The organism is Kitasatospora sp. NPDC051705, assembly GCF_044453265.1.
In the GTDB taxonomy this organism is placed as follows: Bacteria; Actinomycetota; Actinomycetes; order Streptomycetales; family Streptomycetaceae; genus Kitasatospora.
In genome coordinates, this window is record NZ_JBITCO010000001.1 from 504,684 (window position 1) to 559,911 (window position 55,228).

Annotated in this window: 51 protein-coding genes (2 of these 51 only partly in view); 21 read left to right on the plus strand and 30 right to left on the minus strand. The window is 76.1% G+C overall.

All coding sequences use genetic code 11. The annotated features are described in order from the left end of the window. Positions 1 to 55 carry the final stretch of a DNA ligase gene (locus ACIA8Q_RS02320; protein ID WP_360221535.1) on the plus strand. It extends 800 nt beyond the left edge of the window, so 55 of the gene's 855 nt are visible here — the last part of the coding sequence; the start codon falls outside the window, past its left edge; it ends in the stop codon at positions 53 to 55. 140 nt (positions 56 to 195) lie between these two features. On the opposite strand, the gene ACIA8Q_RS02325 is transcribed toward ACIA8Q_RS02320, so the two are convergent. The 4 genes from ACIA8Q_RS02325 to ACIA8Q_RS02340 form a co-directional block, all read right to left on the minus strand. Beyond that, positions 196 to 816, minus strand: coding sequence for a DJ-1/PfpI family protein (locus tag ACIA8Q_RS02325; protein WP_360221511.1), 621 nt, complete (start codon positions 814 to 816; stop codon positions 196 to 198). A gap of 4 nt (positions 817 to 820) precedes the next feature. Beyond that, positions 821 to 1,117, minus strand: coding sequence for a PRC-barrel domain containing protein (locus tag ACIA8Q_RS02330; RefSeq protein ID WP_360221508.1), 297 nt, complete (start codon positions 1,115 to 1,117; stop codon positions 821 to 823). Beyond that, complete coding sequence (locus ACIA8Q_RS02335; RefSeq protein ID WP_360221505.1) at positions 1,117 to 1,527, minus strand: hypothetical protein; 411 nt, start codon at positions 1,525 to 1,527, stop codon at positions 1,117 to 1,119. Before ACIA8Q_RS02335 ends, ACIA8Q_RS02330 begins: the two co-directional genes overlap by 1 nt. Positions 1,528 to 1,593: 66 nt before the next feature. Then, positions 1,594 to 2,037, minus strand: coding sequence for a hypothetical protein (locus ACIA8Q_RS02340; RefSeq protein WP_360221502.1), 444 nt, complete (start codon positions 2,035 to 2,037; stop codon positions 1,594 to 1,596). Between the two features lie 201 nt (positions 2,038 to 2,238). Here ACIA8Q_RS02340 and ACIA8Q_RS02345 point away from each other — a divergent pair, with 201 nt between their 5' ends. Beyond that, positions 2,239 to 3,339, plus strand: a complete 1,101-nt coding sequence (locus ACIA8Q_RS02345; RefSeq protein ID WP_396316627.1) for a hypothetical protein — start codon at positions 2,239 to 2,241, stop codon at positions 3,337 to 3,339. A gap of 242 nt (positions 3,340 to 3,581) precedes the next feature. Here the strand turns inward: ACIA8Q_RS02345 and ACIA8Q_RS02350 are convergent, their stop codons facing one another. Further along, positions 3,582 to 4,265 (minus strand): GNAT family protein, encoded by a 684-nt coding sequence (locus ACIA8Q_RS02350; protein ID WP_360221496.1) that lies wholly within the window; start codon positions 4,263 to 4,265, stop codon positions 3,582 to 3,584. A gap of 99 nt (positions 4,266 to 4,364) precedes the next feature. On the opposite strand from ACIA8Q_RS02350, the gene ACIA8Q_RS02355 reads away from it, so the two are divergent. Further along, positions 4,365 to 4,907, plus strand: coding sequence for a GNAT family N-acetyltransferase (locus ACIA8Q_RS02355; protein ID WP_396316657.1), 543 nt, complete (start codon positions 4,365 to 4,367; stop codon positions 4,905 to 4,907). Between the two features lie 132 nt (positions 4,908 to 5,039). Here the strand turns inward: ACIA8Q_RS02355 and ACIA8Q_RS02360 are convergent, their stop codons facing one another. From ACIA8Q_RS02360 to ACIA8Q_RS02370, 3 genes are all read right to left on the minus strand, one after another. Beyond that, on the minus strand, positions 5,040 to 6,353 hold the full coding sequence (locus tag ACIA8Q_RS02360) for a geranylgeranyl reductase family protein (protein ID WP_396316628.1): 1,314 nt from the start codon (positions 6,351 to 6,353) through the stop codon (positions 5,040 to 5,042). A 163-nt stretch (positions 6,354 to 6,516) separates the two neighbouring features. Continuing rightward, entirely contained in the window at positions 6,517 to 7,560 is a 1,044-nt protein-coding gene (locus tag ACIA8Q_RS02365) for an ABC transporter substrate-binding protein (RefSeq protein ID WP_396316629.1), read from the minus strand. A gap of 358 nt (positions 7,561 to 7,918) precedes the next feature. Further along, complete coding sequence (locus tag ACIA8Q_RS02370) at positions 7,919 to 8,137, minus strand: hypothetical protein (RefSeq protein ID WP_360221485.1); 219 nt, start codon at positions 8,135 to 8,137, stop codon at positions 7,919 to 7,921. A 241-nt stretch (positions 8,138 to 8,378) separates the two neighbouring features. Here ACIA8Q_RS02370 and ACIA8Q_RS02375 point away from each other — a divergent pair, with 241 nt between their 5' ends. Next, a complete protein-coding gene (locus tag ACIA8Q_RS02375) occupies positions 8,379 to 9,131 on the plus strand; it encodes a rhomboid family intramembrane serine protease (RefSeq protein WP_360221482.1) in 753 nt (250 codons plus the stop codon). 47 nt (positions 9,132 to 9,178) lie between these two features. Here ACIA8Q_RS02375 and ACIA8Q_RS02380 read toward each other — a convergent pair whose 3' ends face one another. From ACIA8Q_RS02380 to ACIA8Q_RS02390, 3 genes are all read right to left on the minus strand, one after another. Next, a complete protein-coding gene (locus ACIA8Q_RS02380) occupies positions 9,179 to 10,279 on the minus strand; it encodes a calcium:proton antiporter (protein WP_387907077.1) in 1,101 nt (366 codons plus the stop codon). Positions 10,280 to 10,368: 89 nt separating this feature from the next. After that, complete coding sequence (locus ACIA8Q_RS02385) at positions 10,369 to 11,916, minus strand: serine/threonine-protein kinase (RefSeq protein WP_396316630.1); 1,548 nt, start codon at positions 11,914 to 11,916, stop codon at positions 10,369 to 10,371. A 30-nt stretch (positions 11,917 to 11,946) separates the two neighbouring features. Further along, positions 11,947 to 12,744, minus strand: coding sequence for a serine/threonine protein kinase (locus ACIA8Q_RS02390; protein ID WP_360221473.1), 798 nt, complete (start codon positions 12,742 to 12,744; stop codon positions 11,947 to 11,949). A gap of 289 nt (positions 12,745 to 13,033) precedes the next feature. Here ACIA8Q_RS02390 and ACIA8Q_RS02395 point away from each other — a divergent pair, with 289 nt between their 5' ends. After that, positions 13,034 to 13,441 (plus strand): hypothetical protein, encoded by a 408-nt coding sequence (locus ACIA8Q_RS02395; protein WP_387907071.1) that lies wholly within the window; start codon positions 13,034 to 13,036, stop codon positions 13,439 to 13,441. Positions 13,442 to 13,614: 173 nt separating this feature from the next. Here ACIA8Q_RS02395 and ACIA8Q_RS02400 read toward each other — a convergent pair whose 3' ends face one another. From ACIA8Q_RS02400 to ACIA8Q_RS02410, 3 genes are all read right to left on the minus strand, one after another. Then, positions 13,615 to 14,745 carry an aminotransferase class I/II-fold pyridoxal phosphate-dependent enzyme gene (locus tag ACIA8Q_RS02400; RefSeq protein ID WP_396316631.1) on the minus strand — a complete coding sequence of 377 codons (1,131 nt, stop codon included), beginning with the start codon at positions 14,743 to 14,745 and terminating at the stop codon, positions 13,615 to 13,617. After that, on the minus strand, positions 14,742 to 15,503 hold the full coding sequence (locus ACIA8Q_RS02405; RefSeq protein WP_396316632.1) for a PAS domain-containing protein: 762 nt from the start codon (positions 15,501 to 15,503) through the stop codon (positions 14,742 to 14,744). The genes ACIA8Q_RS02400 and ACIA8Q_RS02405 overlap by 4 nt, the downstream gene beginning before the upstream one ends. 187 nt (positions 15,504 to 15,690) lie before the next feature. Further along, the gene (locus ACIA8Q_RS02410; RefSeq protein ID WP_396316633.1) at positions 15,691 to 17,340 is read right to left on the minus strand and encodes a beta-propeller fold lactonase family protein; all 1,650 of its coding nucleotides are present in this window, start codon (positions 17,338 to 17,340) and stop codon (positions 15,691 to 15,693) included. A gap of 310 nt (positions 17,341 to 17,650) precedes the next feature. On the opposite strand from ACIA8Q_RS02410, the gene ACIA8Q_RS02415 reads away from it, so the two are divergent. Next, positions 17,651 to 18,094, plus strand: coding sequence for an Rrf2 family transcriptional regulator (locus ACIA8Q_RS02415; protein ID WP_360221708.1), 444 nt, complete (start codon positions 17,651 to 17,653; stop codon positions 18,092 to 18,094). Positions 18,095 to 18,166: 72 nt separating this feature from the next. After that, positions 18,167 to 19,345: a globin domain-containing protein gene (locus tag ACIA8Q_RS02420; RefSeq protein ID WP_360221705.1), complete on the plus strand. Its 1,179-nt coding sequence runs from the start codon at positions 18,167 to 18,169 to the stop codon at positions 19,343 to 19,345. 142 nt (positions 19,346 to 19,487) lie between these two features. Here the strand turns inward: ACIA8Q_RS02420 and ddaH are convergent, their stop codons facing one another. Together ddaH and ACIA8Q_RS02430 are read right to left on the minus strand one after the other, a co-directional pair. Further along, entirely contained in the window at positions 19,488 to 20,315 is an 828-nt protein-coding gene (gene ddaH / locus ACIA8Q_RS02425; protein ID WP_360221702.1) for a dimethylargininase, read from the minus strand. Positions 20,316 to 20,656: 341 nt separating this feature from the next. Then, complete coding sequence (locus ACIA8Q_RS02430; RefSeq protein ID WP_396316634.1) at positions 20,657 to 21,550, minus strand: MBL fold metallo-hydrolase; 894 nt, start codon at positions 21,548 to 21,550, stop codon at positions 20,657 to 20,659. 243 nt (positions 21,551 to 21,793) lie between these two features. On the opposite strand from ACIA8Q_RS02430, the gene ACIA8Q_RS02435 reads away from it, so the two are divergent. Further along, positions 21,794 to 22,576: an SGNH/GDSL hydrolase family protein gene (locus ACIA8Q_RS02435; protein WP_360221696.1), complete on the plus strand. Its 783-nt coding sequence runs from the start codon at positions 21,794 to 21,796 to the stop codon at positions 22,574 to 22,576. Between the two features lie 7 nt (positions 22,577 to 22,583). Here the strand turns inward: ACIA8Q_RS02435 and ACIA8Q_RS02440 are convergent, their stop codons facing one another. After that, on the minus strand, positions 22,584 to 23,039 hold the full coding sequence (locus tag ACIA8Q_RS02440) for a DUF2809 domain-containing protein (RefSeq protein WP_360221693.1): 456 nt from the start codon (positions 23,037 to 23,039) through the stop codon (positions 22,584 to 22,586). Positions 23,040 to 23,245: 206 nt separating this feature from the next. On the opposite strand from ACIA8Q_RS02440, the gene ACIA8Q_RS02445 reads away from it, so the two are divergent. Beyond that, positions 23,246 to 24,673: a DUF2252 domain-containing protein gene (locus ACIA8Q_RS02445; RefSeq protein WP_396316635.1), complete on the plus strand. Its 1,428-nt coding sequence runs from the start codon at positions 23,246 to 23,248 to the stop codon at positions 24,671 to 24,673. Positions 24,674 to 24,758: 85 nt separating this feature from the next. On the opposite strand, the gene ACIA8Q_RS02450 is transcribed toward ACIA8Q_RS02445, so the two are convergent. Next, entirely contained in the window at positions 24,759 to 25,445 is a 687-nt protein-coding gene (locus ACIA8Q_RS02450; protein WP_360221690.1) for an alpha/beta hydrolase, read from the minus strand. Positions 25,446 to 25,614: 169 nt separating this feature from the next. Here ACIA8Q_RS02450 and ACIA8Q_RS02455 point away from each other — a divergent pair, with 169 nt between their 5' ends. Beyond that, the gene (locus ACIA8Q_RS02455; protein ID WP_396316636.1) at positions 25,615 to 27,339 is read left to right on the plus strand and encodes an immunity 49 family protein; all 1,725 of its coding nucleotides are present in this window, start codon (positions 25,615 to 25,617) and stop codon (positions 27,337 to 27,339) included. Between the two features lie 79 nt (positions 27,340 to 27,418). Here the strand turns inward: ACIA8Q_RS02455 and ACIA8Q_RS02460 are convergent, their stop codons facing one another. After that, the gene (locus tag ACIA8Q_RS02460; protein ID WP_363365310.1) at positions 27,419 to 27,679 is read right to left on the minus strand and encodes a hypothetical protein; all 261 of its coding nucleotides are present in this window, start codon (positions 27,677 to 27,679) and stop codon (positions 27,419 to 27,421) included. A gap of 527 nt (positions 27,680 to 28,206) precedes the next feature. Here ACIA8Q_RS02460 and ACIA8Q_RS02465 point away from each other — a divergent pair. After that, positions 28,207 to 29,448: a DUF5685 family protein gene (locus ACIA8Q_RS02465; protein ID WP_360221681.1), complete on the plus strand. Its 1,242-nt coding sequence runs from the start codon at positions 28,207 to 28,209 to the stop codon at positions 29,446 to 29,448. Between the two features lie 251 nt (positions 29,449 to 29,699). Here ACIA8Q_RS02465 and ACIA8Q_RS02470 read toward each other — a convergent pair whose 3' ends face one another. Then, positions 29,700 to 29,843, minus strand: coding sequence for a hypothetical protein (locus tag ACIA8Q_RS02470; RefSeq protein ID WP_360221678.1), 144 nt, complete (start codon positions 29,841 to 29,843; stop codon positions 29,700 to 29,702). A 249-nt stretch (positions 29,844 to 30,092) separates the two neighbouring features. On the opposite strand from ACIA8Q_RS02470, the gene ACIA8Q_RS02475 reads away from it, so the two are divergent. Together ACIA8Q_RS02475 and ACIA8Q_RS02480 are read left to right on the plus strand one after the other, a co-directional pair. Beyond that, positions 30,093 to 30,974, plus strand: coding sequence for a chitosanase (locus ACIA8Q_RS02475; protein WP_360221675.1), 882 nt, complete (start codon positions 30,093 to 30,095; stop codon positions 30,972 to 30,974). A 213-nt stretch (positions 30,975 to 31,187) separates the two neighbouring features. Next, positions 31,188 to 31,505, plus strand: coding sequence for a DUF6191 domain-containing protein (locus tag ACIA8Q_RS02480; RefSeq protein WP_360221672.1), 318 nt, complete (start codon positions 31,188 to 31,190; stop codon positions 31,503 to 31,505). 121 nt (positions 31,506 to 31,626) lie between these two features. Here ACIA8Q_RS02480 and ACIA8Q_RS02485 read toward each other — a convergent pair whose 3' ends face one another. Next, on the minus strand, positions 31,627 to 32,256 hold the full coding sequence (locus ACIA8Q_RS02485; protein ID WP_360221669.1) for a TetR/AcrR family transcriptional regulator: 630 nt from the start codon (positions 32,254 to 32,256) through the stop codon (positions 31,627 to 31,629). A gap of 115 nt (positions 32,257 to 32,371) precedes the next feature. Between ACIA8Q_RS02485 and ACIA8Q_RS02490 the strand changes: the two genes are divergently transcribed. The 3 genes from ACIA8Q_RS02490 (at position 32,372) to ACIA8Q_RS02500 (ending at position 34,579) form a co-directional block, all read left to right on the plus strand. Further along, positions 32,372 to 32,842, plus strand: a complete 471-nt coding sequence (locus ACIA8Q_RS02490; RefSeq protein WP_360221666.1) for a nuclear transport factor 2 family protein — start codon at positions 32,372 to 32,374, stop codon at positions 32,840 to 32,842. Between the two features lie 42 nt (positions 32,843 to 32,884). Then, positions 32,885 to 33,391 (plus strand): GNAT family N-acetyltransferase, encoded by a 507-nt coding sequence (locus ACIA8Q_RS02495; RefSeq protein ID WP_360221663.1) that lies wholly within the window; start codon positions 32,885 to 32,887, stop codon positions 33,389 to 33,391. Positions 33,392 to 33,538: 147 nt separating this feature from the next. Beyond that, positions 33,539 to 34,579: a hypothetical protein gene (locus tag ACIA8Q_RS02500; RefSeq protein ID WP_396316637.1), complete on the plus strand. Its 1,041-nt coding sequence runs from the start codon at positions 33,539 to 33,541 to the stop codon at positions 34,577 to 34,579. Here the strand turns inward: ACIA8Q_RS02500 and ACIA8Q_RS02505 are convergent. After that, a complete protein-coding gene (locus ACIA8Q_RS02505) occupies positions 34,567 to 35,238 on the minus strand; it encodes a hypothetical protein (protein ID WP_360221657.1) in 672 nt (223 codons plus the stop codon). The genes ACIA8Q_RS02500 and ACIA8Q_RS02505 overlap by 13 nt on opposite strands. A gap of 165 nt (positions 35,239 to 35,403) precedes the next feature. Continuing rightward, positions 35,404 to 35,931: a MarR family winged helix-turn-helix transcriptional regulator gene (locus ACIA8Q_RS02510; RefSeq protein WP_360221654.1), complete on the minus strand. Its 528-nt coding sequence runs from the start codon at positions 35,929 to 35,931 to the stop codon at positions 35,404 to 35,406. Positions 35,932 to 36,032: 101 nt separating this feature from the next. Here ACIA8Q_RS02510 and ACIA8Q_RS02515 point away from each other — a divergent pair, with 101 nt between their 5' ends. Next, positions 36,033 to 37,304, plus strand: a complete 1,272-nt coding sequence (locus tag ACIA8Q_RS02515; RefSeq protein ID WP_396316638.1) for an MFS transporter — start codon at positions 36,033 to 36,035, stop codon at positions 37,302 to 37,304. Positions 37,305 to 37,419: 115 nt separating this feature from the next. Here ACIA8Q_RS02515 and ACIA8Q_RS02520 read toward each other — a convergent pair whose 3' ends face one another. After that, positions 37,420 to 38,331 (minus strand): alkaline phosphatase family protein, encoded by a 912-nt coding sequence (locus ACIA8Q_RS02520; RefSeq protein WP_360221648.1) that lies wholly within the window; start codon positions 38,329 to 38,331, stop codon positions 37,420 to 37,422. 304 nt (positions 38,332 to 38,635) lie between these two features. On the opposite strand from ACIA8Q_RS02520, the gene ACIA8Q_RS02525 reads away from it, so the two are divergent. After that, positions 38,636 to 39,898, plus strand: coding sequence for a serine hydrolase domain-containing protein (locus ACIA8Q_RS02525; protein WP_360221645.1), 1,263 nt, complete (start codon positions 38,636 to 38,638; stop codon positions 39,896 to 39,898). Between the two features lie 28 nt (positions 39,899 to 39,926). On the opposite strand, the gene ACIA8Q_RS02530 is transcribed toward ACIA8Q_RS02525, so the two are convergent. Together ACIA8Q_RS02530 and ACIA8Q_RS02535 are read right to left on the minus strand one after the other, a co-directional pair. Next, positions 39,927 to 42,353 carry a tetratricopeptide repeat protein gene (locus ACIA8Q_RS02530; RefSeq protein WP_363365317.1) on the minus strand — a complete coding sequence of 809 codons (2,427 nt, stop codon included), beginning with the start codon at positions 42,351 to 42,353 and terminating at the stop codon, positions 39,927 to 39,929. Positions 42,354 to 42,687: 334 nt separating this feature from the next. Further along, a complete protein-coding gene (locus tag ACIA8Q_RS02535; protein ID WP_396316639.1) occupies positions 42,688 to 45,387 on the minus strand; it encodes a BTAD domain-containing putative transcriptional regulator in 2,700 nt (899 codons plus the stop codon). Between the two features lie 288 nt (positions 45,388 to 45,675). Between ACIA8Q_RS02535 and ACIA8Q_RS02540 the strand changes: the two genes are divergently transcribed. After that, complete coding sequence (locus ACIA8Q_RS02540) at positions 45,676 to 48,534, plus strand: AfsR/SARP family transcriptional regulator (RefSeq protein ID WP_360216912.1); 2,859 nt, start codon at positions 45,676 to 45,678, stop codon at positions 48,532 to 48,534. A gap of 65 nt (positions 48,535 to 48,599) precedes the next feature. On the opposite strand, the gene ACIA8Q_RS02545 is transcribed toward ACIA8Q_RS02540, so the two are convergent. The 3 genes from ACIA8Q_RS02545 to ACIA8Q_RS02555 all read right to left on the minus strand — a co-directional run bounded on the left by ACIA8Q_RS02545 (position 48,600) and on the right by ACIA8Q_RS02555 (position 52,049). After that, positions 48,600 to 49,292, minus strand: a complete 693-nt coding sequence (locus tag ACIA8Q_RS02545; protein ID WP_360216909.1) for a sigma-70 family RNA polymerase sigma factor — start codon at positions 49,290 to 49,292, stop codon at positions 48,600 to 48,602. A gap of 178 nt (positions 49,293 to 49,470) precedes the next feature. Next, positions 49,471 to 49,821: a hypothetical protein gene (locus ACIA8Q_RS02550; RefSeq protein WP_360216906.1), complete on the minus strand. Its 351-nt coding sequence runs from the start codon at positions 49,819 to 49,821 to the stop codon at positions 49,471 to 49,473. Between the two features lie 419 nt (positions 49,822 to 50,240). Beyond that, positions 50,241 to 52,049: an alkyl/aryl-sulfatase gene (locus ACIA8Q_RS02555; protein ID WP_396316640.1), complete on the minus strand. Its 1,809-nt coding sequence runs from the start codon at positions 52,047 to 52,049 to the stop codon at positions 50,241 to 50,243. Between the two features lie 348 nt (positions 52,050 to 52,397). On the opposite strand from ACIA8Q_RS02555, the gene ACIA8Q_RS02560 reads away from it, so the two are divergent. Continuing rightward, a complete protein-coding gene (locus tag ACIA8Q_RS02560; RefSeq protein ID WP_396316641.1) occupies positions 52,398 to 53,762 on the plus strand; it encodes a MinD/ParA family protein in 1,365 nt (454 codons plus the stop codon). Positions 53,763 to 54,034: 272 nt separating this feature from the next. Next, positions 54,035 to 54,511 carry an OsmC family protein gene (locus tag ACIA8Q_RS02565; protein WP_360216897.1) on the plus strand — a complete coding sequence of 159 codons (477 nt, stop codon included), beginning with the start codon at positions 54,035 to 54,037 and terminating at the stop codon, positions 54,509 to 54,511. A 320-nt stretch (positions 54,512 to 54,831) separates the two neighbouring features. On the opposite strand, the gene ACIA8Q_RS02570 is transcribed toward ACIA8Q_RS02565, so the two are convergent. Next, positions 54,832 to 55,228 carry the 3' portion of a carboxymuconolactone decarboxylase family protein gene (locus ACIA8Q_RS02570; RefSeq protein ID WP_360216894.1) on the minus strand. The gene runs 26 nt beyond the window's last position, so 397 of the gene's 423 nt are visible here — the last part of the coding sequence; the start codon falls outside the window, past its right edge; it ends in the stop codon at positions 54,832 to 54,834.

The window sequence follows — 55,228 nt, forward strand, 5'->3', positions numbered from 1 at the left end:
CACGCTCACCGGCCGGCCGCCCACCGCCACCTTCGTCCGTCTCCGCTGCGACTGAGGCGGGGGCCGGAGCGGGGGGCCGGAGGCGCGGGCCGGAGCGGGCGGGGGCCGGAGCGGGCGGGGGCCGGAGCGGGCGGGGGCCGGAGCGCGGCCGGGTTCGCCCCCGGCCGGACCCGCGGCGCACGCGCCCGCCCGCGCTCAGGCTCCGCGTCGTTTCGCCGCGTGGGCGAACACGGTGACGAAGGCGTCCTCGAACACCGGCAGATCGGCCGGGTCCCGGCTGGTCACCAGCGGCCCCGGGCCGTCCCGGCAGAGGTGCACCTCCTCGTCGACCCAGGTCGCCCCCGCGTTGCGCAGATCGGTGCGCAGACTCGGCCCGGAGGTGAGGGTGCGGCCACGGACGGCGTCGGCCTCGATCAGGGTCCAGGCGGCGTGGCCGATCGCCGCGACCGGGCGGCCCGCCGCGCACCAGGCGCGCACGAAGGCCACCGCGGGCCCGTCCAGGCGCAGCAGGTCGGACCCGGCGACCCCACCGGGCAGGACCAGCCCGTCGAATGCCTCCGCGTCCGCCTCGGCGACGGACCCCTCCACCCCGAAGGTGTCACCGAACGCGGCGCCCGAGGCCTCACCGAAGGCCTCGCCCAGGGCGAGCCGCCGGACGGCCTGGACCCGGCCGGGTGCGGTGGAGAGCAGGCGCGGCACACCGCCGGACTCGGCCACCGCCTGCCAGGGCGACGTCAGTTCGACCTGCTCGACACCGAACGGCGCCACCAGGAAGGCGATCGTCCGGCCGGTGAGCGTGGTGGACGGCCAGCCCATGGGGTCAGCGCGGCTCGCGGCCCGCGAGCTCGACGGCGACCGGCGGAGCGGAGCTGAGCCGGGCGCGCGGACAGTCCAGGTGGACGGCCAGCTCCAAGTGGTCGATCCTGGCCACCAGGCCGACCGGGACCACCACCCGGGCACCGGGCACCCAGGGCCCGGCGTCGACCAGCAGGTGGTCCCCCGAGTCCTGTTCGACCGTGCCGAGCGGACCGTCGACGGCCTGCACCTCGTACCCCGTCAGGCTCAGCTCGGCCGCGTGGTGGGGACCGGGGCGGTACTCCCACAGCTCGGTGCCCATCACGCCTCCGGCTGGTCCCAGGGCCGCCGTTCGCGGCGCTCGTCCCGGTCGGGGGGCCGTGCGGCGGAGCCGTCTCCGGGTTCGCGGCCCGCGGCCCGGCGGCGCAGCAGCGCCGCGACGGCCATCGCGACCGCCACCGAGGCCGTCCACACCACGCCGAGGGCGATCAGCACGGCGGCCGTCGGGGTCCGCACGCCGACGGTGAGGCAGATCGCGGCCATCAGCAGCGCGGTCGTCACCACCCCGGCGGAGACCCGGCGGGCCACGCCGCGCAGCACGCCGCGGAACCGGCTCGGCCGTTTGGCACCCATGGTGCTCAACTTCCGGTCGAGGCGCGCGTCCTGGCGCAGATCGGACTCGATCTCCTCGAGGAGCCGCCGCTCCCATCCGCTCAACGCGGGTCCGTCCATCTCGGTCACCTCCGACAACTCCGGTGACGTGCTCGCACCCGGGCGGTTGCCCGGTTCGGGCCGGCGTTAACCGCCTCGGGGACCGCCTGTTCCCGCGCCCACCGGGCCGAAGGCCCGCGGGCGGGCGAGCAGGCTGTCGTCCAGGACTCGCAGCAGGGCGGCGGCGTCGCGGTGGACCTCGGCCGCACCCGCCGCCCGCAGCAGGGGGCCGGCGTCCACGCCGACCTCCAGGGCGATGCACGGGACCCCGGCCCGCCGCGCCGCCAGCACCTCGTGTACGGTCCCGGCCACCGCCACCGCGTGTGAAGGCCTGCCGCCGACCAGCTCGAGCGCGGCCCTGACCGGGTCGTCGCCCGGGGCGGCCACGGTCAGGGCGGGAGCCCCGGCCGGCCCGGGAGCGGTCAGCACGACCGTCCAGCCACGGGCGGCGCACTCGCGCAGCAGCTCGGCGCAACCGGGCGGCGCTGGCCGCCAGGCGGTACCGAAGACAGCCGCCGAGATCACCGTCATGGCCCACCGCTTTCCCGTTCGAGGCCACGCACCGTACGCGCCCTTCCAGGTTAGGCCGCTCCCCGGCCGAGCGCGCCCTGCCGACCGTCGGTCCCTCCCCGGGCGGGCCGGAAATCCGCTTGGCCACGGACCGTCGGGCCGCGATACTCCGGGGACCCGCTGCCGGGGTCCGCGGGGGGCGATCCGCAGGAGGGGGACGGGATGACGGTGTTCGCGTGCACGCGGTGCGGGACGGCACTGACCACACCGGTGTCCCGGGTCGCGCTGCCCGCGCACGCCCGTCGCGAGGGCGGGGACCGCTTCCTCCCGCCCCTGCTGGAGCCGGGCACGTACGCCGTCGATCCGCTCTGGTGCGCGCCCCCGTGGCGGCCCTGGGAGGAGATCGGGGAGGCTACGGCGGCCGCACTCGGCGTCCACGCGCCGCTGCCCGGGCTGTCCGTCGGCCCGGCCGGCGCGGTCGTGGTGGCGCCGGGCGACACCCGGGGCACCGTCCTGCTGCCGGAGCGCTGCGAGGGCTGCTGCGCCTCGGCCGGCGGCCTCGGGCCGAACCTGGCCTGCGCGGGCTGCGGGCGGGAGGTCGGGACCAGGATCGACGACTGCTACCGGTGGCAGTCCGTGTGGTTCCTCGCGGCGGCCGTGCGCAGGATACCGGCCGACGGCCTGTTCGACGACCGGGTCGACGGGCCGTCGGACGAGGCGTTGGACGAGCCGCTGGACGGGCCGGTCCCCTCGGCCGTGGAGGGCTGGACGGTACCGGCCCTGCCGCCGGTGGAGGCCCCCGGGTGGTGGAGCTCGCAGTGGGAGGCGGCGGTGGGCACGGCGCTGGCCGATCTGCTGGCCGCCTCGGGAGGCGCACCGGTGTCCGTGCCCGACGGCCTGCTCACGGCGACGTTCGGCCGCACGCTCGACGCGCTGCTGCCGGCCGGGCCGCCGGCCCGGACCCTGGCACTGGCCCTGGCCGGTCCCGGGCTGCCGCCCGCGCCCGGCGCCGACCTCCTGCTGGTCCCCCGGCACCCCCGGACGGGCACCGGGTGGCGGCCCGGGACCGCCGCGGAGTCGCCGCCCGCCGGCGGAGCCGCCACCGTCCCGCTGGACGCCGCGGTGTGGAGCTACCTGGCCTTCCCGGAGCCGCGGACGACGGCCCGGCTGCCCGCCGGGGTCGAGCGCGACGACCCGCTGCCGCTCCGGCCGTACAGGCCGTTCGCCCCCGACCGGGCGGCGCTGCTCGACCGGCTGGCCCGCCTGCCGGCCGTCCGACAGCCGTGGCTGCGGGCGATCCACGACCGGCTCCGCGGCGGCTGAGGGCTGTCTCTCCGGTCATCTGCGGAGCCGGCTGAGGATGGCTGCGAGGTGGAGTGCGGCCTGGCAGGCGATGGCGAGCTGGTCAGTGCGCATGGCCAGGCCCCACCACTGTTCCGAGCGGTTGATGCACTGTTCCGGTCTGGAACGGCCCCAGCTCCTCCGGCGGGTCCCGCCAGGGCGAGCACGGGCGCTACTTCCACGCGATCGCCCCACGTGCGCCGGAGCGGTCCGCGGGGCCCGCGTCAGCCGGGCCGCCCGGGCTCCGGGTCGGTGGCGAGGCGGGCGTGCAGGTGCTCGTCGAAGTACTCGCCGCCCTCGTAGCGGTAGGACGCGCGCAGGGTGCCCTCGTAGCGGAAGCCGGCGCGGGTGGCGACCCGACAGGAGGCGTCGTTGCCGACGGCGTGGCAGAGCTCGATGCGGCGCGCGGCGGCGGTGTCCACGCCCCAGCGGGTGACGGCGGTGGTGGCGCGGGTGGCGATGCCCCGGCCGCGGGCGGCGGCGAGCAGCCAGTAGCCGACCATGGCGAGGCCGTCCTCGCGGTTGGTCCAGCGCAGCGCGACGTTGCCGAGCAGCCTGCCGTCGGCGGCGTCGGTGACGGCGAAGGCGGCGGTGCCGCCCTCGGCCCAGCCGGTGTCGCAGCGCTCCAGGTAGGCCTCGGCGGCGGCCCGGTCGTCGGCGCGGAACGGGTTCCAGCGGGCGATCTCCCGGTCGGCCGCGGCCGCGGTCAGGGCGGGGAGGGTTCCGCCGGGCAGCTCGAGGGTGCGGCCCCAGGGGCGCAGCAGGACGTCGCCGAGGTCGAGGGTGGCCGGGCGGAAGGTGCGGTGGTCACCGACCGGGGCCGGGGCGGTCGGTCGGGCTGCGGCCTGGACCGGCTGGGCGGGCTGGGCCTGCCGGCCCGGCTGGGCGGGCGTCTCGGTGCTGCTCATCCGACCTTCCTATCCCGCCCCATCCCGGGCCCGCCAGCGAATTTCCCCGCGGGAGACGACCCGCCCCCGGCACCCCGAGGGTGCGAGGATCGACTCGTGATCGAGCTGCTGACGGCCCACACGTCCGGGTTGGGGCGTGCCGCGCTGGACGAGGCGCGGACCCTGCTGGTCGAGGTGTTCGGGGTGGTCTTCGAGGGGGGTCTGACCGCGGAGGACTGGGAGCACGCGCTGGGCGGGATGCACGTGCTGCTGCGGGAGGACGGGGTGCTGGTGGGGCACGCCGCGGTGGTCCAGCGGCGGATGCTGCACGGCGGGCGGGCGCTGCGCGCCGGGTACGTGGAGGCGGTCGGCGTGCGGGCGGACCGGCGCGGGCTCGGGTACGGCGCGGCGCTGATGGACGCGGCGGAGCGGGTGGTCCGGGGCGGGTACGAGCTGGGCGTGCTGTGCGCCGCGGACGGCGCGGCGGGCTTCTACGGGGGGCGGGGCTGGCTGCCGTGGCAGGGGCCGCTGGCGGCGCTGACGCCGACCGGCCCGGTCGCGACGCCGGAGGAGGAGGGCAGCGTGTTCGTGCTGCCGGGGCCGGTCGCGCCGGACGTCTCCGGCCGGCTGACGTGCGACTGGCGCGACGGCGACCTGTGGTGACCCGCGCCGTGGCCGCTCGAAGGACCGGCCGCGGCGCGGAGCACCGGGCCGGCCACCACCGGACCACAGGTCACCGGGCTACGAAGCACCGGACCGCGGATCACCGGACCGCGGGTCACCCGGGCGCCGCCCTCACCTGCCGGGCGCGACCCGCCCGACCAGGTGGAGCAGCCGGTCGAGGGCGTCCTTGGAGTTGGGCTCGGTGAGGTTGACCATCAGCCGGAAGGCCACCTTCAGCAGGGACGGGTGGCCGAGTCCGGCGGCGCCGGCGGCACCGAGCAGCCGGGGCCGGCCCAGGAGGTCGGCGGCGAGGCGCCCGAGCGCGAAGTATCCCGCGTAGGCGGACCGCAGGGCCTGCGGGTAGGCGCGCAGGGCGAGCTCGCGGCCGCGGTCGGTCCGCCGGGCGAGGGCCTGGACGACGGTCTCGGCGGCGAAGCGCCCGGACTCCATCGCGTAGGCGATGCCCTCGCCGGTGCCGGGGCTGACCGTGCCGCCCGCGTCGCCGACGAGCAACAGGCCGTCGGCGTAGTGGGGTTGGCGGTTGAGCCCCATCGGGAGGGCGGAGCCCCGGACGGGTTCGGTGACGGCTTCGGGGGTGTAGGCGTACTCGGGCGGCAGGTCGTCGCACCAGCGGCGCAGGAGGTCCCGCCAGTCGAGGTCGATGTGCGCGGTGTCGAGGACGCCGAGGCCGACGTTGGCGGTGCCGTCGCCCATGCCGAACACCCAGGCGTAGCCGGGCAGGAGCCGGCGGCCCGGGTCGCCCGGGTCCCGCAGGTCCAGCCAGGCCTCCAGGTAGCGGTCCTCGTGGCGGGGGGTGGTGAAGTAGGTGCGGTAGGCGACGCCCATGGCGCGGTCCGTCCGGCGGTAGCGCTTCATCGCGACGGAGAGCCGGGTGGAGTTACCGTCGGCGGCGACCACGACCGGTGCCCGGTAGCTGACCGGTTCGCGTTCCTCGCCGAGCCGGGCGGTGACACCGGTGATCCGGCCGGTCCGTTCGTCGACCAACGGGCCCGCCACGTTGGCCCGTTCGACCAGCCGGGCGCCGGCCGAGGCGGCCCGGCGGGCGAGCAGTTCGTCGAAGTCGGCGCGCCGCCGGACCAGGCCGTAGCCGGGGAAGGCGGACAGCTCGGGCCAGTCGAACTCGATCGAGCGCCGGCCGGAGACCAGCCGCAGGCCCCGGTTGTGCAGCCAGCCGGCCTCCTCGGCGACGTCGATGCCGAGGTCGGTCAACTGTTTGACGGCGCGCGGGGTGAGGCCGTCCCCGCAGACCTTCTCGCGCGGGAAGGCGGACTTCTCCAGCAGCAGGACGTCCAGGCCGGTACGGGCCAGGTGGTAGGCGGCGGTGGAGCCGGCCGGGCCGGCGCCGACCACGATGACGTCGGCGTCCTCCCCGGTCCGGGCGGACCGGCCGCCGTCTCCGGTCACCTGCTGCTCTGGGCCGGGCATCGCGCACTCCCACGGGTCGGATCGGGTGTGGAACTCGATGGAATCGGAGGGACTCAGACGGACGATAGAGAACCCCGGTGCCCGCCCGCCGCCCCGACACGCGGGCCCGCCCCGATGACCGGTCAATACCGGCCATCGGGGCGGGCCCGGCCCACCCGGCGGGTCAGAGCCCGCCGTTGACCACCGCGCTGGAGACGGCGCCCGGGCTCACGTTCCACTTGGCGAGGATCTTGTCGTACGCGCCGCCGCGGATCACCTGGTCGAGGGCCTTGGAGATCACGTCCCGCAGCGCGGTGTTGTCCTTGGCCACGGTGATGCCGTACGGGCCGGACTGCAGGAAGTGGGTGTTGGCGAGGACGAACTTGCCGACCCGCTCCGGCGTGGTGGTGTTGTACTGGGCGACCGGGTAGTCGTTCAGGTCGGCGATCGCGGTGCCGGAGGCGACCTCGGCGAGCGCCTGGTCGTCGTTGTCGAAGCGGTGCACCTGGAGCACCTTGCCGGTGCGCGGGCAGGCGCCCATCTGGCGGGTGGCGAACTCGTCCTGCAGGGTGCCGCGCTGGACGGCGACGGTCCGCCCGCAGAGGCTGTCGACGGTGCTGAGCGGCACCTGGTTGCCGGCCTTGACGACCATGGACGTCCCGGTCGTGAAGTAGTCGACGAAGTCGACTCCGGGGTCGGCCTGGTGGCCGTCGTCGGCGGCCCCGAGCTGGCGCTGCTTGGTGTCGATCACGGCGGACATGACCAGGTCGATGCTCCTGCTCTGGACGGCCGGGATGAGCTTGTCGAACGGCATGTCGACGAACTCGACGCGCAGGCCGAGGTAGTCGCCGATGGCGGCGGCGATCTCGGGGTCGAGCCCGGCGGGCTTGGCGTCGTTGTCGCGGAAGTCGACCGGTGGGTAGTGGAGGTAGGAGCCGATCTTCAGGACCCCGGCGTCCTTGACCGCCTTGGGGATCCGGTCGCGCAGGTCGGCCTGGCTGCCGGGGACGGACCCGGCGCCGCTGCCGCAGCCGGTCAGCAGTAGTCCGCCGGCGCCGAGCAGGGCGGCGGCGCGGGCCGGGAGCACGGGGGTGCCGGAGCGGCGGTCGGCGGGGCGGCGGTCCCCGGAGCTCCGGGCGCCGGAGCGGCGGTCGCCGGAGCTCCGGACGATCGGTCTTTGGCCGGGAGTGGGGGCGGAGCAGGGGGTGTGGTCGGGGGTGCGGTGCATCGCGATGCGTCTTCTTCGCAGTGAGAGTGCGGGCAGGGAGACGCCGCGCCGGAGTGGCTGCCGGGGTACGCAGTGCGGACCTCGTCGCCGTGTGCCCGGATCGGGCCGCCGGGGGTGCGGGGCGGCCGGTCGGCGGAGGTCCGCCGTCGGGGGCGGTCGGGGTCATCCTCGCACCCCGCGCCGGGCGCCCCGCCGCCGGGTCGGTGGGCGGCCGGTCGGCCTGCCCTCACGCGGGGGCCGGGGCGCGGGGGGGCTGCGCCCGGGCGGGGACGGCTCGGACCTCATGACGTGAGCACGCCGCCCGACCGGCCGGACCACCGACGATGCCCTCACGCGGACCCGTCGCGTCCGGCGGACCTCAGGCCTCGACCCGGTACCAGCCGTTGCCGCTGCGGAACCAGAGCGTCCCGTCCCGGCCGTGGGCGGGCCCCGGGTCGATCCCGCCGGGCAGCTGCAGCCGCTGTCCGCCGGTCCGCTTCCACTGCTTGCCGACCAGCAGGTGCCGGGTCAGCTCGCCGCTCCTGGAGAGGAAGACGCCCTCGCGGCCGCGGACGGCGAATCCGGCCGGCAGCCGCACGGGGCTGGGCCCGGCGGCCGGCGCGGCGTTCCTCCTCGGGCAGCCGCCAGACCTCGACCGGGTGCCGGTTCGTCGCCACCGGGCCTCAGACCCGCGCCGCGAACGCGGAGGACAGCGGCGGACGGACGCTCATCGGGCGGGTCACCTCTGGCAGTCGGGAGGAGGGTCGGCAGGTCAGCGGGGCGGGAGCCACTGTACCGGGGGGTGCGTCACCGGTCCGACGGCCCTTAGAGTCGGGCCCATGGCCTCGAACGACCGCAGCCGTGCGGCAACCACGCTCGACCCCGCAAAGATGATCGCCGACGCCCGCCGGGCGCTCTTCACCATGGTCGGTGTGCTGGCGGCGATCTGGCTGATCCAGCTCGTGAACTGGATGGACGACTACCACCTCGGCCGGCAGTTCGGCGTCGTCCCGCAGGATCCGAGCCGGCTGCCGAACATCGTCACCGCGCCGTTCCTGCACTGGAACTGGGCGCACCTGGAGGCCAACTCGGGCCCGCTGTTCGTGTTCGGCTTCCTGGCGGCCTACCGCGGCGTGAAGAAGTTCCTCGGCCTGACCCTGCTGGTCGCGCTGACCAGCGAACTGACCGCCTGGGTCTTCGACAGCCCGGACTCGGTCGGCGCCGGGGCGAGCGGCGTGGTGTTCGGCTACTTCGGCTACGTGGTGCTGCGCGGGGTCGTGGACCGCAACCTGGTCGACACGCTGATCGGCGTCGTCCTCGGCGCCTCGTTCGCCTACATGGTGACCGCCGCCCTGCCCGGCGTCGCCCCGGGCATCAGCTGGTCCGCCCACCTGGGCGGTCTGGTCGGCGGCCTGGCCGGCGCCTGGATCTTCCGCGACCGCGCCCCGCGAACGGCGACCACCCCCGTGCCCGTGCCCGCGCCCGCGTCGGCCTCCCGGGCCGGTTCCGGGGCCGTCGCCGGGCGGGCCGCAGCCGATCCGGGCAGCCCCAACGCCGCCCTGCTCAAGGAGTTGGACGACCTCGGCCTCTAGGCCGCGACTGACAAGTCCCGCCCGGCCCCCGGTCTCCCGCCCGGTCGTCAGGGGTTGACCGCCAGCACCACGTAGGCGGCCAGCACCGCGAGGTGGACCGCGCCCTGCAGCGGGGTGGCCCGGCCCGGGACGACGGTCAGGGTGCCGAGCACCACGGTCAGCGTCAGCAGCACCAGGTGCGCCGGGCCGAGGCCGAGGACGAGCGGGCCGGTGAGCCAGTACGAGGCGATGGCGACGGCCGGGATGGTGAGGCCGATGCTGGCGAGCGCCGAGCCGAGGGCCAGGTTGAGGCTGGTCTGCACCCGGTTGCGCAGGGCCGCGCGCAGCGCCGCGATGGTCTCCGGCAGCAGCACCATCAGGGCGATCACCACGCCGACCACCGAGTGCGGCAGCCCGGCGTCGTCCACCGCGGACTCGATGGTCGGTGAAACGCCCTTGGCGAGCCCGACGACGGAGACCAGGGCGACGCCGAGCAGCAGCAGGCTGACGCCGGCGGCGGCGGGGGTCGGCGGGTGGGCGTGGTCCTCCTCCTCCAGCACCCGGCCCTCGGGGGTGACGGGCAGGAAGTAGTCCCGGTGCCGGACGGTCTGGGTGGCCACGAACAGCCCGTACACCACGATCGAGGCGGTGCTCGCGTAGATCAGCTGGGTGGTCGAGAACTGCGGCCCGGGGGTGCTGGTGGTGAAGGTCGGCAGCACCAGGCTGAGCGTCGCCAGGGTGGCGATGCAGGCCAGCGCCGCGCCGGTGCCCTCGGCGTTGAAGACGGCGGTGCGGTGCTTGACCGCGGCGACCAGGATGGACAGCCCGAGGATGCCGTTGCAGGTGATCATCACGGCGGCGAAGACGGTGTCACGGGCCAGGGTGGCGGACTTGTCCCCGCCGTCGGCCATCAGCGTCACGATCAGCGCGACCTCGATCACGGTGACCGCGACGGCGAGCACCAGGGATCCGAAGGGCTCCCCCGACCAGTGCGCGATGACCTCGGCGTGGTGCACGGCGGCCAGGACGGCGGCCACCAGGAAGCAGGCGACCACACCCACCACCCAGCCGGGCAGGTCCCGGTGCCAGGTCAGGGCGAGGACGACGAACGACACCACCGGAACGACGACGGTCCATCGCGCGGAGGCCGCGCGGAGCTTCGTGATCATGCGCCGAGGATCCCAGACCGGGGGCGCGTCACCCGGGTGCCCGCGCCGGGGTACGGGGGATGTGACCCGGTTCATCCCGCTTCGTCCGTTCACCCTCCGTAGTCGGCCAGGTACCGGAGCACCTTGTCGACGTGCGGGCGGACGCGCTCGGGGACGCCGCCGGCGGTGGCCACCGTCTTGTCGCTGGTCCGGTAGGCCGCGGCGACCAGCGCCGGCAGGTCGCGGGTGTAGCCGCGGTGCTTGAGCTGCTGGTCCAGCCAGCAGACGTAGTTGCCCATGGCCGCGATGGCGTCCCCCGGGTCGAGGTACGACTTCGGGCCGGGGTGGTTCGCGGCCTTCGCCCACGCCTCGAAGACCGCGGGCGTCCACATCGCGATGCCGTACTCGCCGGTCTCCGGTCGCGCCGCGTTCGGGTCGAAGCCGCTCTCGGCCTTCAGCATGGCGGCCAGCAGCGCCGGGGTGATCTCCGGTTCGGGGCAGCGCCGGGCGGCGTCCTCGATCATGCCCCGGTAGGCCGCCGGCACGTCGGAGCCGACCGGGATCGCCCCGGGGGGCGGCGCGGCCCGGTGGGCGACCGGGGCGAGCGGCTCCGGCGCCCCGGTCAGCGCGAGCACCGCCGCGGCACAGGCCAGCAGGCCGGCGAGGGCGCGCAGGGCGGCGCGGCGGCGGACGGGCGGACGGGCGGCGGCCCGGGCGACCAGCGCCGCGAGGTCGGTGCGGGCCCGCTCCTCCCTCCCGGGCGCCAGGCAGGCGGTGACCACGGCCCGCCACGGCCGGGGCAGCGACGCGTCCAGCCGCAGCGGCGCCGCACCGCGCGCGTACGCCTGGGCGGCCAGCGAGCGGGCCCGGGCGGTGGCGCCCAGGAAGGGGTGCAGGCCGCCGGTGAGCAGCTGGTGGGCGATCACCCCGAAGGCCCAGACGTCGGCGCTGGGGCGCAACACGACGCCGCGCGCCCCGGTGCGCTGGGACCACCACTCGGGCGGGACGTGGTCGGGCGAGCCGAGCGGCGGGGCGTAGGCGTGGGTGCCCTCGAGTTCGGCGGTGAGGCCGAAGTCGGCGATCTTGGCGGTGCCGTCGGCGAGCAGCAGGATGTTGGCCGGTTTGAGGTCCCCGTGCACCCAGCCGGCGCGGTGCATGTGGGTCAGTCCGGCGCAGACCTCGGCCAGCAGGCGCTCGGCCCCGGGGACGGGGACGCCGGGGCGGGCGGTGGCCAGCACGTCCTGCAGGCTGCGGGCGGCACGCTCCATCACCAGGGCGACGGCGCCGTCGAGGCCGGGGTGGTCGGGGTCGTCGACGACCGCGACCGCGAGGGTGCGGATCAGGTGGGGGTGGTCGGCGCGGCGGCTGAAGCGCAGCTCGCTGCGGGCGACCTGGGCCATGGTCCGGCGCCGGCCCGGGCTGAGCCGGGCGGGGCTGAGCAGTTTGACGGCGGCCGGGGTGCCGTCGGGGCCCTCCGCGGCGTAGACGCTGCCCCAGGCACCGGCGCCGAGCAGGGCGCCGGTGCGGTAGCCGGCGAACCGGTAGCCGGCCGGGACTTCGAAGGTCGGGGCGTCGTACGGCTGGGGGTCGCAGGGCTGGGCGCCGCGGGGCTGGGCGTCGGGCGGGCCTCCCTCGGGCGGCGGCGTGTCGGGTTTCACGGCGGGTCGGTCCTCACGGCGGGTCGGTCCTCAGGGGCGCCGGGGCGGGAGCAGGGCCAGGTGCTCCTCCCGGACGAGGTCGAACTTCAGTGCCAGGGCCGCGAGTTCCTCGCGCTTTCCGCCGCCCGGCGCCTCCTCGTAGGGCTCGCGCAGGCGCAGTTTCGTCCACACCAGGTAGTCGATGTGGTAGTTGACCGCCGAGCGGGTCAGTCCACGGCAGGAGGGCAGCGCACGCAGCCGGGCCAGCACGTCGGTCACCCCGGGGACGGCGGCGGCGGAGGGTGAGCGCAGCCTGGGCTCGCAGAGCGCGAGCAGCACCAGGAAGTACTTGGCGGTCGGGTCGAGGGCGAACGGGCTGACGGTGCGTTCGCCCTCGGAGCCGCCGGCGTCCTCGACTCCGCCGCCCGCCGACCGTCCGGGGGCGGCGCCGCCCGGGCCGGGGGCCAGGTAGGCGTGCTGCGGGGCGAAGACCTTGAACGAGACGGGTTCGCCGAGCGCGGGCAGCAGCACCCGGGAGAACTCGAACGGGACGGGTGCGCCGAGCCGCCCCGGCGCCACCTTGACGTGCTCGCCCGCGCCCTCCAGGTTCTCCACGACGTAGGTGGCCGTGGTGCTGAAGTTGGAGAGCAGCCAGTAGTCCTCGGCGGCGGTGACCTCTCCCGCGCGGCGCGAGACACCCTGGTCCGTGAGCGGGATGGGGGCCGGCCGGCCCGGCTCGCCGCGCCCGAAGACCGCGGTCTCACCGGGCCCCATCCGCAGCAGTTCGGGGGCCCGGCCGGGCGCCACCACCGGTGCCGGGTCGGGAAGTTGGACGATGACCGTGTCCACGCAGACACCTCCGTCGGTCGGGTCGATGGTATCCGCCCTTTCCGCTCCGATGGCAGTTCGCCACCCGGACGGGTGAAGGGGCCGGACCACCGCGACGGGCGGGGCGCCGACGAACTGATCGTTCGTCAGTCGGCGATCTGTCCGCGCGCTGAACACTGCGAGAACGGTTGCAGCACGTAGTTGAATGGTCACCTTGAGTGTGACGTAACACACACGAAACATGTTCACGTTCTGTGCAAGACTCATCCCAAGGAGTGAGACACCCTTAATTTCCAAGGAGGTTCATATCATGCGCGCTCGGATCGCAGCCGTGATGGTGGCGACGGCAGGGATCGCGGGTCTCTCGGCCGGACCGGCCCTGGCGACCCCGATGACGGCCGAGACCGGCACCGTGGCCTGCGCCGCCGTGCTCAACCAGCCGTGCATCTCGCACCAGGCCGACGGTGAGGGCTTCGTCGGCACGGCCCAGGTGTCGGCCGCCCCGGGGCAGTTGACGGTCCTCCGGGTCGAGGTCCGCACCCAGAAGGCCTGGGGCAGCCCGTGGGAGACGGCCACGTCGACCACCACGGTCCGCCTCGGCTCGGTGAAGGCGACCACCCCGCGCGTCGTCACCAACGACCTGAAGATGATCTGCGCCACCGCCGGCCCCGCGCTGGACGCCGCGCAGCAGGTCACCACCTGTACCAACCCGTTCTGATCCTTCGCCAACCCCCGTTTGGCGAAAGGGATCCGGAACGCGGGGGCGGCACTCGGCCACCCCACGGGCCTCAGGGCCGGCCACCGTACGCGGCGGCCGGCCCGTTCGGCGTTCCGGCCCACTCGGCGTTCCGGATCGTACGGCGCTCCGACCCGCCCCCGGGCCCGTGCGCGTCAGCGCTTGCGGAGCCAGTCCGCGAAGGCCGCCAGGGCCGGGGCCGGGTCGCGGCGGCCGAGGCCGATCCGGAAGCGGTCGGCCGGCGTGGGCGTCAGCTCGGAGCGGAAGATCCCGGCGGGCAGCAGCAGGACGCCTGCCTGCTCGACCAGCGCCGTGCAGAACTCCTCGACCCCGTCCGCGCCGAGGTAGCGCGGGTAGGCGACACAGCCGCCGTCCGGGGCGCGCCACTCGAAGAGGTCGGCGAACTCGGCGAAGAAGGCGTCGAACTGCGGGACGTTCTCCGCGATGATCGCGCGGTTGCGCTCCAGGATCCGCTCCCGGTTGTTCAGCGCGATCCGGGCCAGCACCTCGCTCGGGGCGGAGTTGCAGATCGTGGTGTAGTGCTTGGCCCGCTCCAGCCGGGAGCGCAACTCCGCGTCCCGGCAGGCGATCCAGCCGATCCGCAGGCCGGGCAGGCCGAGCGCCTTGGAGGTGACGTTGAGCGAGAGGGCGCGCTCGGAGAGGTCGGTGGCCTGCGGCAGGGCGCGGGCCCGGTCGCGCTCGAGGCCGCGGTAGACCTCGTCGGAGAAGAGCCGGATGCCGCGTTCCTCGCACAGCTGCGCCAGCCGCGTGAAGTCGGCGGCGTCGATCACCTTCCCGGTGGGGTTGTTGGGGAAGTTGACCGACACCACCCGGGTGTTCGGGCGCAGCGCGGCCTCGACGGCGTCCAGGTCGAGCGCCCAGTCCCGCGCCGCGTCGAGGGCGACCCCGGTCACCTCGCAGAGGGAGAGCGGGATGGTCTCGGCGGACTGGTAGTTGGGGGTGAGCACCACGGCGTGGTCGCCCGGTTCGAGGAGCACCTGCATGGCGAGGTTGAGCCCCTCCTGGGCTCCCCCGAAGCAGATCACGTCGTCGGCGTCCACCTGCTCGTACGTCCCGGCGATCGCCCGGCGCAGCCCCGGGTCGCCGTAGGTCTCGGTGTAGCCGAGGGCGAGGGTGTCCCACGCCTCCCGGTCCTCGGGGCCGGCCAGGGCGAGCAGCTCGGCCATCGTCATGGTCTGGGCGTCGGAGGCGGTGAGGTGGTGCCGCGCGGTGAACTCCCAGCGGGAGAAGTGGGTCTCGAGTCGGAAGTCGGGGAGCCTGGTCATGGCTGGTCACTCGCTCTCGTGCGGTCGTGCGCTGGTGCGGGGGTGTCCCCGGGTCCGGCGTTCCCGGGTCCGGCGTCACGGGGTTCGGCGTCACGGGGTTCGGCGTTCCGGGATTCGGTGTTCCTGAGTTCGGCGAGCAGGGTGTACACGGTCGAGCGGGACACCCGGAGCGCGGTGGCGACGGCGGGGGCGGCCCGGCGGACGGCGAGGACCCCGGCCTGGTCGAGTTCGTGCAGCACCGCGAGCCGGTCCTCGCGCCCGAAGCGCTCGAGCGGGCGGCCGTGCGCACGCACGTATCCGCCGATCACGTCGTTCATCCGTTCCGTCCAGTCCCGTTCGAACAGCGGCTCGGGGCGGGGGGCGGTGGGTGCGGCGAAGCCGGCCAGCAGGGCGGCGGCCTGTTCCAGCGGGCCCCGGTCGAGGTTGACGCAGAGCACCGCCGAGGGCCGCCCGGCGTCGTCGCGCAGCACGGCGCTGACGGAGGAGAGCCGGCGGCCGTCGGGCAGCAGCTTCTCGTAGGGGCCGTAGACGTCGGGGGCGGACGGGTCGAGGGCGTCGAGTTCGCCGAGCAGCGACGGGTCCCCGGGGGCGCGGGTGGTCATCGGGTTCCACACGGCCAGCACCCGGTCCGCGGCGGCGTCGTGCAGCACCACCTCGGCGTAGGGGCCGAGCAGCAGGGCCACGGCGCGGCAGGCGGGGGCCCAGGTGCGGATCCGCGGGTCGGCGGCGTCGGCGGCTGCAGCGGGTTCGGCGGTCATGTTCGGACTGTACGTCCAGTCCGGACGTTTCGTCCAGGCGTGCGGGCACGGGCCCCGGGGGGTGCGGCGGTGGCGGGAACGGCGGAGGGCCCCGCCCGTGGGTACGGGCGGGGCCCTCCGCGCTTCGACGGCGGCCGGTCAGCGGCTACGGGTCAGCGGCTGCCGGCCGGTAGCCGGCGGTAGGTGGTCAACGGCAGGTGATCAGCAGACCGAGGACGGCGGTGCAGCTACGGGTGTCCCGGCTGGTGGCCGGGGACGGGTCGGCGGGCACGCCGGCGGTGCGGGCCACCGTGACGTCGAAGGTGCGGACCAGGCTGAGCAGGCCGACCGAGACCGAGAAGTGCCGGGTGGTGCTCGCGCCCTTGGCCAGCGGAGCGGTCACCGCGCAGGTGAGCTTGGTGCCCGCGATGGTGCAGTCGCTCGAGGTCGCGGCGAGGCCGACGGGGAGGTCGGCGGAGACGGTGGCCGAGGTCAGCGGGTCGGGGCCCTGACCGGTCAGGGTGACGGTGTAGTCGACCCGGCTGCCGAGCAGACCGCTCACCGGGGTCGCGGTGAGGGCGACACCGAGGTGGGCGCTGGGGGCCGTGTAGGTGAACCGGTCGCCGGCGACGGCGGCGCTGGTGCCGCCGGGCGTGGTGACCCGGACGTCCACCGGACCGGTCACCGTGGTGGCGGGGGCGGTGGCGGTGCAGCTGGTCCTGGTGCAGCTGAACCTGGTGGCGGCACCGGCCGCGCCGAAGGTCACCGCGGTGGCGCCGTTGAGGTCGGTGCCGGTCACGGTCACGGCGGTGCCGCCGACCCCGGAGCCGCCGGCCGGGCTGATCGCGGTGACGGCCGGCACCGGCAGCGGGAAGTTCAGCACGTCGACGGCGCTGCCGTTGAAGTCGGCCAGGTAGCCGTGCCGCCCGTCGGGGGCGACGGCCAGGGTGTAGGGGTTCGCCCCGACCGGCACGGTCGCGGTGACGGTCCGGCTCGCGGTGTCCACCACGCTCACGGTGTCGTCGTCGTAGTTGGACACGTACGCGGCGGTGCCGTCCGGGGAGATCGCGACGGCGTACGGGCCGGAGCCGACCGCCACCGTTCCGGTCAGCGTGTTGGCGGCGGTGTCGAGGACGGCGGCGGTGGCGTCGTCGGCGTCGGCCGCCCAGAGCCGGGTGCCGTCCGGGCTGAGGGCGAGCCCGAAGACGCTGTGGCCGACGGGGACGGTGGCACTCACCGTGCCGGTCGCGGTGTCGACCACGTTCACCGCCTTGGCGCCGGAGGCCGCGACGTAGAGGCGCTTGCCGTCGGCGGAGAGGGCGAGTCCGTGCGGTTCCGCGCCGACCGGGACGGTCGAGGTGACGGTGGCGGTGGCGGTGTCCAGCACGCTGACGGTGCCGGCCCCGGCGTTGCTGACGTAGGCGCGCGTGCCGTCGGCGGACAGGGCCAGGCCCCACGGCTGGGCGCCGACCGGGACGGTGGCGGTGACGGTGTTGCCCGTGGTGTCCACCACGCTGACGGTGCCGTCGAGGTGGTGGGTCAGGTAGGCGCGGTGCCCGTCCGAGGAGACCGCGACCGCGTAGGAGCCGCTGCCCGCGGTGAACGTGCCGGACACCGCCCTGGTCGCGGTGTCCAGCACGCTCACCGTGCCGGTGCTCTGGCTGGTGACGTAGGCCCGGCCGCCGTCCGGCGTGAGCGCGACGCCCGCCGGGTAGTCCGCCACCGCCACGTGGGCGGCGACGGTCGGCGGCGGCGTCACGGCCTCGGCGGTGACGGGCTGCGACAGCAGCGCGGCCGTGGCCGCGGTTATCGCGGCCACGGCCGTCCAGGTGCGCCGGGGTGCACGGGCTGTTCTCACGGGTCTCTCCAGGATGGTCGGTCAAGGAAACACAACGCCGGTCGCTCCGGCGCCCCCCGCGGTTCCGGAACCGCACGAAGCGTAGAAGCACCCCTGACCGACCGTCAGGGGCTGATCGGTAATGTCGCCAACTGTTCAGATTCGATCGATTCGACACACCCGATCCGATCCCGACCCGATCCTGAACCGTTCCCGATCCGATCCCGGCGCGATCCCGATCCGCCCCCGCCTGATCCCGCTCCGCCGTCAACCCGGTCGGGATCGTGCAGAAAATTGGAGTTCCGGAATCGCATTCGCTAGCGTTCCGCACGTGAGGCTGACCAAGAGCACCGACATCGCCCTCCGGATCGCCATGCGACTGGCCGTCCTGGGCGAGGAGGCCAACCCGACCACCCGCGAGGTGGCCGAGTCGGTCGGGGTGCCCTACACCCACGCGGCGAAGGTGGTCAGCCGGCTGCAGCACCTCGGGGTCCTGGAGGCCCGACGCGGGCGCGGCGGCGGGCTGATGCTCACCTTCGCCGGACGCACCGGCTCGCTCGGACTCCTGCTGCGCGAGCTGGAGGGGGTCGGCGACGTGGTCGGCTGCGAGGACGACCCGCCGTGCCCGCTGCGGGCCGCCTGCCGGCTCCGCGGTGCGTTGCGGACGGCGCAGGAGGCCTTCTTCGCCACCCTCGACCCGCTCAGCATCGACGACCTGGTGGCCTCCCCCACCGGGCCGGTCCTGCTCGGCCTCACCAGCAGACCCACCGACTGATCCGCCCCGGGCCCCGCGCACCCGCGCTCGGCCTTTAATATGCATCTCAGATACCAGTTTGGAGCCCGACTGATGCTGTCCGCCAAGTCCGCCGAGGTCGTCGAGGCCACCCTGCCCGCCGTGGGCGGTGCCATCGGGGACATCACCCCGCTCTTCTACGAGCGGATGTTCGCCGCCCACCCCGAGCTGCTGCGCGACCTGTTCAACCGGGGCAACCAGGCCAACGGCACCCAGCGGCAGGCCCTCGCCGGATCGATAGCCGCCTTCGCGACCGCCCTGATCGCCCACCCGGACCAGCGGCCCGACGCGATGCTCGCCCGGATCGCGCACAAGCACGTGTCCGTCGGCATCCGCAACGACCAGTACCGGATCGTCCACGAGCACCTGTTCGCCGCGATCGTCGACGTGCTCGGCGAGGCCGTCACCCCGGAGGTCGCCGCCGCCTGGGACGAGGTGTACTGGCTGATGGCGAACGCCCTGGTAGCCGTCGAGGACCGGCTGCGCGCCGAGGCCGCCGCCGGCGGCGACCCGGCCGACCTCTGGCGCCCCTACACCGTCGTCGCCCGCTACCAGGAGACCGACACCGTCACCACCTTCCTGGTCCGCCCCGCCGACGGCCGGCCCGCGCCCGCCGCCCGCCCCGGCCAGTACGTCTCGGTCCGCACCGAACTCGCCGACGGCGCCCACCAGATCCGCCAGTACAGCCTCTCCGGCACCGCCGACGGCGCGCTGCGCTTCAGCGTCAAGCGCGAGCCCGGCGGCGAGGTCTCCGCCCACCTGCAGGACCACCTGCACACCGGCGGCACCGTCGAACTCTCCCCGCCGCTCGGCGACATCGCCCTCGCCGACGGCGACGGGCCGGTGCTGCTCGCCTCCGCCGGCATCGGCAACACCCCGATGACCGCGATGCTCCACCACCTCGCCGCCACCGGCTCCCCCCGCACCGTCGTGTCGGTGCACGGCGACCGCGACCAGCTCAGCCACGCCTTCCGCGCCGACCTCGCCCAGCTCACCGCCAAGCTGCCGAACGCCACCGCCCACGTCTTCTACGAGCAGCCGCTCGGCGAGTGGCCGGCCGAGCGCACCGGGCTGGTCGACCTCTCCACCGTCGAGGTCCCGGCCGGCACCACCGCCTACCTGTGCGGACCGCTGCCCTTCCTGCGCACCGTCCGCGAGCAGCTGCTGGCGGCGGGCGTCCCCGCCGCCGACATCCACTACGAGGTGTTCGGTCCGGACCTCTGGCTCGTCTGAGGCCCCGCCGCACGCGGCCCGCTCGGGACGGATCCCGGGCGGGCCGCCGCCGCGCCGCCGGCCGGGCCGCACCCGGAGGCCGGGCCGCCCGCGGCCGCTGCCGCAGTCGGTCGACGGCGCACTCGGCCGACGGCGCCCGCGATCACGCCGGCCGGAGCTCCAGCGTGCAGCACTTCGCCCCGCCGCCGCCCTTCAGCAGCTCCGAGACGTCCACCGGCACCGGTTCGTAGCCGGCCTCGGCGAGCCGCCCGGCCAGGTTCTTCGCGGTCTCGGGCAGCAGCACCCGGCGGCCGTCCGAGACGGCGTTGAGGCCGAACACCTCGGCGTCGGCCCGGTCGGCGAGGATCGCGTCCGGGTACAGGGTGCGCAGCACGGCCCGGCTGTCCGCGTCGAAGGCCTCCGGGTAGTACATGACGTGGTCGTCGGCGAGCACCGCCAGCGCCGTGTCCAGGTGGTAGAAGCGCGGGTCGACCAGGGTCAGGCTGACCACCGGGACCCCGAACAGCGCGCCCGCCTCGGCGTGCGCGGCCCGCGAGGTGCGGAAGCCCGAGCCGGCGAGCACCCGGCGGCCGACCACCAGGTGGTCGCCCTCGCCCTCGTTGACGTGCCCGGCGCGGCGCACCTCCTGGTAGCCGTTCGCCCGGAACCAGGCCTGGTAGGCCGTGGACTCGGCGGCCCGCTCCGGGTACCGGAAGGTCGCGACCAGGGCCCGGCCGTCCAGCACGGTCGCGCCGTTGGCGGCGTACACCATGTCGGGCAGGCCGGGCACCGGGTCGATCAGCTCGACGGTGTGGCCGAGGCGCCGGTACAACCGGTGGAGCCGCTCCCACTGGCGCAGCGCGAGCGCGGTGTCGGTGGGCTGCGCCGGGTCCATCCACGGGTTGATGGCGTAGTCCACGGTGAAGTGCGTCGGCCGGCACATCAGGTAGCGCCGCGGCCGGGCGGTGCGCTCCGGGGTCTGGGTGGGCATTCCTCCACCGTCCTTGGGTGCGGGGGGTTCGGGGCGGTCCGTGGTTCGGAAGACCGTTCGACAGGCGGCTGCCCCGGCGGCGCCGTTCGCACACCCGCGCGGACGCCCCCGGCTGGCGCAACCCCCCGCGCACCCGGCGCGAGCCCCGGCGCACGGGCCGCGGTGAAGGGGGCGCGGTGAACGGGCCGTCGCGCACGGGCCGTCGCGCACGGGCCGCGGCGAACGGGCCGCGGCGAACGGGCCGCGGCCCGTCAGGTGCCGCGGGCGGACGCACCCCGCCCCGCCCCACCTCGCCAACCGCGCGACCTCCGCACCGCGCGACCTCCACGCTCTGCACCGCGCTACCAGCGCACCGCGGCGAAGTCCACCGGGGCGGGCCGCAGCGACCGGCAGCGCTCGGCGAGCGCGCGCAGCCGCCGGTCCGCCTCCGCGGCGGGCATCCGGCGCCGCTCACCGTGGCCTGGCAGCAGCCACTCGAAGTGCAGCGCACCCAGGCTGCGGTCCAGCGAGGCGGAGAGCTCCTCGATCGAGTACCAGGTGATGCTCTCGTGCACCTCCACGTCCCCCGTGGTGCGGGACCAGTAGAGGGTGTCACCGGTGAAGCAGTACCGGTCGTCCACCGCGTAGAGCACGCTGCCCCGGGTGTGGCCGGGGAAGGGACGGGCGGTGACGCCCGGGGCGATCTCCACCGAGTCGAGGCCGCGCAGCACCCGGTCGGCGTCGGGCGCGGCGTCCAGGTCCCCCTCGTGGATCCAGAGCCGGGCACCGAGCCGGTCGGCGTACCGGCGGCCGTGCGCCGCGTGGTCCCGGTGCGTCAGGAGTACGTCGGTGACGGGGCCGAGTGCCTCGTAGCGCGCGGCCAGCGCCTCGGCGAAGCGGGGCGTGTCCACCATCAGCCACCCCGTGGGGCGGCGGCACAGGTAGGAGTTGGCACCCGCGGTGCGGCGGGAGTTGTGGCCGAGCAGCAGCACCTCCTCGTCGAGCGCGAGCGGGAAGGGGTCGCCCGCCGGGTCGAGCGGGCCGCCTGCGGGGCGGACGGAACGGGTGGGGCAGGCGTGGGCGGCCGCCAGGAGGCTGCGGTGCTCTGCCTCGTCGCGCGGCTGGCGGACCAGTTCGGAGCGCCCGCGGTGCTCGCGGATCAGCCCGGGGGCGAGCTGCCGGGCGACGTCGCAGTTGGTGCAGCGGTCGTCGACGGTCCAGTCTCCGGGCAGGCCGGAGGAGGCGTTCGGAGTCATGGGTGGCTTCCCCTCGTCACGGGACGGCGGCCGGCGACAGGGCCCGGCGGCCGGCGCGATCGCGCTCCTCGAGGATGGTCCGGGCGCGCCCGGAAGCGGAAGGGGGCGCGGATCTTGTGCTTTCCGGTGACCGGCGCTCTGGCCGGCGCTCTCACCGGCGCGGGGGGTACGTGGCCCATCTCACGCGCCTCCCCGGTCACCTACGGTGGCGTAGGTCACTTGAGAAGGTGAACTATCTACTTCATGCCGAACCTCCAGGAGACCCTTGACCTCAGTTCGTACGCCGCCCTCGGGGACAGCTTCACCGAGGGCCTGAACGACCCCGGAGCGGACGGCGCCTTCGCCGGCTGGGCCGACCGCCTCGCCAAACTGCTCGCCGACGCCCGCCCGCCGGGCGGCTTCCGCTACGCCAACCTGGCGGTCCGCGGCCGGCTGCTCGACCAGATCGCCGCCGAACAGGTGCCGCAGGTCCAGCGGCTCCAGCCGGACCTCGCCACCTTCTGCGCCGGCGGCAACGACATCCTCCGCCCGGGCAGCGACCCGGACGAGGTGGCCGAGCGCTTCGAGGCGGCCGTCGTCCGACTCACCGAGGCGGCGGGGACGGTGCTGATCTGCACCGGCTTCGACACCCGGGACGTGCCGCTGCTGAAGCACCTGCGCGGCAAGATCGCCACCTACAACGGGCACATGCGGGCGGTCGCCGACCGCAACGGCTGCCAGGTCGCCGACCTGTGGTCGCTGCGCGCCGTGCAGGACCGGCGTGCCTGGAGCGAGGACCGCCTGCACCTGTCCCCGGAGGGCCACCAGCGGGTCGCCCTGCTCGCCGCCCGCTCGCTGGGGCTGCGCACCGAGCAGGACCCGGAGGCGCCCTGGCCCACCGTCCAGGAGCTGTCCGCCGCCGACCAGCGGCGCGAGAACATCCAGTGGGCCCGCGAGTACCTGCTGCCCTGGGTCGGGCGGCGCCTGCGCGGCGAGTCCTCGGGCGACAACGTCGAGGCCAAGCGGCCCGACCTGCTGCCGCTCTGACCCTGCGTCAGACCCGGTCGGGTGCTGCGGGCCGCTCGGTCCGCAGCACCCGGCGTCCCCGGTGCACCCGGCGCCCCCGGAGCGCGCTCAGCGCCCGGTGGACCAGCGCGGCGGACAGCGCGCCGACCAGGTACCAGAACAGGTCCGGCGGGTTGAAGGTCGACCCCAGCACCAGACGGGCCGGCGTGCTGCGCCGGCCGAGCTCCTCGGGCACGCCGGTGAGCTGCAGGAACTCCACCGCCCAGCTCACCACGGAGGCCGTCACGGCCGCCCGCCACGGCCGCACCCGCGGCGCGACCAGCACCACCAGCGCGTACACCAGCACCGTGTAGAGCGCGTCCCCGGCGGCCTTCGCGGGCTCCCCGCCGAGCAGCGCCCGCGCCCCCAGCCCGGCCGCCACCGTCAGCCCCGCCGCCGCGCCGGCCGCAGCCCGCACCCACCCGTCCCCCCGAAGACCGTCCATCCGGCCCACCCTACGGGCCGCCCGCCCCGCCCCTCGACCCCGCTCCCCCGCACGCCGTCAGCACCCCCGCCACGCCCCGGCCACCACACCTCCGCCCACCGGCCCCCTCCCCCCAGGAACCACTGCCCCACCCCGGACGTCACTCCCCCTGCACGCCGTCCGCGCAGGTCGCGGACGGGTGGGACGAGAAGGGCGGGCCGGGAGCGGTGACGCAGGTGATAGACGCGGTGGACGGGGTGGGGCTGCCGGGGCGGCGGGCGTTCGCGGTGGCCGGGTTCGCGTCGGGGCAGGACGGCCGGGCCCGCGAGCGCGGGAAGGCGCTGCGGACCAAGGTGCCGCGGGAGCGGCACGCCGAGCTGGTGCCCGTGGCGGGGCGGCCGACGGCCGTCGAGGCGATCGAGGCGTCCAACGCGGGCCGGATCGGCGCGCTGGTGCCGATCCGGGTCGGCCGGATGGCCGCCACGCCGTTCGCGTTCCTGCGCGGTTCGGCCGGTCTGATGGCCGCCGACCTGGTCGGCACGCCGGACACCGGGGTGTCCGCCCAGCTGTGCGGGGACGCGCACGCCGCCAACTTCGGGCTCTACGGCGACGCCCGCGGTCAACTCGTGATGGACATCAACGACTTCGACGAGACCGTGCCCGGCCCGTGGGAGTGGGACCTCAAGCGGCTGGCCGCCAGCCTGGTGCTGGCCGGCCGGGAGACCGGCGCCGGCGAGGGCACCGCGCGCGCCGCCGCCCAGCACGCGGCCGGCTCCTACCGCCGGACCATGCGCACCCTGGCCAAGCTGCCCGCGCTGGACGCCTGGAACGCCGTCGCGGACGAGCAGCTGGTGTCCTTCGCCGACGCCCACGACCTGGCCGACGTGCTGCGCAAGGTCGGCACGAAGGCGCTCGGCAACACCAGTGCCAGATTCGCCGCCCGCAGCACCGAGCGGACGGACGACGGCGGTTGGCGCTTCACCGCCGCTCCGCCGGTGCTCACCGAGGTGTCCGACGCGACCGCCCGGGCCGTCGCCGCCTCGCTCGGCCCCTACGTGTCCACGCTGCCCGCGGAGGTGCGCACCCTGCTGTCCCGCTACCGGGTGCAGGACGTGGCGTTCCGGGTGGTGGGCACCGGCAGCGTCGGCACCCGCTCGTACGTGGTGCTGCTGACCGACCACCGCGACCAGCCGCTGGTGCTCCAGGTGAAGGAGGCCCGGCCCTCCGTGCTGCTGCCCCACCTGCAGCCGGCCGGCCACCCGGTGCCCGGCCGGGACGGGCACGAGGGCCGCCGGGTGGTGCTCGGCCAGAAGCACATGCAGGTGGTCAGCGACACCCTGCTCGGCTGGACGACGGTGGACGGGCTCCCGTACCAGGTGCGGCAGTTCCGCAACCGCAAGGGCAGCGTCGACCCCGCCGCGCTGCTGCCGAACCAGCTGGACGACTACGCGCGGATCACCGGGGCCCTGCTGGCCCGCGCGCACGCGCACACCGCGGACCCGGCGCTGCTGGCCGGCTACTGCGGCAAGAGCGAGGCACTGGACGAGGCGGTCGCCGCCTTCGCCGTCGCCTACGCGGACCGGACCGAGGCCGACCACGCCGACCTGGTCGCCGCCGTGCGCGCGGGGCGGCTCCCGGCCGAACACGGCGTCTGACGCCCGCTCCGCCGCCCGCGCCCCTCGCCTGCTGACGGCGTCCCGCTGGTGCCGCCCGTCGAGGCCGCCGAAGCCGTCCGGCGCCTCAGCGAGCGAGGAACGGCGCGACCGCCGCGACGAACTCGGCGGGCCGGGCGGCGTGCACCAGGTGCCCGGCCTCGACGGTGACCGACCGGCAGTCGGGGATCCGCCCGGCGAGCTCGACCAGCCCCTCCTGCGGGACGTGGCTGGTCGGGCCGCCGCCGACCACCAGGGTGCGGGCGGTGATCCGGGACAGCCCCTCCCGCCAGGCCGGGTCCGGGCTGTCGATCTGGGCCTTCACGGCGCCGACCACCGCCCAGTCGAAGTGCACCGGGCCGTCCGGCCCGTCCGGCACCGCGGAGGCCGGCCGCGGGTACGGCGCCGGCACGTCCTCCAGGACCAGCCTGGCGACCCGCTCCGGCCGGTGCTGCGCCAGCAGGTGGGCGACCACGCCGCCCATCGAGTGGCCGACGAGGTCGACCCGCGCGAGCCCGAGCGCGTCGAGGAGGGCGAGCACGTCGTCGCGCATCTCCGGCAGCCCGTACCCGGCGGTGCGGCCGCTGTCGCCGTGACCGCGCAGGTCCGGGGCGTACACGCGGTGGCCCGGCGCCAGTGCCGGCAGGACGACGTCCCAGTCGGAGGCGCGCTCACCGAGCGCGTGCAGCAGCACCAGCGGCGGGCCGTCCACGGGCCCGCTGGTACGGCAGGCGAGTGCCACCTCGGGCAGGTTCACGATCCGGACTTCGTTCATGCCCGCCACCGTACGGGCCGACCGGCCGTCAGCCGACGGCCGTTCGCCCTCGGCGCACCCCGCGTGGTTCCGGCCGCGACCTGCGGAGTCAGCTGTCGGACCCTCCACCTAGGGTGGGTGCAGGTCGACGGTCAATCGGTGATCCGTCGGTGATCAAGGGGGCAGGGCCGTGCGGATCGAACGTCACCGGGTGGACGCGTCGCGGGTGGCTGAGGCGCGCGACGGCTTCGTGAACCGGATCGGGAGGCAGGTCCACTCCTACTCCCGCGCCGGCCTGATGACCACCACCGAGTGGCAGCTGATCGCCGACTCCTTCCTCGACTACCTCGGCGCCCTCTCCACCACCCGGCCCGACCTGGACTCCGCCGAGGCCAAGGCCGTCCTCAAGGACGCCACCGAGGCCGCCGCCGGCGCCGTCTCCTTCGCCGCCTACTACCCGGTCGACGGCTTCCACGTCTTCCTCGACTACCCGAACTTCGGGATGAGCTACGACCGCGAGCACGGGCTCGCGCGCGACCCCCGGCACCTGGTCACCGCCCGGGAGTGGCTGGACGCCTTCTGCCTCGCGATCGTCTCCGACAAGGTCTCCCACCACGGCGAGGCCTTCGGCTGGGCCCGGCAGCTGATGCCGGACGAACCGGTCACCCCCGCCCTCGAACTCGTCGACGGCTTCTTGGCCCACTACTTCGAGGAGGGCGGCTCCCCGGACTCTGCCGACTCCGCCGATGCCGACTCCGACTCCGCCGACTCCGACTCCGCCGGCGGGGCGCAGCCCGGTCTGCGCGCCCTGCGCGCCCTCACCGACGGGGACCGCGCGGCCTTCGACTCCGCGCTGCTCGCGCTCCTCCAGGACGGCCCGCACGGCACCCGGCCCGCCGGCCTCCTGCCGCTCGTCCCGATCGCCCTCGCCGCCCTCGGGTACCGCACCCACGGATGGACCCCGGCCGTCGACACCGACTACCTCCCCCACGCCCTGGTCACCGGCTTCGAGACACCCGGCCCGCGCGTCCACGGCCTCGGCCGCGACCGGCGCCCCGACGCGGTGGCCCGGCTCGCCGCCGGGCCCGTCGACCTCGACCGTCCGATCCCGGCCCTACCCCTCAGCCCGGACAGCGAGGCGCGGTTCGAGCAGCGCGTCCAGCGGGCGATCACTCCGAAGGGGGGCGAGCCGCTGGACGCGTGGGAGCTCACCGGCGCCCTGCGCTACCAGACCTGGCTCCTCGCGGCACGCGCCTCGGAGTCCGCCGACGCCACCGACGCCCAGCTCGCCGACCTGCGGCTCGGCTCCGGGCTCGGGGCCGCCGCGTTCCGGGCCGCCCTCGCCGAACCGGGCACCGAGGCCGAGGTGACGGTCGACGGGCGGACGCTCCGCTTCCCCGCCAGCCGGTGCAGCGACTTCGGGCCGGCCTTCTGGGAGACGGCCCTGTCCTACGCGCTGATCACCGGCAGCTCCGAGGACCTCGAACCGCTCGTCCTGGCCGGCCCCACGATCGCCGCCGAGGACCGCTCCCCGTTCGCCTCGTACCGCACCGCCCTGCACGACCACCTGCGCGGCGCGGACCCGCTCCCGGCCACCCGGCGCGCCCTGGAGGAGGTGGAGCGCAGCAGGGAGCAGGGCTTCCTCCCTCCCCCGGTCGTCCTGTTCTCCCAGCTCGTCGAGGGCGACGAGAGCAGCTTCAACCTCGCCCTGCTCGACGCGCTGGAAGCCCACCGCGATCACCACTCCGTCGCCGACCGGGCCACCGAGGCCGGTGCCGCGCTCAGCCTCGGGGTCCTCGCCCTCGCCTGCCACGCCCGGCGCAGCCGCGGCTGGTCGATACGCGTCCGGTCGCCCTACCTCCCGCCGCGCCTGCTGACGGCGGCCGGGGCCGGGGCCGGGGCCGGGGCCGTCTGACGCCCCGGGCCGGGCCGGGCACACCGTCAGCGTCCGAGGCCGGGCAGGGACAGCGGAGAATCCGCCGGGGCCACGGCGTTCAGGGGGCCGGGCGCAGGTCGTCCTGGTCCTTGAGGACGGTCACCTGCTCGCCCGAGTCGACGTACGAGACCACCCCTCGCCACCGGCCGTCGGCGCCTCGCCGCCACTCGGTGAGGAGGCCGCGCACCCACTGCGCGTCCACCCGGACGAGGCAGGGCTTGGCGGTGCTGGTCGGCCGGTACGCGGGGAAGCAGCGGATGCAGGCGCCGCGCCCCTGGGCCATGGCGTCGGCCAGCGCGACGCGGGTGGGCTCGTGCACCTCCTTCCGGAAGCGGGCCGCGCGGGCCTGCCCGTCGGCGAGTGCCTCGCACGCCACCGAGCGGTGGAAGACCGAGCCGCCCCGGGTCGTCCAGACGGACGCGGTCAGACCTCGGGGAACCGCTTTGCAGTGACCGCACTGCCCGACTATCAGTCCGTGATCACACCGCTCGTCAGCCATGACTGCATCGTGCCGCCGGCCCGGCGGAAGATCAATGACACCTCGTCAGACCACCGTTTCGGGAGCCCGGGCGGGGGCTCGGCGACGGCACGGAAAGGGCTCCCGGGCAGCCCCTCGCCCTGCCGGGCGGGGCGCGGGCCGAGCCCGCCGGAGCGGCACGCCCGCATCCGGAGCCCCGGTCAGCCGTCCGGGGTCACCCCCTGTCCCGGCCGGCCCGTCCGGGGGCCCGGTGGGCGGCCGTCGGTCGGCGGCCGGGGTGTGGTCGGCGGTGGGTCCAGGTGCGGGGGTGATCGTATGATGTGCGCGGATCGGGGCCGGTCAACGGCCCACGGGGGCGAGGGGGAACCATGTTCGGCATCATCAGACCGTGCAAGCACCGGCTGTCCGAGCGGCTCCGTGCCTCGTGGATGGCGCACCTGTGCGGGCTCTGCCTCGCCCTGCGCGACGACCACGGCCAGCTCGCCCGCACCGCCACCAACTACGACGGCCTGATCATCTCGGTGCTGGTCGAGGCCCAGGCCGCCCGGGACGACTCCTCCTGGCGGCGCACCGCCGGGCCGTGCCCGCTGCGCGGCATGCGCACCGCCTCCGTCGCCCGGGGCGAGGGTGCCCGGCTCGCCGCCGCCGTCTCGCTCGCCCTCGCCTCGGTCAAGATCCGCGACCACGTCGAGGACCGCGACGGGGTGTTCGCCCGGCGCCCGGTCGCCGCCGGGGCCCGGGCCGTCACCCGCCGGTGGGACCGGAAGAGCGCCGGCAGCGCCTCCGCGATCGGCTTCGACACCGGCGTGCTGCTCGAAGCCGCCTCCCGCCAGGGCGGGTTGGAGCGGACGCTGCGGCCGGGCGGTTCGGTCCTGCTGGTCACCGAGCCCACCGAGACCGCCACCGCGGCCGCGTTCGCGCACACCGCCGTCCTCGCCGGGCGCCCCGGCAACGCCGCCGCGCTCGCCGAGGCCGGGCGGCTCTTCGGCCGGCTCGCCCACCTCCTCGACGCCGCCGAGGACCAGGCCTCCGACGCGGCCAACGGCGCCTGGAACCCGCTCACCGCCACCGGCACCGACCGCGCCGAGGCCGAACGGCTGTGCCGCGACGCCGTCCACGGCATCCGGCTCGCCCTGCGCGAGGTCGAGCTCACCGACCGCGCCCTGGTGCACGCGCTGCTCGCGCACGAGACCGGGCAGGCCGTCGACCGGGTCTTCGGCCCGGCCGCCCACGCCGCCACCTGCCGCACCCGCAACGCCGGACCCGCCGGCGGCGAGCACCCGAACGACGCTCCGCCGCGCCAGGCGCCGCCCGGCCAGGACCCGCTCTCCCCGTGGGTGCCGCAGGGCCCCGGCTTCACCCCGATCGGTGGCAAGCCCCCGCAGCCGCGCAACCTGCTGGCCGGCTGCGCGCTGTGGGCTCTGATGGCCTGCAGCTGCCAGCTGCTCTGCTGCGAGCACGAGGACCCGTTCAGCCGGGAGCGCCGGGAGGGCTGGTGCCAGCGCAACTGCGACTGCGACTGCTGCGACGGTTGTCAGTGCTGCGGTGACTGCTGCGACGGGTGCGACGGGTGCGACTGCTGCGACGGGTGCTGCTGCGACGGCTGCTGACCCGGCGTCACCCCTTGGTGGTGCGCCACTCCGACCGCCGGACCGCACCCGCCCCCAGGACCGCCACCGGCCCGGGACGCCCCCGCGGCGTCCCGGGCCGGATCGCGTCCACACCCGCGTCCGTGCCGGTGTCCGAGGTCGCCCCGGCCCCGCACTCCGACCCGAACGGCCCTGGCGACCCGGCCGACCAGGCCGCGGCCTCGCCGCGCAGCCAGAGCGGCAGCACCGCGACCGGGCCCCGCGGCAGCCCGTCAGGCGTCACGCCGCGCCGCCTCCCGGTCGGCCGCCAGCGAGCGCTCCAGTCGCGCGAGCAGCTGCCGGAAGCGTTCGGCGTCCTGCTCCGTCATCCGCCCGTCGGGCGCCGCCCCCGGCCACTCGGCCGTGTTCTCGTTCATGCACCCGACGCTAGGCCGCGACGATCAACACACGATAAACACCCGCCCCGGCAGTCCCACCGGGGGCGGACCGGCCCCTGTCGCCCCGTGCGCAAATTTATTAGGAAAGTTTCCTTACCTTATAGACCAGCGCCCGACCCGGCACCTACGCTGCTGCCGCGAGCTCGCACCCTCGCCCCGGCACGCGGTCGACCGTGCCACCCCCCACACACCCTCCGGCGGCTGCGCCCCGGAGATCGGAGCACACCCATGCGAGTTTCCCGAACCCGCCGCCTCGCCGCCCTCGCCACCCTGGCCGCGCTGACCGCCGGCCCCGCCTGCACCGCCGGGCCGGCCCAGGCCGCTCCCGACACCGCCATCGCCACCGCCTCCGCCTCAGCGGCCGGCGTGCGACCGCTCGCGGCCGGAGGCCTCACCCCCGACCAGCGCCGCCGGGCCGACCAGCTGATCAGCATCTTCGAGAACAGCACCACCGAGATCCAGTACGGCTACGCCGAGAACATCGACGACGGCCGCGGCGTCACCGCGGGCCGGGCCGGCTTCACCACCAACGACGGCGACGCGCTCAAGGTCGTCCGCGCGTACACCGCCGTCTCCCCGGACAACCCGCTGGCCCGCTTCATCCCCGAGCTGGAGCGCCTCGCCTCCGCCGGCAGCGGCGACACCAGCGGACTGCCGGAGGCCGAGTACGTCGCCGCCTGGAAGCGGTCCGCCGAGGACGCCGTCTTCCGGCAGGTCCAGGACGACCAGGTCGAACAGCGCTACTTCACCCCCGCCATGGACCAGGCCGACCGGCTCGGGCTCACCACCGCCCTGGCTCGCGCCGAGCTCTACGACGCCTCCGTCCAGCACGGCAACGGCGGCGAGTACGACGCCCTGCCCGCCCTGATCGCCCGCACCGGCGCGAAGGTCGGCTCCCCCGCCGTCGCGGGCGAGGCCGCCTGGCTGGAAGCCTTCTTCGAGGTCCGCATCGACGACCTGACCAACCCGGCCAACTCCTCCACCGCCGACGAGTGGCGCAAGTCCGTCGACCGGGTGGAGTGCCTGCGCCGGATCGCCGCCACCGGCAACGTCGACCTGGACGGGCCGCTCGCCGTCACGGCCTTCGGCTCCGCCTACACCGTCGCCTGAGCCACGGACCCGGGGCCCGGTTGTGGGACCGGACCCCGCCCCGACGCCCGTGGGGCTCCGGCCCCACGGGCGCGGGTACGGGTCGGTGGGCCGCCCGCTCCAGGGCGGCCCACCGACCGCCCTGGAGCCGGCCCCGCGACCGGGAAGCGCTGCGCCCCTCCTCCGACGGGGGTCGTCCTTCCGCCGACCGGGTCGCGCGACGATACTGGCCGCATGGGGTTCCTCGTCTTCCTCACGCTGCCCGGGCTGGTGCTGCTGCTCACCGCGCTCGCGCTGGTCGACCAGCTGCTGCTGCGGGCCGGCCGGGCCGGACTGCTGCCCTGGCGGAGCAGCGCACGGCAGGGGCAGGTCTCCGCGACCGGGTTCGAGCAGCTGCACGCCACCTTCTCCGCGGGCAAGCAGCACGAGCTCAAGGAGCGGCAGTCGGCGCTGATGCTGCGCGACGACGACGAGGACGGCGCCCCGCCCCACCGCACCGGTGTCGACCTGGCGCGCGGTTCCGCGGTGATCCGGCTGCCAAAGGCGTCCTGAAACGCCCGGGCCGCCCTGACCCTCCCCGGGCCGCCCGCAGGCGTCCCGACCCCCCGACCCGCCCGCAGGAACCGAGGCGCAGGCCCTGCCCCGCGGGCGCCGGACGGCGGCGGAACGTGGGCTACCCGCGGGTGGCCAGGGCGGCGTCCAGCAGGATGCGCGCGGCCTCCCGGGCGTCCTCGGCCGCGCTCGGGTCGCCGTGCACGGCGGCCGTGGTCATCGCGCCCTCGGCCAGCAGCGCCAGCTGGGTGGCGAGGGCGGGCGGTGCGTCGGCGGCCTCGGCCAGGCCCGCCAGGTAGGCGTTGAACTCCTCCTTGTGGTGCCGGGCGGCCAGCGCGACCGCCGGTGACACGGCACCCAGTTCGCCGAAGGAGTTGACGAACGCGCAGCCCCGGAAGTCGGGTTCGGCGAACCAGCGGCCGAGCCAGTCGAAGACGGCGAGGAGCTGCTCCCGCGGCCGGTCGGCGGCGCCGGCCACGTAGTCGGCGAGGCCGGCCCGCCAGCGGCCGTCCCGCCGTCGCAGGTAGGCGTCGACGAGGTCCCCCTTGGAGGGGAAGTGCTGGTAGAGGCGGCGCATCGTCACGCCGGAGGCGGCCCGGACGGCGTCCATGCCGACCGCCTGGACGCCCTGCCCGTAGAAGAGTTCCTCGGCGGCGTCGAGGATCCGCTCCCGCGCGTCGTCGTGTTCGGTCCGGCGGCCCGGCGACGGCTCCGCCCGCCCGACCGACCGCCCGTTCGCCTGCGCGTCCATCTGCCGTGCCCTTTGCGTGAGAACGATGATTCTCCTAGAGTAGCCACATCAGTGAGAACGCTCGTTCTCGCCGATGTCCGCCGACCCGACGTCCACCCGACCCGAGGAGACCCCCGTGTCCGACCAGCGCCCTCCCCTGCCACCGTTCACCCCGGAGACCGCCCGACAGAAGGTCCGCGCCGCCGAGGACGCCTGGAACACCCGCGACCCCGAGCGCGTCGCCCTCGCGTACACACCCGACAGCCGCTGGCGCAACCGCGCCGAGTTCCTCACCGGACGCGGGCAGATCGCCGAGTTCCTCACCCGCAAGTGGCGCCGCGAACTCGACTACCGGCTCGTCAAGGAACTCTGGGCGCACGACGGCGACCGCATCGCCGTCCGCTTCGCCTACGAGTGGCACGACGACTCCGGCCAGTGGTACCGCTCGTACGGCAACGAGAACTGGGAGTTCGACCGGGACGGCCTGATGGCCCACCGCCACGCCTCCGTCAACGACCTGCCGATCGCCGAGGCCGACCGCCGGTTCCACTGGCCGCTCGGCCGCCGGCCCGACGACCACCCGGGCCTCACCGAGCTCGGGCTCTGACCGGCCGCGGGCGGCACCCGCGCCCGTCGTAGCCTGGCGGGCATGGCAACGACCGTCACCTACCTCGAAATGACCGACCCCGGAGAGCTGCGGGCGGCCCCCGCCGTCGCCGGCCTCGCCCTGGCCCGCGCCGACGGCTCGTCACCCGCCGTCCAGGAGGTCCAGGCCGAGGTCGGCCGGCCGCACGGCTGGCGCAGCGCCCACCGCACCGCACGGGACTGGGCGGCGTACCGCGCCGAACACCCCCGGCGCCAGAGCTGGCTGCTCACCCACCACGGCGGGCCCGCCGGCATCGTCGCCCTGGAACCGCACCCCGACGGGGAGGTGGAGATCACCACCTTCGGCCTGCTGCCCGCGATGGTCGGCCGGGGCCTCGGCGGCTACGCGCTCACCCTGGCACTCCGTCAGGCCTGGGCCACCAGCCCCCTGGGCGGCGGGCCCGCACGCCGGATCTGGCTGCACACCGACTCCGACGACCACCCCAACGCCCTGCCCAACTACCACAAGCGCGGCCTGCGGACCTTCCGGACGGAGGTCCGGGACGCCTGACCGGCGGCCGGGGCCGACCCGCCGGCCGTCCCCTGGGCCGGGCCGGCTGTTCCACGACCGTGACATCCCCCGCACCCGCCCCTGACCCGGCTCTGGGACGCTCCTACTCGAACGCGAACAGCACCCGAGGGGGAACCTGGAATGTCCGTGCGCAACAGATTCGGCACCGCGGCCGCGATCGCCCTGATGACCACCGTCGGCGCCGTGCTGCTCTCCGCCTGCGGCCCCGAGAACTCCGGCTCCGACCCCACCGCCGCCCCCGGCGGCAACGTGTCGGCGACCTCGTCCCCCGGCGGCACGGCGCCGGGCGGCACGGCCCGCCCGAGCAGCCCCGCCCCGGGCGCCAAGGAGGTCAACGGCACCTCCGCCGCCAACCACCTGACCATCAGCACCGGCACCCGGACCGTCGCGATGAACGGCACCACCGTCGACTTCGGGACGGCCGTGCGGGACCTCGCGTGGTCCCCGGACGGCAAGCGGGCCGCCTTCGTCAACGGCGACGGCGACCTCGTCGTGGCCGGCCCCGACGGCAGCGGGAAGGTCACCCTGGCCCGGAACCCCGGCGGCGAGACGTGGTCCCACCCGACCTGGCAGCACGCCGCGAAGAGCCCCGGCGACCTCCCCGAGTCCGCCGACCGCTTCGACGCCGTCGTCTTCTCCGCGGCCAAGGGCGGCGTCCTGCGCCTGGAGAAGATCGCGACCAAGAACGTCGGCGGCACCCCCGAGGTCCTCACCCCGCACAACTCCGAGGGCGGCAACGAGAACATGCCGCAGCCGCCGCAGACCGGCAACACCTGGTCCAACGCGGGTGGCCAGCGCGGCGAGATCGCCTACGCCAACACCCCGGCCGGCGAGGTCTACCTCTACGACGACTACATCCGCCCCGCCACCCGGGACCTCGGCAAGGGCTCCCAGCCCGCACTCTCCCCCGACGGCGAGCACATCGTCTTCGTCCGTGCCGTGAACGGGCACGACCACCTGTTCAGCCGCTCCACGCAGTCCGACCAGAAGGCCGAGAAGGACCTCACCCCCGCGGCCACCACCGACTACACCGAGCCCGCGTGGTCCCCCGACGGCGCGACGATCGCGGCCCGCACCCCCGACGGCGTCAGCACCGTCCCCGCCGACGGGTCCGCCGCCCCGGCGCCGGTCTCCACCGTCAAGGGCCTGCCCGCCTACCGCCCCTGAGCCGACCCGTCCGCCTGAGCGGCCCCGTCCGCCCGGCCCGACCCCGCCGCCTGAGCGGACCCGTCCACCCCGCCCGGTCCGGTCGCCGAGCCCGTCCCGGCCTCCGGGCCCGGCGGAACGACCCGGCCCGACCCGCCGGCCGGACGGCCCGGCCCCGCCAGCTCGGCGCGCAGCGCGGCCAGGTGCTCGTCCGCGGACTCGTGCGGCAGGAACTCGACCACGTCGAGGAAGCGGAACAGCACCCGGGTCTCGGTGACGGCGTACTCGTAGTCGCCGAACCCGACCACCGCGCCCGTGCCGCCCCGCACGGCCCCGCGCACCGCGGCCGCCGTCAGCCCGTCCGGGCCGGCCCCGGTCGTCGCCCGCCGCCGGGCGTTCGGCCGGGCCAGGTACGGGCAGACCATCGCCGCGTACAGCATGCAGGCCCGGTGGCCCGGCCCCTCCATGGTCGGCGCGAGGTTGCGGTACGGCCCGCCCGCGGCGAGCGCCGCGGCGATCGCCGCGCTCTCCGCAGCCCCGACCACCCGCCACACCGGGCCGCGCGGCATGAACCCGCCGCAGACCGAGCAGCGCCGCTGCAGCGCGCAGTCGGCGCTGCGCCCGTGGTCGGTCAGCGCGAACTGCGGCTCACCCGCGTGCCACGGGGTGATCGCGGGCACCGGATAGCCCCTGCCGTCCCGGGGCCGCTCCCCCACCGCCGCCGGCATCGGCACAGAATCGAATCGCACCCCCCATCCATACCAGCCCCGCCCGCCGACGGTCGATCCCGCTGCCCGGTGCGGCAAGGACCGGCGGCCCGGCCGGGGGGCGGCCGGGCGCGGACCTCACTGCGCCCCGGGGGCCTCCTGCGCGAGGAGCACCTTGCGGAGCAGGTCGGACAGGGTGCGGCGCTCCTCCTCGGTCAGCACCCCCAGCAGGCGGCGCTCCTCACGGCCCACCACCTCCAGTGCCTCGTGCCAGGCCGCGCGGCCGGCCGCGGTGAGGACGATGTCGACCTTGCGGCGGTCGGCGGTCGAGGGGGTGCGGACGACGAACCCGCGGCGTTCGAGGGCCTCCAGCCGACCGGTCACGGACGCGGCGGCGAGGTTGAGGTCGGCGCGCAGGTCCGACGGGGCGGCGTGGCCGCCGCGGCCGGCGAGGACGTGCAGGGTGTCGAACTCGTGCTTCTGGAGGCCGTAGTCGGCGACGCCCTGCTCGCGGACCCGCCCGAGGTGGCGGGTGAGCTTCGACATCCGGGTGACGGCGGCCTCGATGTCGGGGTCGAGGTGGGGCAGCACCGGGAGCCAGCGTTCGACGTGGCCGTCCGTCCAGTCGCGGGGCGAGGTCGGCTGGTGGTGCGGGTGCTCGGCCATGGGGTGAGTCTACAAAGCGACCCGGGGTCCCCCTCCGGGGAGAGTCTTTCGATACCGAAATTTCGTTGCCGAAACTTCGGTACCGAAATACAGTGCCACGCGTGACCGAACACCCCCTGCGGAACCGCGACTTCCGCCTCCTCTTCACCGGCCGGACGATCTCCACCCTCGGCGACGCCGCCGTCCCCGCCGCACTCGCCATCGCGATCACCCGCGCCACCGGCTCCGCCACGGCGATGGCCCTCGTCCTGGGCTGCGCGATGCTGCCGCGGCTGGCCCTGCTGCCGCTCGGCGGGGTGGTCGGGGACCGCTTCGACCCGCGACGGGTCGCCCTCACCACCGACCTCCTGCGCGCCGCCACCCAGCTGCTCGTCGCCGTCGAACTCGCCGGCGGCACACCGAGCCTGGCGCACATCGCCGCCGCGTCGGCGGTCGCCGGCACCGCCTCCGCCTTCGCGATGCCGACGGCCGCACCGCTGGTCGCGGCGACCGTGGAGGGCGGCCTCCGGCTGCGGGCCAACGCCCTGCTCGCCTCGGCCGGCAGCGCCGCCCGGCTCGGCGGGCCGGCCCTCGCAGGTCTGCTGGTGTACACCGCAGGGCCCGGCTGGGCCTTCGTGCTCGACGGCGCCTCCTTCGCGCTGAGCGCCGCCCTGCTGACCCGTCTCACCGTCCGTCACCAGCCCGGGGAGCGCCGCTCACTGCGCCGGGACGTCGCCGAGGGCTGGAGCGAGGTGCGCGCCCGCGACTGGTACTGGACCAGCCTGATCGCGCACGGGGTGTGGAACGGCGCCAGCGCGGTGCTGCTCACCCTCGGGCCGCTGATCGCCACCACCCGCCTCGGCGGGGACGGCGTCTGGATCGCCCTCACCCAGGCCGGTGCGGTGGGCCTGCTGGCGGGGTCGCTGATCGCCGGCCGGGTCCGGCCGCGCCGCCCGGTGCTGGTCGCCAACCTCGCCCTCGCGCTGTACGGGCTTCCGCTGGCGGCGCTCGCCGCGGCCGCCCCCGCCGCCGTGACGGTGGCCGCGTACGCGGTGGCGATGGCCGGGCTCGGCTTCCTCAACCCGGTCTGGGCGACGGTCGTCCAGCAGGACTTCCCGCCCGGGGTGCTGGCCCGGGTCACCTCGTACGACTGGCTGCTCTCGCTGGCCGCCGCCCCGCTCGGCTACGTCCTGGCGCCGCTGGCCGCCGACGCCTGGGGCGACGCGGCCCCGCTGCTGGCCACGGCGGCGCTGGTGACGCTGGTCTGCGCGGGCACCGCGGCGGTGCCCGGCGTCCGCCGCGCCGGGACGGCGTCCCCCGCGGACGCGTCGGACGCCCCCGCGGGGGACGCGGCGGCCGCGGAGCGCCCGCCGGCCCGGGCCGGTTCCTCCTGAGCGGCGGGCGTCCCGCAGCGCTCCGGACACGCCCTCGGCACGGCCGTCACGCCCCGCAGGGGGACGTGACGGCCGCTCCCGCTGTCCGGCCCCGGGCAGCGGGGCCGGCCGGGGGTCAGTTCCAGATGCCGGTGATGTCGCTCGCGGTGGCGGCGTTGCCCGCGTGGCCGGTGGCGCCGGCCAGGTCCTCCAGGGTGCGCAGCAGGTTGTAGTGGTTGTAGGTGGTGGCCGAGCTGCTGCCGGGGGCGACGTGGGCGCCGTAGATCACGGTGGGGATCCGGTTGCCGGCCAGCCGGTTGTCCTCGTCGAAGGTCACCACGAGCAGGCTGTTGTGGGTCTTGGCCCAGGTGGCGTAGGCGCCGAGGTTGTTCTTGACCCAGGTGTCGCCGGTGCCGACCGAGCAGTCGTGCATGTCGCTGCAGAGGTTGGGCACGACGAAGGAGACGTTGGGCAGGGTGGTGTAGTCGGTCGGGAACTGCGCGAAGGTCTTGGCCGAGCTGAGCGCGACGTTGCCGAAGCCGAACCACGGGTTGTGCTTCTGCGCGTACTTGCCGCTGCTGCAGACGGTGCTGCCCTGGGACGGCAGGGTCTCGTTGTAGCTGGCCCAGGTCCTGCCCGCGGCGGTGACCTCGGAGGCCAGGTTGGCGCCCTGGAGCGCGCCGACGCTGACGCAGCTGTCGTCGGTGATGCCCTGGGTGGAGCCGGAGAACAGGGCGTAGTAGTTCGGCTGGCTCGGGTGGGTGATGCCGAACGACTGGGTGAGGTTGGCGCCGCCGGTGGCCAGGGAGTTGAGGTACGGGGCGCTGCTGCTGCCGATGACCTGGGTGTAGGCGTGGTTCTCCATGACCACCACGATGATGTGGTCGGGCGTCGGCAGCGCGGCGGCGTGCGCGGTCGTGGCGGTGGCGGCCCAGAGGCCGGCGGAGGCGGCCACGAGCGCGGCGGCCGAGCCGAGGGCGGTGGCGGTGCGGCGGGAGCGCGGCTTGGTGGGGTTCACGGGCTGGGTGGGCTTCGTGGGCGAAGTCATGACAAGTCCTTGGGTAGGGAACGGCCGTGGCGGCCGTCCGGCCGGGGAGCGGACCGCGGGACGCCTGGCGGGCTCGGTGGGGCGGGGAGGGCCGAGGTGCCGGAGCACGCTCGGAGCGCCCGAACAGCATCGGGTGGATCCGTCGACGCGGGTAGGCCACGGCAGGTGAAACCTTGGCTCCGGGCCGGGAAACGGTTGGTGCGTCCGGTCCGGTTCACTTTGCCAGCGGCCGCCCCGGCCGGTGATAGTGGATCTTCGAGGACGTGGCCCGACGCCGCGTCAGCTGACGAGAGAACAGAGGACCATGGCGAAGACCAGCCTTCTCCGCCCGCTCGCCGTCGCCGCCGCCGGTGCCGTCCTGGTGGCGACCGGTGCCGCGCACGCCGCCGCCGCCGACCGGGACACCACCGGGGCACCCACCCCCGACACCGCCGCGGTGCTCGCCGCCCTGAGGACCACCGCCGACGCGGGTGCCCCGGGTGCCTTCGCGGTGATCCGCGACCACGGCGCCGGGTCCACCACCCGCTCGCTGTCCGTCGGCAAGGCCGACCTCGACGGGACCCCGATGAACTCCTCGTGGCGGTTCCGCGTGGGCAGCAACAGCAAGATGTTCGCCGCCGTTCTCGTGATGCAGCTGGCGGAGGAGGGCCGGATCGACCTCGACCGGCCGCTGCGCGACTATCTCCCGGCCGGGACGCTGCCCGACGGCTGGACGATGACCGGCCGCCAGGTCATGGAGCACCGCGCCGGGATCTACGACCACACCAACGACCTGCTGGAGCAGGCCGGCGAGGAGACCACCAGCGCCTTCGAGGCGCGCATCCGCAGCACCGTGTACGAGCCGCGCGACCTCGTCGCGATGTCCGTCAAGCACGGCCAGCAGTACACGCCCGGCAGCCGCTACTCCTACTCCAACACCGACTTCGTCCTGATGGGCCTCGCCGTCGAGAACCTGACCGGCCAGCCCTACGCGGAGGTGCTGAACGAGCGGATCATCCAGCCGCTCGGCCTGAGCAGGACCTCCTTCGTCGTCCCCGACCAGGACATCCGGGGCGCGCACGTCACCGGCTACCTCACCAACGACGACCGCACCAAGCCGCTGCTGGACTCGACCCTGGCGAACGGCTCCTGGGTGTGGGCCGCCGGCGCCGTCATCTCCGACGCCGCCGACCTCGACCGCTTCCTCACCGCACTGGTGGCCGGCAGCAAGGGCGGCCTGGTCACGGACGACTCGCTGAAGCAGATGACCGCCGCCATCCCCACCCCCACCGCGAAGGTGGCCTACGGCCTCGGGCTGCGCCGGATCACGCTCTCCTGCGGCGACGTGTACGGCCACGGCGGCATCGTCCAGGGCTTCCAGACCCAGTCCTTCACCACCCAGGACGGCAAGCGCTCCGTCGTCGTGTTCGCCAACGCCTCCAACAACGGCGCCGTGACGCAGGGCCTGATGGGCGCGCTGGAACCGGCCTTCTGCGGCAAGAAGCCCGCCGCGGCGCGCAACTCCTTCGCCCCGAGCGCCTTCGCCGAGGACGACGTCCTGCCGGTGGTCGAGGACACCCGGATCTGACACCCCGCCCCCGGCCGGGCCCGCGGCGTCAGCCCGTCCGGCGGTGGCTCTGCCGGGGGCCGTCCGTGCTCAGGTCGGTGAGCGCCTCGGTGAGCAGTTCGCGGGCCTCGTCGGCACGGCCCTGCTCGATCAGGGCCGTGCCGAGCTCGGTCAGCGTCTTGGTCATGCTGTCCGGCCGGCCGATCGCCTCGTAGTGGGTCAGGGCCTGCCGGTACGCCTTCTCGGCGGCCGGCCAGCGCTTCAGCGCGGCGCGGTCCAGGCCCAGTTCGTGCGCCGTCATGGCGGCCATCAGGTGCATCAACGGCGAGGACCAGCGCTCCACCAGCTCCAGCGCCCCGGCGAGCGCGCGACGGCGGTAGTCCACCGCCTCCTCGGCGCGGCCGGAGTCGCGCAGGCAGTTGGCGGCCCCTCGCAGGGTGACCAGCCGGCCGATCCTGGCCGAGCGGCTGGTCACGGTGCCGAAGGCCTCCCCGGCCCGCCCGTAGGCGTCGATGGCCTCACGGTGGCGGTGCAGGTGGCGCAGGCCCGCGGCGAGGTAGCTGAGCGCCCAGCCCTCCTGCTCGCGGTCGCCGAGCCGGCGGGCCAGTTCCAGCCCCTCGCCGGCGAGTTCGGTGCCGCGCTGGTAGCGGTGCAGGCAGGTGACGTAGGTCCAGGCCAGGTAGTTCACGTGCACCACCTCGGCCTGCCGGTCGCCGCAGGCGCGGGCCGAGTCGACGGAGAGCTGGAAGACCTCCGTCCAGAGGTCCCAGCTCAGCAGCCGGTCCGAGAACCAGTGCATGGCCTCGGCGGTGGCGATCACCTCGCGGTGCCGGCCGGCCGCGAAGGCCTGGTAGAGGGCCGCCAGCCACTCGGTGTGCTCCTCCTCCAGCCAGCGCGCCGCCTCGGTGAGCGGCACCGGCGGGCCGGAGCCCTCCCACGGACCCCCGGAGTGCGGCCCGGCGCCCGCGGCCGTGGCCTGGGCGTGGTCCGGGTCGAACCGCAGGCCGAACTCGGCGGCCCGGTCCAGCAGCCAACCGCCCGCCCTGGTGCGGGCGTCCGCCACCGCGCCGGGCTCCTCGTCGACGCCCAGCCGCTCGCCCGCGTAGAGCCGCACCAGGTCGTGCAGGCGGTAGCGCTCCGGGGTCGCCAGCTGCACCAGCCCCGCGTCGATCAGCTGTTCCAGGACCAGCTCGGTGCGGGCGGCCGACAGGCCCGCGTAGGCCGCGGCGACGGCGGCGGTGAAGTCGTGCCCGGCGGTCAGCGCGCAGCGGCGCAGCACCAGCTGGGACTCGGCGGGCAGCCGCCGGTAGGACAGCGCGAAGGCCGGGCGGACGGCCAGGTCACCGGTGGCCAGGAGGTCCAGCCGGTGCTCCTCGGCCGCCAGCTGGCGCACCAGGTGGCTCACCGGCTGCTGCGGGCGGGCGACCAGCCGCTGCCCGGCGATCCGCAGCGCGAGCGGAAGGTAGCCGCAGAGCCGGGCCAGTTCGGCGGTGGCGTCGGGCGCGGCCTCGATCCGCTCCCGGCCCGCGATCCGGGCCAGCAGGTCGGCGGCCTCGCCCGGGGAGAGCGCGTCCAGCCGCAGGCGGTGCACCGACTCCAGGCCGGGCAGCACGTTGCGGCTGGTGACCAGGGTGACGGCCGGGCCCGAGCCGGGCAGCAGCGGGCGGACCTGGGCCTCGTCGGCGGCGTTGTCCAGCACCAGGACGAGCCGCCGCTCGCGCACCAGCGCCCGGTAGAGGCCCGCCCGCTCCTCCGTACCGGCGGGCACCGCCCGGTCCGCGACCCCGAGGGCGCGCAGCACCTGGCCGAGGGCGTCCCGGGCGGAGAGCGGGGTGGCGGACATCCCGCCGAGGTCGAGCGAGAGCTGGCCGTCCGGGAAGAGCGGGGCCAGGGTGTGCGCGGCGTGCAGGGCGAAGGCGGTCTTGCCCAGGCCGGGCTGACCGCTGATCAGGACCACCCGGGGATGGGCCGGTTGGGCGTCCCCGGCGAGGTCCGCGAGCAGCGCGAGGGCGTCCTCACGGGCGGTGAAGTCGGCGATGTCGCGGGGCAGGGCGAGGGCGCCGGGGGCGAGCGGGGCGGCGGCCTCCGGCTCGGCCGGGGGCCCGGTCACGCCGGCGGCGACGGGCTCCGCACCGCGGTCCGGCGAGGCGGGGGCGGTGCCCGTGGTGGCGCTGGGGCCGGCGGTCGCCGTCGACCGGGTGCCCCGGGGGCGGCCCGACTGGGCGGCCCGGTCCAGGGTGGCGGCGCGCGCCGCGTCCAGCCCCAGCGCCTCGGCCAGCGCCCGGACGGTCCGCCGCTGCGGCCCCCGGGTGCGGCCGCGCTCCATGTCGCCGACGGCGCGCAGGCTGACCCCGGCCGACGCGGCGAGCTCCTCCTGGGTGAGGCCCGCCGCCACCCGGTGGCCGGCCAGCAGGCGGCCGAACTCGCCGCCCCCGTCGGCGCCCGAACCTGCCACCGTGTCGCTCGCAGCCGTCATGTCCGCCCCTGATCGCACCCGTTACTTCTGCCTGCTGTCGTGCCTGCCAGGCAGCCCCCGGCAGAAGTATGCCGGGCAGAAGTATGCCTCGTACCCGACCCTTTCCCCGCATCGGGCGCCCGGCGGGCGCACCGCCCGGGCGGGCGGCAGCGGGCCGCCGGGCAGTCGGGCCGGTCCGCCGCACGGGTGGTCGCGCCCATCACTTCCGCCCACAGTTCTGCCTGTGGTTCTGCCTGTGCGGTCGTGGCCCGGCACGGGGACCACCGGTGCGGGAGCGCCCGGCCCGGGCGCCGTCCGCGCGTCGACCGCCGGTCCGGGACGGCCCCGGGCCCGCTCAGCGCTCGCCCGCGGCGAGGGCCTGTGCCTGCCGCCGTTCGGCCGTGCCCTCGGCGGTGCGGCCCAGTGCGCAGAGCAGGTCGGCCAGCAGCCCGTGCGAGCGGGCCTCCAGCGTGACGTCCCCGACGGTGCGCCCGAGGGCGACGGCGAGCCGGGCGGTGGACAGCGCGGCGTCGCCGCGGCCGAGGGCGTGCAGGGCGCGGGCCCGGCTCTGGGTGGCGAGGACGGCCTCGGCGTCGGCGGAGCGGCCGGTGGCGATCCGCACCGCCTCGTCGGCGTGGCCGAGGGCCGGCTCCGGGGCGCCGGCCAGCACGAGGGCGTCGGCCAGGTCGGTGAGCGCACCGACCAGCAGGTCGTCGACGGCCGGGACGCGGGCGGCGGTGACCAGGTCGGTGAACAGCACCAGGGCCTGGTCGTAGCGGCCGGCCCGCTGCAGCGCGCCGGCCACCCGGCCGCGGCAACGGTGGCGCAGCAACGGGTCGCCGGCCCGGTCCGCGGCGGCGACGGCCCGGTCCAGCTCCTCGGCCGCGGTGCGGTGGGCGGCCCGCTCGACGTGCAGGACGGCGAGGTCGGTGGCCAGCCGGGCGACGGCCGCCTGGTCCGCGCAGGCGTGCGCGGCCCGCAGGCCGGCCTCGACGACGGCCCGCCAGTGCGTCCGGTCGTGGCCGGTGGCCTCGTAGAGCAGGCTGGTGCGGTGCGCGAGCTGCCAGGCCTCCGTCGTCCGGCCGAACTGCTCGGCGCAGACCACCACGGCGTGCAGTGCGGCCTCCTCGCGCCCGAACCAGGCGGCCGCCTCGGCGGGCGCCGGCGGGCCCCCGTCCACCGTCCACGCGGCGGTGACCGCGAGGTAGTGGGCGATCAGCCGGTCGAGCGCCACGAACCGCTCGTCGCAGGTGAGTTCGGCGGCCTGGCGAGCCGCGTAACGGCGGACCAGCTCGCGCCGGGCGTACCGGCCGGGGGTGGTCTCCTCCAGGAGGTGGACGGCGTCCAGCCGGGTCAGCAGGGTGCGGGTGGTGGCGCGCGGCAGGTCGGCGAGCGCGGCGGCGGTGGCGGTGTCGATGACGGCGCCCGGGTGCAGCCCGAGCAGGGTGAACAGCCGGGCGGGGGCGGGCGGCAGGGTCCGGTAGGTGCGGTCCAGGGCGGCGGTGAGGCCGAGCGGTCCGCGCCCGGTGCCGGCCAGCGCGGAGAGGCCGGTCTGTTCGTCGGCGAGCTCCTCGACCAGGTCGGCCAGCGACCAGCCGGGGTGGGCGGCGAGCCGGCCGGCGGCCAGCCGCAGGGCGAGCGGCAGGTGGTCGCAGGCGGTGGCGAGCTCGGCGGCGGCCTCCGGTTCGGCGGCCACCCGCGCGGTGCCGAGGGCGCGGTCGAGGAGGTCGGCCGCGCCCTCCGCGGTGAGCGGGCCGAGCGGGAGGGCGGTGCCGCCCTCCCGGACCAGCAGGTGGCGCAGCCGGCTGCGGCTGGTGACGACGGTGACGGGTGCGCCGCCGCCCGGTGCGGGCGGGTCGGGCAGCAGCGGTGCGAGCTGCTCGTAGGAGAACGCGTCGTCCAGCACGACCAGCGTCCGGCGGTCGGCCAGCAGCTCCCGGTAGCGCCGGGCCCGCTCCTCGGGGCAGGCGGGCAGGGCGTCCGCCGGCTCGCCGAGGGCGAGCAGGAAGCCGGCCAGCACCTCGGCGGGCTCCCGCGGCCCGGCCGGGTCGAAGCCGAGCAGGTCGGCGTGCAGGAGGCCGTCCGGGAAGTGCCCGGCCGCGCGCTGCGCCCAGTGCCGGACCAGGCTGGTCTTGCCCGCCCCGGCGGGCCCGGTGACCAGGATCGGGCGGCCGCTGCGGGCGGCGTCGGCCAGGGCCGCGTCCAGCCGGCCGAGGTCGGCGGACCGGCCGGTGAACCGGCGGTCCGGGGGGCCGAGCCGCGCGAACGGGGTGGGGCGGTCGGCGTCGTCGGCCGGCCGTTCCGGTCCGCCGGCCAGCAGCTCACCGGCGCGGCGCAGATCCGGCCCGGGCGGTCCGGCCAGCCGGGCGACCGCCAGGTCGTACCGGGCCTGCGCCTCGTCCCGGCGGCCGGCCTGCTCGAGGCAGCGGACCAGCCGGGCCGCGAGCGTCTGACGGCTCGGGTGGGCGGCCGCAGCCTCGGCGAGCTCGGCGGCCAGTTCGCCACCGCGGCCGGCGCCCAGGAGCCCCTCGGCGAGCCGGTCCAGGGCGCGCAGCCGCAGGTCGGTGAGGGAGGGCAGGGTGCGCTCGCGCAGCAGTGCGGAGCCGCAGTCCGCGAGGGCCGGGCCACGGAAGAGGTCCAGGGCGGTGCGCAGCAGCGGGACGGCCGGGTCGGGCGAGCCGGTCCCGGCGTGCCCGGCGGGCGGCGGCGGGGTGGGCAGCAGCACGCCCGCCCGGTCGCAGAGCAGGCCGAAGCGCAGCAGGTCGACGCGGTCCGGGTCGCCGGTGAGCAGGTAGCCGCCGCCGCGGGTGTCGAGGGTCAGCCGGGGGTCGTCGAGGAGTTGCCGCAGGGCCGCGACGTGGCCCTGGAGCGCGGCCCGGGCGGTGGGCGGGGCCTCGCCGTCCCAGACCAGCTCGATCAGTTCGTCGGTGCCGACGGTCTGGTTGAGCCGGATGGCGAGGGTGCTGAGCAGGGCGCGGCGTTTCGGAGCCGAGGGCGTGACCGTCGTCCCGTCGTCCCGTCGTACGGCGACCGGCCCGAGCAGGTCGATGTGCATGCGGCCCTCTCCTCCCCTGTGGCCGGCGGATCCGCCGCCGCCGACAACCGTGGGCGGCCTTCCGGCGTTCTTGAGGATAGGTGCAGGATCCGTCCGCGAACTCCGGGCCACGGGGAGCCGGCCCGCCGCCGTGCCGGGTGGCGCGGGACACGCCCGGCCGTCGCGGGCGGGCGATCTGGCGCGAACAGGACAGTTCAGGGCACTACACTGCACCACCCCGGGGCACGCCCCCGGTGGTCGTGGGGCGGGGGGACGCCCTGGTTCTCGTGGGGTGAGTGGGGGTAACTGGTGCGGATTCGGCTCCTGGGGCCGGTCGAGCTGCGGGCCGGGACGGACGGGTTCGTGTCGCTGCCGGGCGCGCAGCGCCGGGCGATCCTGGCGCTGCTGGCACTGCGGCTCGGCCGGGTGGTCGGGGTGGACGGCTTCTCCGAGCTGCTCTGGGGCGACCGGCCGCCGGCCAGTGCCCGGGCGGCGCTGCAGGGGCACGTGGCCGCGCTGCGCAAGGCGCTCGCCGGCACGCCGTTCGTGCTGCACACCCGCTCGCCCGGCTACCTGCTGGACGGTCCGGCCGACGAAGTGGACGCGCTGCTCTTCGAGTCGCTGACCGGCCGGGCCGGGGAGCGGGCCGGACGCGGCTCCCGGGCGGCGGACGCGGAGGCGATCGCGCTGCTGGAGCAGGCGCTGCGGCTGTGGCGCGGCGAGGCGCTGGCCGACCTCCCGGACACCGCGCTGCGCTCGGCCGCCGTGGACCAGCTGGACCAGGCCCACTCGGCCGCCGTGCTCAGCTGGGCGGGCCTGCGGCTGCGCCAGGGCAGCGGCGCCGCGGCGGTGCCCGCGCTCGAGCAGAACGTGCGCGCCGACGGGCTGCGCGAGGAGATGGTGGCGCTGCTGATGCGCTGCCTGCACCAGGCCGGGCGGCCGGCGGACGCGCTGGCGGCCTACCACCGGGCCCGGCGGCGGCTGGACCGCGAGCTGGGGCTGCGGCCCGGCCCGGCGCTGGAGGCGGCGCTCGCCGAGGTGCTGTCCGGGGACCGCGCGCAGGACGCGGACCCGGCGGGCACCGCCACGCTCACCGCCCCGGTCTCCCCCGCGGGCCCGGCCGTCCCCGCGGCGGTGCCGCGGGTGCCGCGGCAGCTGCCCCGCCGGCCGCTCGACGTCGTCGGCCGGGGGGCCGAGGCGGGCTGGCTGGACCGCGAGTGCGGCCCGGAGCGTTCCGGGGACGGCCTCGCGCTGGTGGTCGGCCCGGCCGGGTCCGGCAAGACCACGCTGGTCGCCTCCTGGGCGCACGGCCGCGCCGCGGACTTCCCGGACGGGCAGCTCTTCGCCGACCTGCAGGGGCTGGACCCCGAGGGCCCGGTGGACCCGGACACCGCCCTGGACCGCTTCCTGCAGGCCCTCGGGGTCGCGCGGGAGGCCGTGCCCGCGGACCGCGACGGCCGGGCCGCGCTCTACCGCGACCGCACCCGGGGGCGGCGCCTGCTGGTGGTGCTGGACGACGCCGCCGACGCCGACCAGGTCGCCGACCTGCTGCCGGAGGGCCCGGGCTGCGCGACCGTGGTGACCAGCCGGGGCTCCCTGGAGGGCCTGGTGTCCGCCGACGGCGCCGCACTGCTGCGGCTGGAGGCGCTGCCCGAGGCCGACGCCCTGCGGCTGCTGGAGGGGGCACTGGGCACCGAGCGGCTGCGGGCCGAACCGGCCGCGGCCGCCGAGCTCGCCGCGCTCTGCGACCACCTGCCGCTGGCGCTGCGGATCGCCGCCGCCCGGCTGGCCACCCGGCCGGACTGGACGATCGCCGAGCTGGCCGCCGAACTCGCCGACGAGGGCACCCGCCTGTCCGTCCTGGACGCCGACGGCGCGACCGGTGTCGCCACCGAACTGCGGCGCACCTTCCGCCGGCTCTCCCCCACCGCGGCCGAGCTGCTCACCCTGCTCGCCGTCCACCCGGGCCGGGAGGTGGACGCCCTGGCCGGCGCCGCGCTGCTCGGGGCCGACGCGGTCGCCGCCCGCCGGGCGCTCGGCGAGCTGACCGCCCACCACCTGCTCACCGGCACCGCCCCGGGCCGCTACGGCCGCACCGAACTGGTCCGGCTGTTCAGCGCCGGGCTGCTCGCCGAGCAGCCCGAGGAGTGCCGGCGCCTCGCCTGGGAGCGCCTGGTGGACTACTACCACGCGGCGCTGCGGCACTGCGGCGCGTACCTCGACCCGGGCCAGGAGGACGACGACGCCCCGGTGCTGCCGCTGCACGCGCTGCCGCCCGCGACGGACATCCGCACCGCCCTGGACTGGTTCCGGGCGGAGGAACCCGCGATCCGCGCGCTGATCGACACCGCCGACAGCACCGCCCCGGACCGGGCCTGGCGGCTCGCCCTGACCTGCGGGTCGCTGTACTACGGCGCCAGCCGCTTCACCGACTGGCTGCGGTGCGCCCGGGTGGGCGAGGCGGCGGCCGAGCGCTGCGGCGACCCGGTCGCGAGCGCGCTGCTGCACGTCAGCCGGGCGCAGGCCCTGGTGGCGCTCGAACGGCGCCACGAGGCGGCCGAGGTGGTGCGCAAGGCCGTGGACGCCACCCGGTCGATGGCCGGGCCGGTGGCCGTGTCGGCGCGCGTCCGGGCGCTCGCCACCCTGGGGCTGGTCACCGCGATGACCGGCAGCGCCGCCGAGGCGGACCGGCTGGCGGCCTCCGCGACCGCGCTGGCGCTGGAGGCCGGGGACCGCCGGCGGCTGGTCGACGCCCTCGTCCACCAGGGCTGGGTGAACCTGGCGGGCGGCGACCGGGAGGGCGCGCAGCGCCGGTCCCGCGAGGCCAGGCAGCTGCTGCCGGCCGTCCCCGTCACCCAGGTCCACATCTGGTCGATGCTGACCGAGGCGCAGTCGCTGCCGCCGACCGTCCACGACCAGGAGGTCGACCTGGCCTGGCACCGGCTGCTGGCCGCCTGCGAGGAGGCGGGCCTGCTCTACCTGCACGCGATCGCCGAACAGTCCTACGCCGGGCTGCTGCTGGCGCGCGGCCGGGAGCGCGAGGGGACGAAGCGGCTGCGGCTGGCGCTGGACCGGTTCGACCGCCACGACCGGCTGGCCGGGTTCGTGAGCGAGTTCACCGGCGGGTTGGAGGAGTCGTTGAAGCTGCGCTCGTCCCGGTCGTTCTGACCGGGGGGCACCGACTGACCGGCGGTCACCGCGCCACGGCCGGGGTCACCGCGCCGCGGCCGGGGTCACTGCGCGACGGCGCCGGAGCGGGCCCCGCCCCGGGCGCCGCGGCCCTCACCCGGGCCGTAGCCGTGCTCCGCGGACAGCACCGGGCGCAGCGCCCGGATCGCGTAGAAGTTGCGGGACTTGACGGTGCCCGGCGGTACCCCGAGGCGGGCCGCCGCCTCCACCACCGAGCGGTCCTTCAGGTGGAGTTCGACCAGCACCTCGCGGTGGTGCTTCTGCACCCGCCGCAGCGCCAGCGCGATGTCCCGGGCGACGACCACCTGTTCGTACGGGTCGTCGCAGAGCGGGCGGTCCTCCAGGGGTTCGCCGATGACCTCCTTGGCGCGGGCGGCGGCCATCCGGTAGTGGTCGATGGCGATCCGGCGGGCGACGGTGAAGAGCCAGGGGCGGGCCTGCTCGGCTCCGGCGGACAGCGCCTCCGGGTGCTGCCAGGCGCGCAGCAGGGTCTCCTGCAGGATGTCCTCGGCCTTGCCGCGGTCGCCGCCGGTGGCACGCAGCAGGGCGCGCAGCAGGTAGCCGCCGTGCAGCCGGTGGATCTCGGCCAGGATCTCCGGGTCGAGAGTGGGGCGGGCGTCCCGCGGGGTGCGCTGCGCGGGGACGGCAGCCGTGGCGGCCGACGGGTCCGTGCCGGCCGCCGGGCCGGCGGACGGCTGGGTGACGGACAGGGGCTGGGCGACGGGCTGCTTCGACACGCGCGACCTCTCAGATCGGGCCAGGGGCGGGGCGACCACCGACCGGACGTCCCAGGCGGCTACGGCAGCAGCCTGCCGGGGCCCGCCAAGGCCGCACCAACGATCCGCCAACGCCCCCGGCCCCGCGCGGGCCCGGCCCCTGGCCGGGCCGCCGCCGCGGGGCCGGGCCCGCACCGGGTCAGGCCGCGTTGAGCGCCCGCACCAGCTCCTGGACGCCGTCCTCGCCGTGGTACTCGATCAGCACCGCGACCCAGGTCGCGAGCCGGTCCCGCTCCGCGGACGACCAGTCGGTCGCCGACGGGTGCTCGTCGACCACCAGCGCCTCGGCGAGCCGTCGCAGGCCGGGCGGCGGCTCCGGCCGCCACCGCTCGGCCGGCAGCGCCCGCAGGGCGAGCCGCCTGGCGACGGCGATCACCTCCTCGGCCGGCCCCTCGGGCACCGCCAGCACGGGCGGCCCGGGCTCGCTCGGAGCGACCTGCCGCACCAGCGCCGCGACGACCTCGCGCACGTCCGGCCCGTCCGGATCCATCGTTGTCCCTCCCCCGTCCCGTTCGCACGGGACTCACGCCGGTTCCTCCTGCATGACACTCGGCGTGCACCGAGTGCCACCCGGAGACGGTATCCACTGACAGCCGGTCCGGCAGAGGGTTTTCCGGTACGGCCGCCCGGCTGCCACCGGGTCGGCCCGGCCGGTACGGCTCGGCGGTATCCTGCGGATCCCCGCCGTGTCCGTCAAGATCCACAAGGCGCCGCCGGGGGCGTCCTAGGCCGTGCCCGAGGAGCCGTGGCGGGCCCTCGGCCGGGCCGTGGCGCGGATCGTGGGGTGCGGGGTGGTGCGCATACGGGTCCTCCCGGGCCGTCGGGGCGCGCCGCGCGCCCCGACCCGCTCAACGGGCCCCCCGCCGGGGGCGGTTCACGGGCCCCGGGGAGTGGTCCGCACGACACTCCCTACGGTGTGACGATCGGGAAGTCCGGGTCGACCCGGTCGACGACCGAGCGCAGCGCGCTCAGCGCCGTCGGGTCCCCGGCCACGGTGACGCCCTCGGGCTGCCGGCCGGCCAGCAGGACCACCAGCTGTTCCCTGGTCAGCGTGAAGGCCGCGTCCGTCCCGGCGCCGAAGAGGTCGGGGGCGACCGGGGCGTGCACCAGGACGCCGTTCTCCAGTGTGGTGCGGTGGTACTGGTCCAGGTCGGTGACGTGCCAGTCGATCACCGCCCGCAGGTCCCACGCGCGCGGGCCGTCGATCCGGATCGCGATCGCGTCGAAGAGCTGCTCCACGGTCAGCGCGCCGGCCAGGCCGGAGGAGGCGATGGCGGTGCGCTCGACGCCGTGGCGCAGCTCCCTGGCGCCCATCAGGTAGCAGTTGCGCCAGGTCGCGCACTCCGCGCCGTAGGCCAGCCGCTCGAAGGTGCCGGCCAGCAGCTCGCGCGCTGCGGCGTGCTCCGGGTCGGCGAAGACGGCGTGCCGCAGCAGTTGGGCGGCGAAGCGCAGGTCCCCGTCGTCGGCGTAGCCGCGGGCCTTGGCGACCACCGCGTCGACGCCGCCCATGCAGTCCGCGTAGCGGCGGGCGCTCGCGGCCGGCGGGTGCTCCCACAGCGAGGACGGGTGGCCGTCGTACCAGCCCATGTACCGCTGGTAGACCGCCTTGACGTTGTGGCTGACCGAGCCGTAGTAGCCGCGGGTGTGCCAGGCGGCGGCGAGCCGCGGCGGCAGTTCGACCCGCTCGGCGATCTCGGTGCCGGTCAGGCCCTGGTTGAGCAGCCGCAGGGTCTGGTCGTGCAGGTAGCCGTAGAGCTGGCACTGCTCGGCGAGGAAGCGGGCGATCCGGTCGGTGCCCCAGGTCGGCCAGTGGTGCGAGGCGAACAGGACGTCGCTGTCCGCGCCGAACAGGGTCAGCGTCTCGTTCAGGTAGCGCGACCAGACCCGGGCGTCGCGGACCAGCGCGCCGCGCAGGGTCAGGATGTTGTGCAGGTTGTGGGTGGCGTTCTCGGCCGTGCAGAGCGCGCGGTGCGCGGGCAGGTGGAAGTTCAGTTCGGACGGCGCCTCGGTGCCGGGGGTGAGCTGGAACCGGAACGGCACGCCGTCGAGCGTCTCCTCCTGCCCGGTGCGGGTGATCTCCAGGGTCGGCGCGACCAGCCCGGGCTCGCCCTCCGAGGCGGCGAAGCCGAGCCCCATGCCGACCTGCCCGGTCGGGCCGGGCGGCACGGCCGCGCCCGAGTAGTACATGCCGCGGCGCAGCATCGCCGTGCCCGCGTAGACGTTCTCCGCGACCGAGTTCGCCAGGAACCCGGCGGGGGCGAGGACCGGCGTGCCGTCGCCGGGGGCGAGGACCCCGAGGATCCCGCCGAAGTGGTCGATGTGCGAGTGGGTGAAGACCACCCCGGTGACCGGCCGGTCGCCGCGCCGGTCCCGGTAGAGCGCGAGGGCCGCCGCGGCCGTCTCGGCGGACACCAGCGGGTCCACCACCACGACGCCGCGCTCCCCCTCGATCAGGGTCATGTTCGACAGGTCGTAGCCGCGGACCTGGTACACGCCCTCGGTGACCTCGTACAGGCCGGCGCGGGCGCACAGCTGGGACTGCCGCCACAGGCTCGGGTGGACGGTCTCCGGGCAGTCGCCCGCCAGGAACGCCGTGCGCTCGAAGTCCCAGACGACCCGGCCGTCGCGACCGGTGACCGTGCCGGACGGGGGCCCGGCCAGGAACCCGCGGTCGGCGTCCTCGAAGTCCGTCCGGTCGGAGAAGTCCAGCGCCGTCATTCCTGCCTCCAGTCGCCAGGGGCGGCGGCGCGGGCGAGGGGGCGCCCCGCCCGTCGCACGACCTTCCCGATTCTTGGCCGCCGCCGGGCCGGGCGCCCGTCCGCCGTGCCGTTCGGGTGGGTTCCGCACCGGTCGGGCGGCGCGGCGCGGACCGGTCCCGCCCCTCCCGGCCGGGCGCCCTCGCCGGGCGCGACCCCGCAGGTGAGCAGGACGCCGCCGTCGGGGGCGTTGAACGCGGTGGCCCCTCCCGTCCGTTGAACGGGTCGGACGGCCCGCGCGCGGTCGGCGTCGGGGGCGCCGGCGACCGCGGCACGAGACGGGGCCGACACGGCGACAGGAGGCGAACAGGTGGCCGCCGACCACACGCACACCGGGCGGGTGCACCGTCTGGCGCAGGGCCCGGACTGGGACCTCGCCCCCGACTACGGCCCTCGCACCACGTCCGCCGGGGCAGCCGCCGGGGTGGCCGCCCCGGTCCTCGCCGGGGCAGCCGTCGGGGGGCCCGCCGGGGCGACCGCGGCGCCGCCCACCGGGCCCGGGCCGGCGACGACGGGGCCGGCAACGGCGCCCTCGCCCGACTGGCGCCGGCCGCTGGACGTCCTCGGCACCGTCCTGGTGCCCCCGGAGGCCCGGCCCGCCCCGAGCCCGGCCCCGTCGGTCCCGGCCGTCCCGGCCGTCCCGCCGCCCTTCGCCCGGCTCGCCCCCGTGCCACCGGCCCTGCCGGTGCCACCGGCGCCACGCTTCGCACCCGCCGCTCACGTCCCGGCGGCGGCCCCGGCGCCGCAGCCTTCAGCCGCCGCGCCCCGGCCCCGGCGGTCCCTCGGCCTCCCCGCCCTGTCCGGCGGGCTCGGCCGCGGCCTCGGCCTCGCCCGGGGCGAGCGGGAACGCGAACGGGAGCGGCTCACGGCCACCATCCGCACCCCGCTGCACCGCTCCTTCCGGATCGCCGTCGTCGGCCTCAAGGGCGGGGTCGGCAAGACCTCGGCCACCCTGGCGCTCGGCTCCGTCCTCGCCGGGACCCGCGCCGACAAGGTCATCGCCGTCGACGCCAACCCGGACACCGGCACCCTCGGCCGCCGGATCCACCGTGAGACCCCCGCGACCATCCAGGACCTGCTCGCCGCCGCACCCGGCATCTCCGGGTACATGGACGTCCGGCGCTTCACCTCGCTCACCCCCAGCGGGCTGGAGGTCATCGCCAACCACGCCGACCCCGCCGTCGCCAACGGCTTCGGCGGCGAGGACTACCGCCGGCTCGTCGAGCTGCTCAGCCGCCAGTACCCGATCGTCCTCAGCGACTGCGGCACCGGCCTGCTGCACGGTTCCACCCGCGCCGTCCTCGACCTCGCCGACCAGCTCGTCGTCACCGCCACCACCGGCGTCGACGGCGCGAGCAGCGCCGACAGCACCCTGGAGTGGCTCCGCGCCAACGGCTACGCCCACCTCGCGGAGCGCAGCGTCACGCTGATCTCCGGCATCCGGGCCGGTGGCCGGTCCATCCGGGTCGAGGAGCTGGTCGCCCACTTCGAGCGCCGGTGCCGCGGTGTCGTCGTCCTGCCCTTCGACGAACACCTGGCCCTCGGCGGCGAGTTCGACCCCGCCAAGCTCCGCCCGCGGACCCGTCGCAGCTACCTCGAACTCACCGCGCTGGTCGCCGCGGGCATCCCCCTCGTCGCGCCCGCGCCCGCACTCGGGCCCGTACTCGGCCCGTGACCGCGGAGGTCAGCCGTGGTACTCCCGGCCCTCGATGCAGAAGCGGGCCGCGACCACCCACCTCGAAGCCCGCGCTGCCAACCGGTCGCCGGTCGGCATCAAGCGCGTCACGCCGACCTCCGGGTGGTCCTCGACCGGGTGGCCGAACGACGCCGGGCCTCGCGCGGGGCGCCTCGCTGCGGTTGACTGGCCGGGCCGCGGCCCTTCCGGCCCACGGCCCGGCCGGAGTCCGCCCGGAGAACGCCCGTATCCGCCCGCTCGGAGGCATCCGCATGGCCAGGCAGTACGCGTACACCGCCGAGATCACCTGGACCGGCAATCTGGGCGCCGGCACCAGCGACTACCGCTCCTACTCCCGCGACCACGACGTAGCCGTCGAGGGCCTGCCGACCATCCTCGGCTCAGCCGACCCCGCCTTCCGCGGCGACCCGGCGCGCTGGAACCCGGAGCAGCTGCTGCTCGCCGCGCTCGCTCAGTGCCACCTGATGTCGTACCTGTACCAGTGCGCGGTGAACGGGGTCGTGGTGACCTCGTACGTCGACCGCCCGGTGGGCACCATGGCCGTCGCCGCCGGCAGCGGGCACTTCACCTCGGTGGTGCTGCACCCGCGGATCGAGGTCGCCGAGGCGGGCATGGTGGAGAGGGCCCTCGCCCTGCACACGGAGGCGAACCGCGGCTGCTTCATCGCCAACTCGGTCAACTTCCCGGTGCTGCACGAGCCCGAGGTGACGGTCGCGGGCCGGGAATGACGGGACCGGTCCGACCGGCCCGGAGCAGTCCGGCCCGGAGCAGCGGGCCGGCCGGGGCGGTCGCCGGCCCCGACCACCGCCCCGGCCGGTCCAGCAGCACGGCGATGTAGCCGGCCACCTCGTCGCACGGTTCCTCCGACGTCGGCACGCACCAGTGACCGCTGCCCGCGGGGCCGCCGATCGCGTGGAGCGTTCCGGCGAGCCCGCAGCGGGTCCGGGCGGCGGCGAAGCGGGCGTCGTCGGGGCCGAGGGTCCTCGTCGGTGTTCGGACCTGCCCGGCCGCGGAGGCCGGGCAGGTGCCGAATCAGGCCGAGAGCGTGTCAGTCGGCGGCGACCGGGAGCAGGCCGCGCTCGGCGAACACCTTCTTGGCGACGAAGGTCGCGTTGAGCGCCTTGGGGAAGCCGCAGTAGGCGGCGGAGTGCAGCAGCGCCTCGACGATCTCCTCGGGGGTGAGGCCGACGTTGAGCGAGGCGTTGACGTGCACGTCCAGCTGGGGCTCGCAGCCACCGAGCGCCGTCAGCATGCCCAGGGTGACCAGCTGCCGGTCCCGCGGCGCCAGCCCGGGGCGCCGGTAGATCTCGCCGAAGCCCCAGGCGACCACCTGGTGGGCGAGCTCGGGGCTGATGTCGGCCAGCGCGTCGACCACCCGCTGCCCGCCCTCGCCGTCGACCCGGGTGAGGACCTCCATGCCCCGGTCGAAGCGGTCCTGGCGGGTC

Bases quoted from the DNA above. Each gene is read 5' to 3' on its own strand.
- ACIA8Q_RS02400 (WP_396316631.1), bottom strand. From the start codon at position 14,745: ATGACCAGGCTCCCCGACTTCCGACTCGAGACCCACTTCTCCCGCTGG.
- ACIA8Q_RS02430 (WP_396316634.1), bottom strand. From the start codon at position 21,550: ATGACTCCGAACGCCTCCTCCGGCCTGCCCGGAGACTGGACCGTCGAC.
- ACIA8Q_RS02380 (WP_387907077.1), bottom strand. From the start codon at position 10,279: ATGATCACGAAGCTCCGCGCGGCCTCCGCGCGATGGACCGTCGTCGTT.
- ACIA8Q_RS02465 (WP_360221681.1), top strand. From the start codon at position 28,207: ATGTTCGGCATCATCAGACCGTGCAAGCACCGGCTGTCCGAGCGGCTC.
- ACIA8Q_RS02365 (WP_396316629.1), bottom strand. From the start codon at position 7,560: ATGCACCGCACCCCCGACCACACCCCCTGCTCCGCCCCCACTCCCGGC.
- ACIA8Q_RS02470 (WP_360221678.1), bottom strand. From the start codon at position 29,843: ATGAACGAGAACACGGCCGAGTGGCCGGGGGCGGCGCCCGACGGGCGG.
- ACIA8Q_RS02480 (WP_360221672.1), top strand. From the start codon at position 31,188: ATGGGGTTCCTCGTCTTCCTCACGCTGCCCGGGCTGGTGCTGCTGCTC.
- ACIA8Q_RS02535 (WP_396316639.1), bottom strand. From the start codon at position 45,387: ATGCACATCGACCTGCTCGGGCCGGTCGCCGTACGACGGGACGACGGG.
- ACIA8Q_RS02450 (WP_360221690.1), bottom strand. From the start codon at position 25,445: ATGAACGAAGTCCGGATCGTGAACCTGCCCGAGGTGGCACTCGCCTGC.
- ACIA8Q_RS02375 (WP_360221482.1), top strand. From the start codon at position 8,379: ATGGCCTCGAACGACCGCAGCCGTGCGGCAACCACGCTCGACCCCGCA.
- ACIA8Q_RS02475 (WP_360221675.1), top strand. From the start codon at position 30,093: ATGCGAGTTTCCCGAACCCGCCGCCTCGCCGCCCTCGCCACCCTGGCC.
- ACIA8Q_RS02555 (WP_396316640.1), bottom strand. From the start codon at position 52,049: ATGACGGCGCTGGACTTCTCCGACCGGACGGACTTCGAGGACGCCGAC.
- ACIA8Q_RS02325 (WP_360221511.1), bottom strand. From the start codon at position 816: ATGGGCTGGCCGTCCACCACGCTCACCGGCCGGACGATCGCCTTCCTG.
- ACIA8Q_RS02405 (WP_396316632.1), bottom strand. From the start codon at position 15,503: ATGACCGCCGAACCCGCTGCAGCCGCCGACGCCGCCGACCCGCGGATC.
- ACIA8Q_RS02495 (WP_360221663.1), top strand. From the start codon at position 32,885: ATGGCAACGACCGTCACCTACCTCGAAATGACCGACCCCGGAGAGCTG.
- ACIA8Q_RS02510 (WP_360221654.1), bottom strand. From the start codon at position 35,931: ATGGCCGAGCACCCGCACCACCAGCCGACCTCGCCCCGCGACTGGACG.
- ACIA8Q_RS02360 (WP_396316628.1), bottom strand. From the start codon at position 6,353: ATGCCCGGCCCAGAGCAGCAGGTGACCGGAGACGGCGGCCGGTCCGCC.
- ACIA8Q_RS02340 (WP_360221502.1), bottom strand. From the start codon at position 2,037: ATGACGGTGATCTCGGCGGCTGTCTTCGGTACCGCCTGGCGGCCAGCG.
- ACIA8Q_RS02350 (WP_360221496.1), bottom strand. From the start codon at position 4,265: ATGAGCAGCACCGAGACGCCCGCCCAGCCGGGCCGGCAGGCCCAGCCC.
- ACIA8Q_RS02520 (WP_360221648.1), bottom strand. From the start codon at position 38,331: ATGACTTCGCCCACGAAGCCCACCCAGCCCGTGAACCCCACCAAGCCG.
- ACIA8Q_RS02420 (WP_360221705.1), top strand. From the start codon at position 18,167: ATGCTGTCCGCCAAGTCCGCCGAGGTCGTCGAGGCCACCCTGCCCGCC.
- ACIA8Q_RS02345 (WP_396316627.1), top strand. From the start codon at position 2,239: ATGACGGTGTTCGCGTGCACGCGGTGCGGGACGGCACTGACCACACCG.
- ACIA8Q_RS02550 (WP_360216906.1), bottom strand. From the start codon at position 49,821: ATGGATCCGGACGGGCCGGACGTGCGCGAGGTCGTCGCGGCGCTGGTG.
- ACIA8Q_RS02335 (WP_360221505.1), bottom strand. From the start codon at position 1,527: ATGGACGGACCCGCGTTGAGCGGATGGGAGCGGCGGCTCCTCGAGGAG.
- ACIA8Q_RS02565 (WP_360216897.1), top strand. From the start codon at position 54,035: ATGGCCAGGCAGTACGCGTACACCGCCGAGATCACCTGGACCGGCAAT.
- ACIA8Q_RS02395 (WP_387907071.1), top strand. From the start codon at position 13,034: ATGCGCGCTCGGATCGCAGCCGTGATGGTGGCGACGGCAGGGATCGCG.
- ACIA8Q_RS02530 (WP_363365317.1), bottom strand. From the start codon at position 42,353: ATGACGGCTGCGAGCGACACGGTGGCAGGTTCGGGCGCCGACGGGGGC.
- ACIA8Q_RS02525 (WP_360221645.1), top strand. From the start codon at position 38,636: ATGGCGAAGACCAGCCTTCTCCGCCCGCTCGCCGTCGCCGCCGCCGGT.
- ACIA8Q_RS02330 (WP_360221508.1), bottom strand. From the start codon at position 1,117: ATGGGCACCGAGCTGTGGGAGTACCGCCCCGGTCCCCACCACGCGGCC.
- ddaH (WP_360221702.1), bottom strand. From the start codon at position 20,315: ATGCCCACCCAGACCCCGGAGCGCACCGCCCGGCCGCGGCGCTACCTG.
- ACIA8Q_RS02485 (WP_360221669.1), bottom strand. From the start codon at position 32,256: ATGGACGCGCAGGCGAACGGGCGGTCGGTCGGGCGGGCGGAGCCGTCG.
- ACIA8Q_RS02435 (WP_360221696.1), top strand. From the start codon at position 21,794: ATGCCGAACCTCCAGGAGACCCTTGACCTCAGTTCGTACGCCGCCCTC.
- ACIA8Q_RS02440 (WP_360221693.1), bottom strand. From the start codon at position 23,039: ATGGACGGTCTTCGGGGGGACGGGTGGGTGCGGGCTGCGGCCGGCGCG.